The organism is Paeniglutamicibacter antarcticus (assembly GCF_039544305.1).
GTDB classification, from domain to species: domain Bacteria; phylum Actinomycetota; class Actinomycetes; order Actinomycetales; family Micrococcaceae; genus Paeniglutamicibacter; species Paeniglutamicibacter antarcticus_C.
In genome coordinates, this window is sequence record NZ_BAABLK010000020.1 from 1 (window position 1) to 47,282 (window position 47,282).

Consider the following 47,282-nt stretch of genomic DNA (forward strand, 5'->3'; position numbering starts at 1 on the left):
GTGAGGTGAGTGCTTCCGACCTTCAGGGACTGATGGCGCCGCCGGTGGTTGTAGTGCTCCCTGAAGCGGATGAGGAGCTTGGCGAGTTCCTCAAGATTTTTCGGGGCGTGGGCGTCGAGGAACCGGGTCAAGGTCTGATGACTTCGTTCGTTTTTGCCTTGGGTTTGCGGGTGCCAGGTGCGCCCGGTAATGCCCCGGCACCCACGCTCGGCCAGGAAAATCTCGGTGGCCCCGATGTTCCCGCGGCGGGCCTGGTTGAAAGAGAGCCCGTTGTCGCTTAGAAGCTCCTGCGGAACCCCGTATTCGTCGAAGGCTGCATGCAATACGGTGATCGCGTCTTCGCTGTTTTCGGGACGTTCAAAGCAAAGAGATCCAACATCAAACCGGGTTCCGTCATCCAGCAGCTGGTAAATCGTTGCCTTGGTTCCGTCTTGATCGAAGGGCCGATATTCCAGTCCATCGAGCTGCCACATCTCCATCGGATACGATCGAGAGAACCTCATCCACGCACTGCGCGGCCGCTTGCGGGGGTTGGTTTTGGTGACGCCCGATTCGGCGAGGATTCGTCCGATGGTTGCCACCGACGGGACCTGTTCCCCAAATTCTCCGGAGTCCACACCTTCGAACCAGATTGATTGCGGACCGTGGTCCCAGCCTGCCTTGGCCATGCGCTGGCGGATCCGCAACACCAATNGTAGGACGGTCGGCTGATGCCCAGTTGATCGCAAAATTGCGAGATACTGAGGGAGTCTGGCAGACCCGGATCGAACTCTATGATTTGACGGCGTACCGACGCCGATAATGTATTTGACACACACCATTATCAAATAATCACAGGTCAGCTCCGGGTCTGCCACACCTTTGATACCTGTCAGCGATGTTATGAGAGATCATGTAAACGATGTCTTGAGTGATGCTGTAAGCGATGACCTGAGAGATCACATACCATGAAGCCGTATCTGCCACATAACCGCGGAATACCAAGGATCTCTTCCGTATAAACAGTCACATTCGCGTTTCCTGGGCAGATCAATTAAATCGAGATGTCCGGAGCCCTGGACCTGCGTCTTCGAGGCGCGGCATTCAAGATCCGGAATATACGACGAAGAATACTCCCAGCTGGCCGGAATGGAAAAACTTTCAGGTGCCAGTTAGCACACACGATAAGCGCAGTAAGACTGCGAACGATACCTTGGACACCGGAGATAGGACTGTCCAATGGAGCTCGTGATGCTGAATATTCGCTCAAGCCAGACCGCCTGACATTTGCCTCAGCGACATGGGGTTCTGTCAGGTCCTATCTGGCCCCAGGAGTTCAAGTGACTCGTAGATGAACCGCTTCATACTGGATTCAGGAGTGGTATCTCCGAAATAGTATTCGACCAGATCATTGAAGTCATGGTTTGGAGTCTGGAGGATCCCGGTGAGGATCGTTGATACTCCGCCTGCATTGGCTGCTTGGAGGGAAGGGACACGTAGCAGGGCCGGCGAATCATCAACGGACGCCAGGGGGTTGGAAGGCGCAGTGATCATCATGGGCTTGCCGGTTGCCATCCAGTCGTAGGCCACTGCGGAGACGTCCGTAACGCAAATATCGGATAAAGACCATTGCCAGCCCCACGAATTGGACTCGTCGAAGATTAGTGACGGTGATGAAGGGGATGTTGATTCCTCGAACATGGCTCGAATTGCGTTTACGTCCTCTTTGTACTGAGCATCGTTAACCCCACTGCGGGGATGCGGTCGGAAGATTACGTTGTAGGTATTGCTGGCGACGATATCGCGCATCATTTCGACCCCGTGAGTTGAAACTGAGCCGTAGCTCATCGAGGGACGGTCGCCTTCCCAAGTGGGTGCGTAGAGAACGGTTTTGTATGCTGCGTTTAGCGACACGGGAACCGGGTACCGAACATCAATCTGTGGGCGTCCGATGAGTCGTGTGCGATCAACAGCGTCATATCGCAGCAAGTTCTTGGCCAGCCTGTCGCGTGCAGCCTGACCCGCGGAAAACACATAGTCGTACGCCTTGAGCTGGTTCGACCACATGTAAGCTTTCTCGCTTTCTCCGTGGCTGATGAAGACGTGGGCTGGCTTGTTGAAGCGCATCATCTGGAAATTCCTGATGTTCTGATTGACATAGAACACGGTTTCGATTTCCTGTGTTCCGAGCATTTCCTCAATGTCAGCGATAGTTCGGCCAAAGTAAAGCGGCAGAGGGCACTCTTCCCGGAGTCGCAATGCTGTCGCGGGGTCTCGAACAATTACCACTACCGGAGCGTATTTCGCTAACTCTCTCATCGGCTCATACCATTGGCGAATTTGGTACGCGTTTACTGCCGTATCGGCAAAATAAAGGGCAAAACGATAGCGTGCTTTTCCCTGAGGGAGGTAGTTAAAGGCCAAAGGGGACGACTGAATCGCTCTCATTGAGTTGCGTTTCTTGACGCGTTTTACAACGATGTTCTTTATCGTTTTCGCTGCGTTGAAGGGGTTCATTAGTTTCCTTTCGGCCCCGTGGCCCGATGGCTACACACAAGTCTATGTGTAGTGGCGCATAAAATACTGACGCCGCTGCCCGTTCGGGATGTTGCCAGGAGACTCGAAGGAAGGTGTCTAAACCTAGATGACGGACTGGATCGCCTTCTGAAAACTTTGAACCCGAGTACCGGGTACGTCGGCACCAAAATGATGCAGTACGAACATTTCTGAACCCGATGGCATTTCCTTGACAAGCGCCCGATTGATGACTTCACCGAGTCCGGATCCGGCTGACGTCGATAGAGGCTCTGCCGCGTCCCACAACGGACTGTCGCGTAAGTCCCCGGCCAATGCCGCGGGAACGGTGACGAAGAACGGTCGCTTTAGCGTGCTATAATCCATGGCCATGGCTGAGACGTCAAAAACTGCCACGTCAGCGGAAACCATTGCAGGGTAGCAGTCACTATTGGTATCGACTATGTGGCCCGCTCCTGGAGCCCCCTTCGTCGCATTTGCGATAAGACTCCGGATTCTAATGTCGGCCTGCTTCGCTGAAGAATTTCGCGTGCCGGTTTTGGGGTGAGGTCGATAGATTATGCGCAGTGTTGGGTCTTCCAGCAGTTCAGATATCCACTTTTCGCCAGCGCTTGCTACTGAGCTGTATGCCATCGCCGGTCGGTCACCCTCCCAAGTAGGTGCGTAGAGTACCGTTGCCCGATCGGTGGAGCTTGAGATGGGTGTCGCCGCGGCTAGCTGGTCGAGTTGCGGTCGACCAACTTGCTTTAAGTGGGAATCGTCAAAAAGTGACAGTGAGGATGTGATGCGTTCGGCCGAAGCCCGGCCAGCAACAAAGCAGTAATCGTAGGCTTTGAGCTGGTTCGAAACCATTGAGGATTTCTCGCTCTCCCCATGACTTAGATGGATATGCCGCACGTCAGCTAGCCGTAGCACTGAGAAATTCGCGAGGTTGTTGTTGACGTAGAATATGGCACTGAGACCCCATTCATAGGCCAATGGCTCAATGGAGTCCGCGTTACCAGCCATCTGAATCGGTAAGGCAGAATTTTTCGCGAGCTGCAGGGCCGCCACCGAATTCTTCACCAGCAGTACCGTGGGGAGCTCGTCCTGGAACTGTTCGAAAACGGGCAACCATTGTTTCAATTGGTATAAGTCTCCGGCCGGCCCGCCATAAAAAATCGCTAGAACTGGCGAACCGATACTCTGCCTCTGGCCGATCACTCTGCTTGCTCTTTTGGCATTGAGTACGTGAGCAAGCCGGGCGGAAATGGGTGCTAGCCGTTGAGACAGTGACATAGTGACAACCCTACCGACTCGCGTGAGTTGGTTCCCGTTTGGGATCTCAACTTTGATCGGGCTAAGATGTAATGTCGGTCTATGTTCTACAGGAGTCATCATTAGCGAAAAGCGTTCAGATCGTACGGGGTCACACGGTATCGATCGCAGTTCGCCCTTGGTTTTCCTAACCAAGGATCTCGGGCGCAGCCCGGGAAACATGACGACCCTTGATGAAGTGGTCGCCGCACCCGCTGAAATGGGTGTTGCACTCACCGGAGTCCGTGAAGGATCGGAAATCGATCTGGATCTGCGATTCGAAGCAGTGCACGAGGGTATTCTGGTTTCCGGAATCGCAACCGTTGAGATTAACGGTGAATGCGGCCGGTGCTTGGAAGCCATCGTGTATGATTTCGATGCCGATATCCAAGAACTCTTCTACTACGAGGGCTTACACGAGCTCACGGAAGAAGAAGAAGCCGACCAGTACCAGGTTGTAGATGATCGTATCGATCTCGAACCGGTGCTCCGGAATGCAGTGGTGACCGCGCTGCCGTTCCAACCGGTATGCCGGGAAGACTGTGCAGGACTTTGCTCCGAATGCGGGAAAAGCCTGAATGAGGATCCTGTGCATCACCACGAGGTTTTGGATCCTCGTTGGGCAGCGCTTGCCGGGCTGTCTGACATCGTCGCAGAGGATGCGACACAGAGTACACATTCAGTCGAGAGAGAAGAGAAGTAGCCGTGGCTGTCCCGAAGAGGAAGATGTCCCGCTCAAACACTCGCGCCCGTCGCGCCCAGTGGAAGGCAACCGCACCTACCCTGGTGAAGACCATGGAAAATGGTCGCGTTACCTACAGCCTGCCGCACCAGGCCAAGGTCGTAACGGATTCCGCAGGCACCGAACTGTTCCTTGAATACAAGGGTCGCAAGGTCGCAGACGCGTAAGGCTGTCTGATGCCTTCAACAGAAGAGCTTTTGAAGCGTCTCGGGGTCGTTCTTGACCCCGAGACGCTTCGTCTTGCCCTTACACACCGTTCTTACGCTTACGAGCATGGTGGGATCCCCACCAATGAACGCCTCGAATTTTTGGGGGATTCGGTTCTCGGCTTTGCCGTGACCGACCACCTCTACACGCACTACCCCGACCTGCCCGAAGGCGACCTGGCCAAGCGGCGGTCGGCGGTGGTCAGTACGCGTGCCCTGGCTGGAATCGCCCGTTCGATGGGACTTGGCGAATTCATCTTGCTGGGCCAAGGCGAGATCCTCACCAACGGCAAGGACAAGTCCTCCATCCTTGCCGACACCATGGAATCACTCATTGGTGCAACATTCCGAAACCACGGAATCGAGATCGCGCGGCAATTGGTACTGCGCTTGATCCTGCCGCTTCTGCGCGACGTTGAAGTCCTCGGAGCCGGCACCGACTGGAAGACCGCCATCCAAGAGATTGCCGCGGCCAGGAAACTCGGAAGCATCGAGTACCGGGTCACCGGTTCAGGACCCGACCACGCGCGCGCCTACGAAGCGGTGCTGCATATCGGTGGCATAGCTTACGGGCAGGGAACCGGACCGTCGAAGAAGGAAGCCGAACAGCAATCAGCGGCACTTAGCTGGAAAATGATCCGCCCCCAAAACGACTCAACCGTCACCAGCTAACCATGCCCGAACTGCCTGAGGTAGAGGTGGTGCGTCGCGGACTGGATGACTGGGTCGTAGGCCGCACCGTCGAGTCCGTGAGCGTCGTTGACGTCCGATCGGTCCGCCGCCATCTTGAAGGCCCGGCCGACTTCGCGGCTAGCCTGGGCCACACGCTGATCGGTGCCGCCGTGCGACGTGGAAAATTCCTTTGGATGCCACTGGAAGGGCTATCAACCCCTGCTGCGCTGGTGGCGCATCTGGGAATGAGCGGACAGCTTCTGGTTGAGGAACCTGCTGCGCCGGATGAGAAACACCTCAAGGTGCGCCTGGAACTTTCTGCAGAGTTGGAAAAACCCGGCGAACTGCGATTCATTGACCAACGAATCTTCGGCGGCATGTTCCTGTCTCCCTTGGTACCAACGGATGACCGCTTTCCCGGAGGCGTTGGATCAAATATTCCGGTGATTCCACAGGCCGCAGTGCACATCGCCCGCGATGTACTGGACGTTGCCTCTACGCCGGAGGTGCTCTACACGTCGCTGAGAAAACGAAACACGCAGCTGAAACGTGCGATCCTCGACCAGCAAGTCATCTCCGGCGTCGGGAACATCTACGCCGACGAGGCCTTGTGGGCCGCCAAGCTCCACGGACTGCGTTCCACTGCCACGATCCGCCGTCCCGATGTTGCTCGTCTCCACGGTGCCCTTGTCGAAGTCATGTCTCGGGCGTTGGCAGCCGGGGGCACCAGCTTCGACGCGCTCTACGTCAATGTCAACGGCGCTTCCGGATACTTCGACAGGTCCCTGAATGCTTACGGCCGCGTAGGCAAACAATGCCGACGATGTGCCGAAGAAGGACTGATTTCGGTGATCCGCCGGGATCCGTTCATGGGACGTTCTTCCTACAGTTGCCCCCGATGCCAGCGCAAACCCCATTAGCTAGTGGATGTCCGCAAGTATGGATTCGACAGAGACAACCAAACGGACGAATTTGGGAGAGAAAATGAACCAGAGGAACGTCGTGCTTCGTCACTACCCGAGTCTGGGATCACTGACGATGCTATTTCTGGCGGGAACCGTATTGCTTAGTGGTTGCAGCACGGAAAAACACGAAGTGTTGAATGTCCACGCGCTGGAAAAGCCGACAATCGTAGCTCACCGCGGAGGAGCACTTAGATTCCCGGAGTCGTCTATCGAAGCTTATCGTGCCGTATCGGCAGCTGATTTCCCTATGGAGCTCGATCTTAGGCGCTTACAAGACGGGACGCTGGTTCCGCAGCATGATCCTGATGTAGATCGTAATATGATTGGCATTTCGGGTGCGATAGGAACGGTTGCACCGGATGAATGGCGCGCCGCGAGGATTAAGGGAATAGACGGAGGAAGTCCAGGTGCCTCAACTACTTGGAATGAGGTCCTCAACGAATTCGGTGGAAAAGCCATCCTGGTTCCAGAAATCAAGGAGTCGGGGACCAACCTCAATGAATTCGCTTGGACCATAATAGGCAGAGGTTTGCAGAATACCGTCGTTATTCAGTCTTTTGATATTGATATCTGTAAAAGATTAGCTGACATGGGGCTAAATGTTCTTTATCTTTTTGGGGACAAGGAACCTGATCCTCATCTTCTGAAAACCAACGGCATTGATTTTGCGGGGGCCGCAAGTTCGGTTCGTCCCGAATACCTGCGGTCCATGCAACAGGCTGGGCTCAAGGTCTGGCCTTGGACGGTTAACTCGGTTGCTGAAGTGAGTAACCTGATCGACGGCGGCGCGGCTGGTGTTTTTACGGATGACCCGTGGGCAGTTTCGGAGAAGCTCAGGGACGGGCCGTCAGGCTAAATTGCCGCACGCCGAGTCGCTAGGAGCCTCTGAGTTCGGATACCACCGCGTCGTTGAACGGAGTCCATGCTTCAACGGCCCACGGGCCGAAGTCCTTGTCGGTCAACGTCACGCAGGCAGCCTCCAACGCAGGATCCACCCACAGGAACGTCCCGGACTGGCCGAAGTGCCCATAGGTCTCCGGTGAATTCATTAGACCGGTCCAGTGTGGAGATTTCGTGGAACGAATTTCGAAGCCCAGGCCCCATGTGTTGTTTTTCTGGCGCCCGTAGCCGGGCAATATCCCGGCAAGGTCCGGGAAAACCACGTGAGTGGCCTGGGAATGCGTTTGGACGTCCAGCAGCGTGGGGCTTTGCAGCTCAGCAGCGAACAGGACAAGGTCGTTCAGGGTTGAGGTCCCGTCGGCAGCGGAGCTGCCGTCCAAGCTCGTCGAAGCCATGCCCAAAGGCTGCAATACGGCCTCGCCCAAGTAGTCGGCGAAACCGATTCCCGTGGCTTTTTCCAAGGTCTCCGCAAGCACTTCGAAACCAACGTTCGAATATTGCCGACGCTCACCCGGGGCGAAGCGTACGGTGCGTTCGGCAAAGTCGTAGCCCGAGGTGTGCGCCAGGAGGTGCCTGACAGTGGATCTCTCGGGACCGGCAGGTGTTTCCAGCTCAAACGCCCCCTCTTCGACTGCCACAAGGAACGCATAGGAACTGAGCAACTTGGTCACCGAGGCCAGAGGAAAACGGCGATCGGCGTCGCCGTGCAAACCCAGGACTGCACCGTCTGCGGCAACAACGGCCGAAGCCGCATGCGGTGACGGCCACGAATCAATGGTCGAAAGGCTCTTCAAGGGCTCTACTCCTAGCAGTGCTGATGGAAATATGTATGGGAGGGCTTTACCTGCGCCATGGAATCGAAGTCACTCGATAGGATGGAAGGCAACCCTCCGACCACTTTAGCCACCAAATACCCAGGACGCGCCCACGTGCATTTGAAAACACTCACCGTTCGCGGATTCAAGTCGTTTGCCTCGGCAACGACCTTTGAATTCGAACCGGGTGTCACCGCGGTCGTCGGACCCAACGGGTCAGGCAAATCCAACGTCGTGGATGCCTTGGCCTGGGTCATGGGGGAGCAAGGCGCCAAGACGCTACGTGGCGGCAAGATGGAAGACGTCATCTTTGCCGGCACCTCCGCCCGCGCGCCCCTTGGGCGTGCGCACGTCTCCCTGACGATAGACAACGCCGACGGGGCACTTCCGATCGAGTACGCGGAAGTCACCATTTCCCGGACACTCTTCAGGGCAGGTGGCTCGGAATACGCCATCAACGGCAATTCCTGCCGGCTCCTGGATATCCAGGAGCTGCTCTCGGATTCCGGGCTGGGCCGGGAAATGCATGTCATCGTTGGCCAAGGACAGCTGGACAGGATCCTGCACGCAACCCCCGAAGACCGCAGGGGTTTCATTGAAGAGGCAGCCGGAGTGCTCAAGCATCGCCGGCGCAGGGAAAAAACCGTCCGCAAGCTCGATGCCATGCAGGGGAACCTGAACAGACTTGAGGACCTGACCGGCGAGATACGCCGCCAGCTCACCCCCTTGGGGAAACAAGCCAAGATCGCGCGCCGGGCCCAGAGCGTCCAATTCGACGTCCGGGATGCCAAATCACGACTCATGGCCGATGATCTCGTCATCCTGCGCACCGCACTGCACAAGGACATCGCCGACGAGGCGAACCAACGAGCCTCCCGGGAAGCTATCCAGGGCTACCTTGATATCTCCCGGGCGGAATTGACGAACCTCGAAGCGGCCGCCGCGCACGCAACACCGGCGTTGAACAAGGCGCGGGACCTCTGGTTCGGACTGACATCGACGCGGGAGCGTTTCCGCTCCCTGGGAGCCTTGTCAGCTGAGCGCTCGCGCCTACTGGGAGCCAACAGCCTTGAATTCGATCGAAGCCGCGACCCCGACAGGTTGGAGGTGCAAGCAGAACGCCTCGGCACCGAACTTGAGGAAATGGAAGAAAACTTTGAAATGCGCCGGGAGCTCCTGGAAGAAGCACTCGAAGCCAAGAACGACGCCGAGGAAGCAGCGCGCCAGGAACAACAGCGCGTTACCAACGAGTTGCGGGTGGCCGCAGATACCCGCGAAGGTCTTGCCCGACTCGGTGGCCAGGTCGGGGCATCGCGCAGCAAAGTGGACTCCGCGGAGGGGGAGCTAGGCAGACTGCGCGAGTCGCTGAACGGATGGGCGGCACGACGGAAAGCCACTGCAAACGAATTTGCGGTGCTCGAACGACAAGCAGCTTCCGTCCAGGACGGAGAAGAAGACCTGGACACCGCTTACGAGAACGCCGCCGACCGCCACGAAGCCCTGGTATCCAGGAAGGATGCCCAACGAATCAGGGAGCAAGACCTAGGTACCCGGTTGGGTTCCTTGCGTGGCCGGGTGGAGGCGTTGCGCATGGGCGGGGTCCGCAAGGACGCCTCCGAGGACGTTCTTGCCGGTGGGCATGAAGGACTGCTGGGACGCCTTTCGCAATACCTCGAGGTGGAGGCCGGGTATGAGATCGCCGTAGCAGCCGCATTGGGCCCGGCAGCCGAGGCCATTGCGGTGGAGGAGCTTGAACACGCCTTGACGATCCTTGGCGGGCTCCGGGAAGCCGACGCTGGCCGGGTTCACTTGGTCAGCGGAAACCTCGAAGTCAAGAAACACCAGGAAGTCGCACCGCTCCTTGGCAAGCACGCGTTGCAGGTCATCAGCACGCCCGACATCCTTGCCGGCACCGTTTCCCACTTGCTGGCCTCCACGGTCCTGGTTGCCGATCTTGCCGAAGCCCGACAGCTGCTGGCACACGATCCCATGCTGCGTGCGGTGACGCGTGGCGGCGACGTCCTGACAATGGCAACTGCGAGCGGAGGAACGACAGCTGCCCCATCGCTGATCGAACAGAACGCGGCAATCACCGGGACCGAAGCCGAATTGGATGAGGTGGAAAACGATCTCCAGGCCATGCGTCTGGAAGCCGCGGAACTCACCATTGAGCTCATGGCGGCCGAAGAAGCTGCGGCTTCGGCGCTGAGCCGGCTGCACGACTCGGATGCCAAGATTTCTGCGGTCGCCCAACGGATGGAACATCTGGGGTCCTTGCTGCGGCAGGGGCACGAAGAGCGTCAGCGGCTTGAGTCGCAGATAGCAGCTGCGCAGGAGAATCTCGAGGTCGAGCAAGAGAAGCTCGCTGAACTTGTGGAAAGTCTTGAGAATGCGCAGGATGCTCCCACAGATCATCAGCCGGCAACCGACACGCGAGATGAGCTGGCCGTCGCTGCCTCGGCTGCCCGGCAAAAGGAACTGGACGCCCGCTTGGCACTTCGTAGTGCGGAGGAACGCTCCAACTCGCTGCGGGCTCGCATGGAGTCCCTGAAACGAGCAGCCGATACCGAGCGCAGGGTCAGGGCGGAGGCGCACCGGCGAGCCGCGATCCGCCAGAACCAAGCCTTGGCGGCACGGGAAGTCTCGGCCAAAGTCGAGCGGGTCATTTCCCACATGGACGTATCCATCGAAATGGCCGAGCATGAACGCGAGCAGTTCCAGGCCAATCGCGAAAAGCTGGATGCGGAACTTAGCGTGGTCCGAGGGCGCGTGCACAAGTTGGGGCACGAACTTGCGGAATTGACCAACTCGGTACACCGCGATGAGATGGCACGTGCGGAGCAACGCCTACGCATCGAAGCGCTCGAGAACAGGTCGATCGAAGAGCTGGGGCTGACCAGTGACCACCTCATCGGGAACTTTGGCCCGCACCTGCCGGTGCCGCAGTCTGGCGAGGACGATGACAAATGGGCGGTACTGCGCCGGGAAGTCGAAGAGGATGGCAACATCGTCCCCACGGGCATTCCATTCGATAGGATCGCACAGGAAAAACGGTTGAAGAAGGCTGAGAAGGACCTTTCGGCTTTGGGACGGGTCAACCCCTTGGCGTTGGAGGAGTTCGCCGCACTGGAAGATCGACACAAGTTTCTCACCTCCCAGCTGGAAGACTTGAAAAAGAGCCGCAAGGACTTGCTGGAGATCATCAAGGACGTTGACGAGCGGGTGGAACGGGTCTTTACCGAGGCCTACGTCGATACCGCAGCGCAATTCGAAAGGGTTTTTGGGCGCTTGTTTCCCGGGGGAGACGGTCGACTGGTGTTGACCGATCCGGAGAACATGTTGACGACTGGCATCGAGGTCGAAGCACGTCCGGCCGGGAAAAAGATCAAGCGTCTCTCGCTGCTCTCCGGTGGAGAGCGTTCCCTGACGGCCGTCGCCTTGCTGGTGGCCATTTTCAAGGCCCGGCCGTCCCCGTTCTACGTCATGGACGAAGTCGAAGCCGCGTTGGACGACACCAACCTGGGGCGCCTGATCACGATTTTCGAGGAGTTACGCGAATCCAGCCAGCTCATTGTGATCACACACCAGAAGCGCACCATGGAAGTGGCGGATGCCCTGTACGGGGTGACCATGCGTGGAGACGGGGTCTCCACGGTGATCAGCCAGCGCATCGACCGGGCCCCAGCACAAGGCGCCTAACGGTCCGGGTAAGGTGCGTCCCTGCCCCCTGTGTTCTAGCGCACATGCCAGGGAACGGCTCGTTTTGAGGGTTCTCGCCTAGAGTTGGTCTTCCACCGCTACGACTGCTGAAGCCTGTTCTGGTTAGGCGCATGATGACTTGGGATAAGACTCCGATGGTACTTCGAAAACTGATTTCCAAGGGCTCAAAGGCCGTTACCGTAAGGCGGGACAGCCGACCGATGAATTCCTCCGGGATCATGGTCAGCGTTATCGTGCCTGTGTACAACACCGAAACCTACCTTCCACATATGCTTGACAGTCTTGTCGCCCAGGACATGTCGAGCGACGAGTTCGAGGTGGTTGCCGTTGATGATGGATCAACGGATACCAGCGGAGCGATATTGGATGAGTACGCCACACGCTTCCCCCACATCCGAGTCTTTCACCAGGCCAATAGCGGTTGGGCAGGCAAGCCACGAAACGTGGCGCTGGGGCACAGCCGGGGTACGTATGTGTTCTTTGCCGATGCCGATGACCTTCTGGCTCCGCAGGCATTGCGGAGAATGGTTGATTTTGCTGAAGCAAACAAGCTGGACGTCGTCATGCCAAAGGTGGTGGGCATCGGTGGCCGAAAACAAACCTCAAGCCTTTATTCCAAGACCGATCCGTCGGTCACTCCATTGCAGGCGTTGAAGTCGATGACGCCACAAAAATTGGTGGCGCGCTCACTCATCGAGCAAAATCAACTTCGATTTGCCGAGGAGCCAGTGAGGCTCGAAGACGGCATGTTCATGGTGGCGTGCTATTTAAAAGCAAAAGGTATTGGTGTCATCGCGGATTCCGATTTCTACAGCCTGCGTCAGCGCGCGGATGGCTCCAACATCAGCTACCGTCCGCTCGTGCCCCAGGAATACTCGGATTCCATCGGCAAGATCGCTGCCATCATCAAGTCCATGGCCAAGAACCAAGACTTGGCAGATGCCATGCTCCTTTCCCTGTGGACACGCAAGGGTTTGAAGATCTATGTACCTCCTCGTTTCAAGCGATACTCCCATAAGATCCAAGCCCAATGGCTGGAGGCGCACTCCGCACTGCTCGATTCAATCATCCCGGGAGAACTTTCTTTACGCCTCAGTGATATCCATCACGCCAAGACTGAAGCGATTCGCCGAGGAGATATAGGAGCTGTCCTTGCGACAAATGAAATAGAAGCAAAATTGACACAAACGGTATCTGTTTCAGGGGCCACAACCGTTGATGGAAACTTGTTTCTCACGGGGCGGGCGTCTGGCGAGGGCATTGAGAGGATCAAAATTTCTGCTGAGCAGCGAGGTAAGCGCGGCAACGTTCATGCCGAAGCAATTCTCCGGGTCGAGAACGGCGTATTTTCCGGGGAACTTCCGGGCGTACTCCGTGGGGACACGACCTTCGACTTCTTTGTCCACGCGTTCATAGGCGATCTGCGAGGTCCCAACCGGCGTCTGGCTTCCGAAGAAGGTTCTTTCAGTGCAGGCAAACTCCTGGAACCATACATGACCAAGAATGGGTACTTCAGCGTTCGCAGCTCCACGCTGGAAGCCGCCGAGAAGTAGCTCTTACGGTTGCGTGAGAATCTTCATGAACCGTGACTGGCCCTGCTATCTGTGCTCCGGCGCATCTATGCTTAGCTCTACCTTCTTTTCTTTGACCAGAAGCCAAGCAACCACTCCTAAGAACCCCAAGGCACCACTGACCGTGAATGCCCATCCAAAGCCGACTTGGTCGGCAACGACCCCTGCGATGATCGGTCCAATAATGGAACCGAAGTCGGTTGCCATCTGGAATGTCGCCAAGACCTTGCCTCCATTTCGTCCTTGACCCACCACATCGGCGATAGCGGCTTGCTGGGCTGGTCCCATCAGGCCGGTACCAATACCGGCGATCACAGACAGAACGATAAACGTGGGGACGTTGTCCACCCAGCCGATGGTTGCTGTGGCCAACGAAGCGATAGACAATCCCACAATGATGGGGAGGCGGCGTCCGAAGGCGTCGGTGAGCCTCCCCGAAACCGTCAAGGCAGCGCCGTTTCCCACGGCAAAGATCGCCAAGGCGAGACCGGACAACAACGTCCCGTTCGATGCGAAAGCGGCCACGGCGAACAGAGGGATCAGGGAAATTCTGACGCCGAAGGCCATCCAGCCATTGGTGAATCCGGAAACCAATGCTGCTTTGAAGGAAGCCGCTCCCCACGCTTCGGCCAGCGGAATGCGTTCAACAACCACCGCCGTCTCTGCCGGTGACTTTTGCGTCACGCGGCGTGAATGCGAAAGAGAGAAATAGACGATGGATGCGGCTATGACCAGGGCGCCGCCATAGATGAAGAAAGGAATACGGAAGCCCATGCCTGCGGCAAAGGAGCCCAGCACCGGGCCTGCGACGTTGCCCAGCAGGAACGAACCAGAATAGAGCCCGGCAATACGGCCCCGGATTTCCCGCGGCGACATCCGGGCAATCAAGGCCATCGCCGAGACCGTGAACATGGTCGAACCAAGACCACCGAGCCCACGGAAAATGAGCAGCTGCACATATGACTGTGCGAAGCCGCACAGGATGGTTGAGGCTGCGACAATCAGGACACCGGTGACGTAAACGGTGGGCTCGCCCAACTTGTCGGTCAGCTTTCCACTCACGGGGGCAAAGATCAGCCGGGCGAAAGCAAAGATGCTTACGATCACGCTGGCTGCGGCAACCCCCACGTTAAAGCTTGTGGCAAATTGGGGAAGGATCGGGGCAATGAGCCCGAATCCAAGCGCGACAACGAAGGCGGCCGCGACAAGGACGCGGATTTCTCGGGGGACCGACGGCAATTTAGGAGAATCCCGGGCAACCGGGTTTTCTGGGTCATTGGAAGTCGAGGCATTCTTAGGCATAAGTAAGACAAGTTTAGACTGTGAGAAGCTTGGACGGTGTCAGAACAATTTAACTTGATCATTGTCCTCGTTGCGGTGGTTGCCGTCATCGGTATTGGTGCTGCCTTCTTCCTTGTACGGGGCCGCAAGGCGCCCAAGGGAACGTACACCGGTCCGCGTGATGCCAACGACCCTTCGCCCACGCTCACTACAGATGCACCCTCCACCGAACCCCCCAAGGTATCGGCACCGACCGACGCCCCGGACATCGATGTCGTCGACGAAACTGCCGGCCAGGTCCTTGTACCTACCGACGTCCCCGATCCCGTCCAGGGAAGACTGGCGCGCCTGCGCTCGCGACTGACCAAATCGAACAATGTCCTGGGCAAGGGCCTGCTGGCGCTGCTGAGCCAGGACAAGATCGATGAAGACGTCTGGGACGAGATCGAAGAGACCCTGCTCCTTGCGGATTTGGGAACGGAGCCGACTCTTGAGCTCGTTGACGCCTTGCGTGAGCGTGTGAAGATTGCTGGCAGCCGCGATCCGCAGCACGTGCATGACATGCTGCGAGAGGAACTCCTCAAACTGGTCGACCCGTCCATGGACCGAAACTTCATCCCGGTCCGCCATGCCGATCGACCCAACGTGATCATGGTCGTTGGCGTCAACGGTGTCGGAAAGACCACCACCATCGGCAAGCTGGCACGCGTGTTCGTGGCCGAGGAGAAGGATGTCATCCTTGGCGCCGCCGACACGTTCCGCGCTGCCGCTGCCGAGCAGCTGGCAACCTGGGGCGACCGGGTTGGCGTCCCCACAGTAAAGTCCGACATTGACGGGGCGGACCCGGCCTCCGTGGCCTTCGAAGCGGTATCGGCAGGCATCGACCAGGAAGTCGACATTGTCATGATCGACACCGCCGGCCGCCTGCAGAACAAGGTCGGGTTGATGGATGAGCTGGGCAAGATCAAACGTGTCATTGAAAAGAAGGCAACGGTCGATGAGGTCCTCTTGGTGCTCGACGCGACCACCGGCCAGAACGGCCTGAACCAAGCCAAGGTCTTCTCCGAGGTGGTCAACGTCACCGGCATCGTCCTGACCAAGCTCGACGGAACCGCCAAGGGCGGCATCGTCGTGGCCATCCAGCGCCAGCTGGGTGTTCCGGTCAAGCTCATCGGATTGGGCGAAGGTCCCGACGACCTGGCCCCGTTCGACGCGGCTGCGTTCGTCGACGCCTTGCTTGACTAGGACGCTGTATCGGGCTTAGAGCCCACATCATGAAGCGGAAGGCGGCCACGTACGAAACGTGGCCGCCTTCCGCTTTGCCCCGGAATTTTCGGAAATGACGTCGAAACCTGCTGGCCACCCCGCGTCTACCTGATCACCGTTTTGGTTAAGCGGATGAAGCGGAGGGCCAAGGGAAACGAAACATTCACGGCCCACCATTGAATCAAGCGGGACGTACCCGCGATCGATTCAACGGAGGCGTTCGAAATGGAGCTAACAACGATCCCGGTGTGGAGGCTGGTAAGTGCCGCACTCGTGATGTTGATGACCCTTGCCTTGGCCTTCTTCTACGGAGGCATGACCGAGCCAAAAGTGTGCTGTACATGATGATGAGTTTCTCCGCCCTGGCGCTAGTTGCCGTGGTGTGGGTGCTCTGGGGCAATGCACTGGCCGGCGGGGATTAAAGCCTTGGAGGCCTTCGCGGGAACCCCGCCGGTGGCTTCGATTTGCGGCATCTGATCGGATCCGACGGCCTTCAAGCCGCGGGCTACGTTCGCGATCAACACCGTGGCTATGATTTCCGGTACCGTGGCGGACCGTGCCAAATTCAGCGCGTGGCTGGTCTTCGTTCCCGTCTGGGTAAGCGTGGTCTACGCGCCGATCGCCTTCTGGGTGTGGGGCGGCGGCATCCTGGGGGGCCGAGGGCGCCATGGAAAAGGCCGCGGGGGAGGCCGTCGACTTCGCTGGCAGTACCGTGGTGCACATCAATGCAGGCGTTGCCGTGCACGTCCTTACCCAGATTCTTGGAAAGCGTCGTGGGCACGGTAAGTACCCCAGCCAACGCCCGCACAAAATCCCCTTCGTCATGCTGGGGACAGCCTGGTGTGGTACGGATGGTTCGGCTTCAACAGGCGAGGCGCCCGCACAGCTCAGGAAGCCGGGCTGATTTGGGTCAACACCCTCGTTGACCCGGCTGTCGCGCTGCTGGGCTGCTGTGCTGGACCCTGGTCGAGCGAATTCGTGATGGCCACGGCACGTCCCTGAGTTCAGCTTCCGGAACCGTCGCCGGATTGGTGGCCATCACATCTGCCTGCGCCAACATCACTCCTTCGGCCGCCATTGGGCTGGGAATGATCGCCGGTATCGTCTCGGCATGGGCCGTTGGGCTGAAATACCGCTGGGGTTGCGGTGAATCCCTGGATGTGCTCGGCGTGCACCTGGTCTCGGGCCTGATCGGAACGATTGCCCTGGGCCTCATCGCGCTTCCCGTGGACCGGTGTGGTGCTGGGCTCTTCTACGGTGGTGGATTCACCCAGCTCTGGGCACAGCTGGTCGCGTGCGTCATGGTCATGGGATTCACCGCGGTGATGACGACCATCATTGGTGTGGCGATCCACAAGACCATCGGGTTCCGGGTGACCACGGAACACGAGATCGCGGGCATCGACTTGATGCAGCACGCGGAAACCGGCTACGAGTTCGGCGGATTGGGCACCGGAGGCCCGTTCGTGCCACACCCGGCTACCTCGGGGCACCTGAAGGGTGCCCGTACCGGTGCTGAAGCACTACCCGCCAAGAAAGGCGCCAACGCATGAAGCTCGTGACAGCCATTATCCAACCAGAGAAGACAGATCAGATCACCCAAGCCCTGGGATCCTTTGGAGTGCAGGGGATGACCATCAGTCAGGCCAGCGGATACGGTCGCCAGCGCGGACGTACCCAGGTCTACCGTGGCGCGGAATATACCGTTGACGCGCTGCCTAAGGTCCGGGTGGAAGTCCTGGTTCCCGAGGAGGACTGCGACGAGATCCTGGGAGTGTTGATTTTAAGCGCAAACACCGGCACCGCGGGGGACGGCAAGATATGGGTCACCAATGTTGAGGAAGTAATCAGGATCCGCACCGGGGAACGTGGCAAGCTCGCGGTGTAAGGCGGGAAGAAACCGTGAGGCGCCGAATCTCGGATTATTCGTCCTCGGTAGACTCCGCGGCATTGGAATGGAACTCGTAAGCACGCAACTGGTCTTCCCGGTTGCGGATCAAGGAATCGATGGACTCGAGGAACGAAATGGTGGAGGCGCCCTTGGGGCGATCGCCAAAGTAGAAGGCGCGCATCTCAATTCGCTCCTCGGCGGACGTCGTGTCCAAAAGTGTCGAGAACCCGGCGAGGATCGACTCCTGTGAGGATTCGTTGATCACCGGGCACGCCGTGCTGATCGGTGCCTCCCGGCTCAGAGCCTTCAGGTCGTTGCGGCGGTCGGTGAGAACCAAGGGACGGTCGGGATGCAGGTAGAGGTAGTCCAGGCCAACGCTGGAAATATCTGTCACCAGCGCATCGACACCCTCGAAAAGGGCCAGGATGTTCTCCTCCTCCGCCAGCACATGCTGGGCTCCGGTCGTGTTCCGCTCGTCGATCAGCTCTCGGATCCGCAGGTGCGCCGCGGAAATGGCAGGGTTCATCGAGGTCACGATGCGAGGATGCGGTTTGTAGATTACCCGGGTCTCGGGAAGGTCCAACAGGGCCTGGACGATGTTCTCACCAAAAAGATCCATGGAGGTGTAGTTGTTGGCCTCATTCTCCCCTTCCCACGTCGGGGCATACATGATGGTTTGCCCCGGGTAGGGGGCGAGCGGGGTTTCGAACTCTTGATCCAGCTGGGGCCGCCCAACGCTGAGCAGGTGGCCCAGGTCGAAGTCCACCAGCACCGATTTATGGCGTTCGACGGCCGCCGGTCCGGCGACAAAAATCTTGTCATAGGCCTTTGCCTGGTTTGAGACCATGGAGAGCTTATCGCTCTCCCCGTGGTTGATGTGGACATGGACCAGCCGTGCGGCACTGAGGGACTGGAAGTTTGCCATACCGTTGTTGACGTAGAGGCAAATCCTGAAGTCGTTGAAATCGTAAAGGCTCACGAGATCATCAAGCCTGCGCACAAAAATCTTCGGCAGTGCCGTCAACTTGCGAAAATGCCGAAGGGTCGGGACCTTGCGGAACACCAGGACCACTCCGTGGCGTTCATGGAGCTGTTCCAGCGTCGGGAGCCATTGCTGAAGTTGGTAGGCCTTGGAGACGACGTCACTGAAATAGATGACGACTTCGCCGGGAACCGGGATGTGGTCGATTTCCTGGTTGGCCACTGTTGCCGGTCCGATTCCCAGCCACCTTCGGGTGCGCACACCCTGCTTGGAACGGATGGCGGACTTGAGCTGTCTGCCCAGCCATTGCTTCATGCTCATCAACTACTTCCTTGGTGTTGTCCCAGGGCAACGCCTGGGCGGGCCGTCGGGGATCCATCGGTGGGTCCTGTGAAAACCGTTGCGACGGCATTCACTTGAAACTCAGGTTTCCATGGACCGTGAAATACGGAGTTGAGCGAAGGCGGTCCTTGGTGCCAAGGCGGATGGATCGGCTCAAGCCGCCAACATCCATGACCACGCTGATGTCCACCGCGTCCGATCCGGAAAGATCGGCGCGCAGCGATCCAGGGACTCTGAAGCTATAAACACCCTCCGTGGCTGAATACGGTTCATAGTGCTTGCCCTTGTTGGCATCGGTGCCCCGCTCACAGGCGATTAGCAGCAGCCCGGTCAGCTCTGCGGAGCCGGTGTCAACGGCCACCTCGAGGTCGACATCGCCATCGGGGTGAAGCTTCATGCCGCTCAGATAGGCCTTGCTGGAAGCCAACGCCTCTCGCGTTTTCTTGTTCGCCCGGGCACGGCTCAGCGATTCCTGCCATTGGTCGAATATCTGATCACTGCCAAAGTGTTTCGCCGTTTCATGGCCTTGCACCGACATTGCGGAGCAAAGCGTGTCATCGCCTAGCAACCTGGCCACCGCCGCGGCTGCGGAGGTTACGTCCCCGTAGGGGATGAGGAACCCGTTGCGTTCGTTTTCGATGACGTCCCGGGGGCCGAAATCAACGTCGTAGGCGACCGGCGCACAGCCGTGGGCTTGGGCTTCGAGGACGGCCAGGGACTGCCCCTCGAATTTGCTGCACAACAACAAGACACGTGCGGATTCCAGTTGGTGCGGTACATCATTGACGTGACCGTGGAAGCTCACGAGGTCCTGGATCCCGAGTTCGACGATGTGGTTCTCCAACGCCTCGCGCTGCTCCCCGTCACCGACCAGATCCAGATGGACCGGTATACCAGCCCGGGCAACCGCGTCGACGATGTCAATCACGGCGGAGATATTCTTGCCCTTGGTGAACCGCCCCACATGGAGCACCTTGCCGGGTTTGCGGGTCTCGAAGGCAGGCAAGGAGCGCGGCCGATCCACGGGGTTGCTGATGACCAAGGTGTTGGATCCGTTGCCGAATCGTTTAATGAAAGCGCTGCGCTGGGATTCGGTCAGGAAGGTGATGCCATCCCAGAGATCCCTGTTCTCGATGATCTTCGAATGGGCCGAGGACAGCATGCCGGTCAGTGGGTCTTGGCCGGCGGCAACATGCGTACTGTGGAAATTGACGAATTTCAGGGCATGTGGATGCTCCCAGGCATACAGGAACCCGGCGGCGAACTTGCTGTCAATGATCACATCCGCGTTCGTCCGCTCGACCAGTTCGCTGAGCCAATGGCGGTACAGCCGGGCCGCACTGGTGAATTCGTATTCCAACGTGCCGTCGGAAGCCAGAAGGTGGATCAACCTGAAGACCTTCGTGGGATCATGCGGAGCGGGCAACGTGCTGTCAACCAGATAGGTGGTGCCGTCGCTCCGCAGGTATTCACGTCGGAGCAGCTTGTCGTTCCCCTGAGCGGTGTAGCTGATTTGGAGGACCGTGCCGTCGAGAGACCGGTGGAGACGTGTTGATTCCGTCCACGGGATCGATGAGTCGTTCCCGATGGGCGTGGAATCGGGATTTTTGTTTTCCGGGCGTTCGGCATAGTACTCGTGCAGGTTCAGCAACGGAACCTCGCTGTGTAGCCTTTGGCTTGCTCTCAAAGCCGCCCGGGTTGAATCCAGCTGGGGATTGGCGTCGAAGGTGACGATGGCGCTTGGAACGCCGCGATCGTGGAAAAGTCCGGCTCGTTTGAGGCACATGGCGGTCATGCCTCCGAACTCTTGTTCAACGGCCCACGTCACCATCAGTGCGGGTTTTGTATCCGGACGCGGCCGGGCTGGCTTGCTGAGCAACTGAGCCGCGTGGCCTTGTTCTTGGTTGGTTGGCATCGAAAGATTCTCCTTTGAGTGACGGAGCGCCTTTGGAGGCATGTCATGTTGGTGGTCGGGGTCTGGCCGTGGCTATTACCGTAGCGCGGGATCTTAGGTATTGCCCATGTAGAGACTCAGCGGATGCCGGTCGGGACTACGGGACTCTCCGGTACGGGCCAGGATCCGGGTATCGGTAGCCCCGACTGTCGCAGGGTTTAGGCAACCGACGGATATTTTCACCTCCCGCGGCGCAGGGGGCAGCTTCCGCTGCCGCTGTTTAAAGGACACCTGAGAGTTCTCCGACTAGGTCGTGGAAGACGTCAACGAAGCCTGGAGGAGTGCCCGCAATGAAACCAACGTCTGCTTCGTGGATTCTGGGGCAGCCGTCCGACTCGGAGTCACAGATCGGCATGCCAACACCGCACTGCCGGGGTGTGCTCCTATACCCGGCATGACTGGATGCATTGTTGCGTGGTGGCGGCGCGGTTCAGCCGGCCACAAGACAGGGGCTGCTGGAGGGGAAGCCGCCGGCTAAGTAACCACACAGAAAACGTGGGGATCATTGGATCTAGAGCAAGGCACATTCATCGAAACGGAGTATTCCATGAGCACCCATAACAGCGGCAAGCGCGTCGCAGCCGGAATCACCACCGTTGCGGCGATCGGCAGCCTGGCCGTGGCAGGATTCGGTGCGGTCAGCCTGGATGCGGCGACGGCCAGCACACAGGCAGCCACCACCCCGGCACCACACCAGGGCATCGGGACCAACCCGGGAACTATATCCCCGAAACTGGTGCTGCCAAATAGGCGCCGAAGCTGAAGAAGCCGGTTCCCACCAGCACAAGTTCCCGCAGTGCCAGCCTGGTGAAGCCGGGCAACGGCGCCGCCGCGCATGCCAAATCTTCGGGGTCCTAAAGTGACCGGCTCCATTTCGTGGACCGTGTGGGGACTCGAAGCCTCCCTCACGCTCACCAACCCCGCCTGCCTGGAAGTCGCCGAGTCGATCGTGCTCTAGGTCATCGCCAAGGTGGAGCGCGCCTGCAGTCGTTTCGATCCGGAGTCGGAACTGTTGCGCGTTCAACCCTCCTTGGCCGCAGGTGCAGCGATCAGCCCCATCCTTGCCCGCTTGGTGCGCCGCAAGCTGCTGGACCGGGGGAGCCGTGGATCCCGCCCTCGGCAGGGACCTGGAAAACCTCGGATACGACCGTGACCTCACATCCGTCCAACTCCATCCCCGGGGCATCCAAAACCTCTACGAGCCGATGGTTCGCCGAACTCCCGGGTGGAAGCGCGTGCGCCTTCAGGGGAATATGCTCATGGTCCCCGCGGACCTGCGGCTTGACCTGGGGGCGACAGCCAAGGCGGATGCCGCGGATCTGGCCGTTGCGGCGGTGGCCGAACAAACGGGTAGTGGCGTGCTGGTGTGCTTGGGCGGGGATCTGGCATTGGCCGGTCACGCACCGGCAGGAGGTTGGCAGGTCTTGGTCCAGGACCTGGAAACGGATCCGGCCCAGAAGGTCGCCCTCGAGCACGCAAAAGCGGCGCTGGCAGCACCGGTGCCGCGAGGTCCACCACATCCTGGATCCGCGGTTTGGGCTGCCGGCGCCGGAAATCTGCCTGCTGGCAAACGCGTACAGCACCGCGGGAATCGTGAAAGGGCTTGCCGCTCCGGGCCGCTTCACCGCCAACAGCATCGCCGCACGTCTCATTGATGCCAACGGTGACATGTTGACCACCGGCAGCTGGACAAGGGAGCAAACAGTACTAGAGGGAGCTCCAAGCCATGGATAACGCACTGTTGGCTCTGGTCCGAATCAGGGGCATGATTGCCTTGGCCTGGCCTTGGTTGCCGAAATCGCGGTGCTGCACCGTGGCGAGGTAGTGATCGAATCCGGGCCGGCCGGCGGCGCCGTGGTCAAGATGATCCTGCCCATGGTGACAATATGAGTCCGGACTCCGAAGCCGCTCAGCGGATTGTTCCGACCTCGTTGGTTCGTGGCTTGGCGCCTTGCCAAGAAATGGCTGGCTCAGTGCCATCACCAGGGGCCAAGCCAAGTTCCCTGAGGCGCGAAGCCAAGACCGTCGCCAGGGCATCGTGGCCGGCCTGGTTCAGGTGCACCCTATCTGCCAGCTGCCCTTCAAGGCCGTACCGTGCCAACCAGTCCCCAGCACCCACAAAGGCGATGCCCCTCTCACGGGCATAGGAACCCAGCAGCGAGTCCACCGACGCCCGCCTGCTCCCATTCACCGTGGGGAGCCCTGCCAGCGTGCCGATCATGAGCAGATGCGAGCCCGGGTACTGCTGCGTGAGGGCGTTGATGGTTTCATCAACGCCCTGCAGGATTCTTTGCCTGGAGGCCCCGATTCTTGCGTCGTTCCCGCCTCCTTCGACAACGATCAGCGCAGGTTGCTCGGCGGGCATGGGCCACAGGTGCTGTTTCAAGGCCGTTGGGTAGTTTGGTGATCCGCCGCGTTTGGAGGCCACGAAGCCAAGGCCCCCACCGCCGACAAAGTGAACGTCGTACCCCACCGAGCGCAGGGCTTCCTGGGGCCAGGTGCGGTTTCCCGGAACGTTCGCGGCGCCAGCGGACTGGGAGTCTCCGATGAGCAGCGCGCTTCGGCGGCCATCGGCGATTCTTTGCACCGTCGCGGAAGCACCCCGTGGTGAACCGACGCGGAGACCGGCGGCTGCTTGCGCCGAAGCTGTTGGGCCTTGTGCCTGCATGGACCATTTGTGGCTTTGGGCGCCGGGAACCAGCAACATCACCGCCAGCAGCAGGCCAACTCCGAGTGCCGTGGTTCGGGTGCGGATTTTCTGTCCGGTGTGGCTCAACGGGTGCCTCCGCGTTATTCGTGGTGCCAAGGAGCTGCTGGCAGGACGGGATCCAGTGGACGGCGTACGGCCTTGATGCAATAATGTGCCCTTCGCTCCCCGATACCACCGCGGATCACCGTACCGTGGCCGATTCGTGATGAATCATCCGGTTGCCTTCCCTGCACGTGTGGACCGCACTGAGGCGAAGTGGGCGGGACTTCGGTCTCTTGTGGGAGCGGGGCTTTGCGTGTGAAGCTGGCAGTCCCGGAGCCTTTGGCAACGTACCGCTTGTATTCCGGGTTCAGGAGCCACAATGAACGAGTCGTCCGCAGCACATCAAGCGTCGCCAGAGCTCATCCCTGACTCGGTGCTTCGCGCCCTGAGGGGTTCGGCGTGGATGGCTTCTTGGTGGCTTGCCGTGCCCGAAAGCATGGCCTGCCTGTTGCTGGCGGTGCGTCTGGCGGTGGGCAAACGTCGCACCGGCGGGAAAATGTTCGACCTCCCAGGGGCGCGCACTCAAGGTCCCCGCATTCGGGTCCATGCCGCGTTACGGATTTTCGGGTGCTTCTTGTCCGTACTGGGTGCCGGATCCGTGCTGGCCAACGCGTACACCAGCTACATCCCCAACCTGCGCTCGGTAGGCCGCGTTTGGGCTGCCGCGACACGCATGGGCAACAGCTACCGTGAACCCGGCCAAGTCGATGGGTCCATCCACGGTAAGGTGTCGATCGTTCGCCTCGAGGCCGATCCGTCCTTGCGTGTGCCGGCGTCCAACGCCTGGATCTACACACCACCGGGGTATGAGGACTCGGGGAAGACCCGCTACCCGATCCTCTATCTCATCCACGGATACCCCGGCATGGCCGCGGACTGGTTTGTCGCCGGGGAAACCGACCGGATCATGGATGTCCTGGTGGCCCAGCACCTGGTCGAAGCGATGATCGTGGTTTCGCTGGATGTCAACGGGGGATTCCAACGCGACTCCGGCTGCCTTGATGCCATGAACGGACCACAGATGGAATCGTGGCTCTATGACCGGGTGCTGCCCTATATCGATCGGGCCTACCCCACTGATCCAACACGCACCCAGCGGATCCTGGGCGGGGTCTCGGCTGGCGGCTACTGCGCCCTGGACCAAGGCCTGCGCCACCAGGGCACATGGGGCACCATCCTTTCCTTCGAGGGCTATGGGGACCCCGGCCGCGGTGGACGCCTCGCATTCAAGGGAGACCGCGCGGCTATCAGGGCGCATACGCCAAGTTCCTACGTGCCCACGATGGTGTTCACGCATCTTCAGGCGTTCTACCTGGACAGTGGGGACCGGCTCGGACGCGCGCGCGTGGCAAAGCTGGCCAGGTTGCTCGATGATCGCGGCCAATTCCTCCACCACCGCATCAACCCGGGCGTGGGGCACAGCTGGTCCGAGGTCCGCGCCGGTCTGCCCCATGCGCTGGTCTTTGCCTCCCGGCAGCTAGACGGCCAAAGCCGCTGACCCACGGTCACGCTGGCCGCGACCGCTTAAGGGACAAACGATCCACGCTTCAGTGGCCAGCTGCAGCGACTGTGCGGATTGTTGCCTGCCATTTCCGGGACATTGAGTGCCACTTTCCCGTGCGCGTGCGCCAGGGGAAAGTGGCATCACAGCACAGAAGGCTTCAGCGGAAATTTGCTGTGGATATGAGCGGGGTTTGCTTGGTGTTCGCACCGAATGAAGACAAAACGTTGTATGTGTATGCACTTTCTGTTTGGCTTGGCGCATAGGAGCTTCTGGCAACGTACCAGTGATTTTCCTGTTCAGGAGACACGGTGTTTGAAGCATTTTCGTCCGATGAGGTTCAGCGCATCACTATTCCTGATCCGGTCTTGTCCAGCGTCCACGGATCGATGTGGTTATCGTCCTGGTGGCTGGCCACCGCGGTGACGATTTTATGTGTGCTGTTGGCCGGGTTCCTGCTGTCCTTCCGCTGCCCGCTCGCGCGGGATCGATCAACGCATGGGAGGCGAAACGGTTCCAAAGCCTGTTTTCGCTCCGGTACCACCTCCCGGATTGCCGGGGTCATGGTTCTGGCGTTGATCGCCGGGGCGTTCATCGTCAATTCCGCCGGCGATTTCGTCCCCGACCTCACCACAGCCAGACGCATCATGTCGGCGGCGGCGGGCCAAGGCAGCCAGCCGGGCCCACCGGCCGACACGGCACCTTCGGGGCAGGGCACGGTGTCGGTGGTGTCGATGCCTGCGGATGAGAACCTGCAGATACCGGCCGCTGACGCGTGGGTTTACACGCCCCCGGGATACGACGCCACGGGGAAAACCCGTTACCCCGTCGTGTACCTCATCCACGGTTACCCGGGCACGGCATCGGACTGGTTCACCTACGGCAAAACGGGTGACACCATGGACAATCTGGTGCACAAGCGCCTCGTCGTGCCCATGATCGTTGTGTCGCTGGATATCAGCCGCGCGGCCAAGTACGACACCGAGTGCTTGGATTCCAGTGACGGGCCCAAGGTCGAATCCTGGCTCTATTCCCGCGCCGTACCGCACATTGACAAGCTCTTTTTGACGCAGGCCAACCGTGAGGGCCGAATACTGGCAGGATTCTCGGCCGGCGGCTTCTGCGCCTTGGACCAAGGACTTCGCCACCAGGAAACCTGGGGCACCATCATTGCCTTCGAGGGTTTCGGTGAGCCAGGCAGCGGAGGTGAAGATGCCTTCGGGGACAACGAGGCCGAAATCAAGGCCCATTCCCCCGAAGAGTACATACCGACGATGAAGTTCGTGCACCACCAGGCCTTCTACCTGGACAGCGGTGAGGGGGACGGGCTGGAACGGGTGAAGGGCTTGGCAGAGCAATTGAAACAACGTCAACAGAAGGTGTATTACCGGGTCAACGCGGGGGAAGGGCATTCGTGGTCCGAAGTGCGGGCGGGTCTGCCCTATGCACTCCTTTTTGCCTCCGAGGAACTCCGCGGGCAGCAGCATTGAGGAGGGGCCGCATCCACGCAGAAACCCAGGTCCGGCGTGAAGCAAGGCCGCGGGATCACCATCATCGCCCTGATTTGCGAACCCTCAGTGTGGGCTCCGAGTGTCCGCGACGGACTGGCGCTAGGTCGGGCGCACTGCTTCGAGACCACCCCGCGATCTTGTGCTCATCAAAGTTTTCTGTGACGCTGGCGTTCAGGAACCAAGGGTGTGCAGCCAACTAACCACGAACGCAGGAACCACCGTGCTCCAACGATCTGCCTCACCCGATGTTCCACCCATCAACATCCCCGATTCCGTGCTTTCCAACATGGGCGATTCGACATGGTTGTCATCTTGGTGGTTCGCCTCCTTGGTGACGCTCGCGTGCCTGTTGCTGGTAGTTTTCCTGTTGGTTTTTCATTACCCCTTGAAGTGCCAACGTCCGACGCGGAGGGGACAGCGCAGATCGCATGCCCGATTCTGGTCCGGCGCCGCGGCACGCATCGCTGGATCCCTGGTCTTGCTGCTGGTTGCCACCGCCTTCCTTTCCAACGCCTACGCCGGCTACGTACCCAATCTGACCGCGGCCAACCGCGTCATCACCGCAGCGACTGGCCAGGACACCGGCTCGGCTCCGTCAGGATCTTTTCTCCGGCTGGAACAAAGTGCGGTCTTCACCGTGAGGATGCCCGGGGACGCGTCAATTCGCGTGCCAGCAAGCAACGCCTGGGTATACACCCCTGCGGGCTACGACCCCTCCGGAAGGACCCGATACCCTGTCCTTTACCTCATACACGGCCATCCGGGAACGGCTGCCGACTGGTTTGCCGCCGCGCAGACCGACACTGTGATGGACACGCTGGTGGACCAGAAACTGGTGAAGCCGATGATCGTGGTGTCCTTCGATGTCAACGGAGGCCCACAGCGCGACACCGAATGCCTGGACGCCATCGACGGACCGAAGATCGAGTCGTGGATCTACGCCCGGGCGGTGCCCTTCATCGACAAGTCGTTTCCGACACAAGCGGACCGGACGGGCAGGGTCATCGGGGGGATGTCCTCGGGCGGCTTTTGTGCGTTGGACCAGGGGCTGCGCCATCAGGACATCTGGGGGATCATCATTGCGTTCGAGGGCTACGGCAATCCCGGCCAAGGCGGGCGGGTTGCCTTCAACGGCAATGAAGCCGCCTTCCGTGCGCACTCACCCAGCGACTACCTGCCCACACTGAAGTTCACGCACCCCCAGGCCTTCTACCTTGACAACGGTGATCGAAGCGGGATTCCACGTGTCCAGAAGCTGGCCACGCAACTCAAGGACCGTGGCCAAACGGTCTATTTCCGGATTAACAAGGGCCAGGGCCACACATGGTCCGAGGTGCGGGCGGGCCTGCCCTACGCACTGGTTTTTGCCTCACGCGAACTTTCCCGGCAGTGAGACACGCTCAAGCCTCCGGCTGCGCGGGCGACATCGCCAGCACGACGCAGGCAGCCAGCCCGACCACCAGCCCCAGGAAGGCGGGGATCGCCCAACCGGGGCGCACACCGTCACCAAGGACGGCGACCCCCACTGCCCCCGGGAGAATCACTTCGATCACCCAGAGCACCGAGGTCACCGGTCCCACCGCGCCACGTTCGAGCGAGCGCGCATAGGCCATGACGCCGATGATCCCGAACCCGGCAATGGACCAGGCGGCGGGCTGGCCCAGGACCTGGACCGGGGAATCGATTCCCACCAGGGACCTCGCGCCCAGCGCGGCCCCGGAGAAGGCCAGACCGGCAACCACCGCCAACAGCATCTGCCGGCCAACCTTGTAAAAGGCCAGCAAGGCAACACCGGTGCTGGCCAAGGAGATCAGGAGCACCGGCGTTAACCAGGCAGGGGGGATGCTCGCCGATTCGGGACCGGCGGCCGCGGCGATGACCACCAGCGATAGGCCGACGGCGCCGATGGCGATCGCGTCGCGCCGGCCCAGGCGGGCGGCCAAAAAGATCCGCGCCAGCACCACGGTGACCGCCAGCGAACCGGCCAGCAGCGCCTGGACGGCAAAGAGGGGAAGGCCCTGCAGTGCCACCAGGGAAGCGAGCCAGGCGATTGAATCGCAACACAGGCCCACGACGTACAGCGGCTGGAACACCACGGAGGGCCCCGTGGCCTTCGCCGCACCGGCGGCCTGAAGCACCGAACCGGCTCCGTAGCCCAGGGTTCCCACCAATGCGGCAAGCAGTGCGAGCGTCATTGGCCTGCGCGTCCCATGAATCGGCCGATCACCGGGATCTCGGTGATGCCCTCGGCGGTGGCGATCACGAACCCCTGGGTGGCCAGTTCCTCCAGTGCGCCCAGAACGACGTAGCGCGGGACCCACTCCGGGCGGTATTTGGCATTGAACTTGTACAGCGACTCCATTTGCGTGCGTTGGGAGGCGCGCTGCAGGACCGACTGGGAGGCCTTGGCCAGGCGGCCCTCGGGCTCACTGGCCACCAGCCGGCGCAACATCGCGAAGTTCAGGCCCAGGCCGCGGCCGCCGGTCGCCGCGACGTGGTGGATGGTTTCGGTGATCAGGAAGTCCATGATGCCGTTGGGCAAATCCGGGGCGGTCGATCGACGCATCACATCCAGCGACCAGCCCTCGATGCCACTGGCCGGAACCCACTGGATGAAGGCCTGGATGGCTCCGGCGCCGTCGCGGGCGATCATGAGCAGCAGTCCGCTGTCCTCCGGATCGAACAGCCTGGACAGGGTCATGGAAAAACCCCGTTCGGCGTCCCCGCGCCGGCTTTGGGTGGACAGGGCCACCAGTTCCTCGCGCACGGAGGGATCCAACGTCGCCGGGTCCAGGAAATCGGTGGTGTAGCCGCTGCGCCCCACCCGTCGATGGGCCTGGCGCAGGGATTTCATCGCGGGGATCTCGAGGGTGAATGAGGGACAATCCACCACGGCCTCGTCACCGATGTACACGCTGCGCAGCCCCGAGGACTCGTAAACGGGCAGCCAACCGGCCGCTGCGCCGAGCACCGAGACCGACCAGCCCGAACGCTCGGCAAACATCATGAACTCCGCCCACGTGGGCTGACGCTCCCCAAGCGGCCCGATGGGATCGGGGGAGACCAGGCAGACACCGTTTTTCACGGTGTAGGCCACCATCGAGTGTCCGGTGAAAAACCACTGCTTGTCATCGCGCAAGGCGAAGTAGTCCAGTGTTCCGCCTCCGTGGGCGGTGAACAAGACCCTGGCGCGTTCGCGTTCGGCGTGGTGGGCCGAACCGGTCAGCGGGGTGGGGGCACGGGGGGAGATCAGCAGCCACAGGACGGTTCCCAGGACGCACAACCCGATGGCGATGAGCACCGGGACCGCGAAGTGGCCACCGAAGTCGATGGGCAGGTGGTTTTTTCCGCCGAGCCCATGCACCAGCGCATCCACCGTGTCATCGAAGTCGCGGCGGTGCCGCCGATCCGCCCTCATGGCCAGGCCCGTGGCGATGGCCAGCACCGTCGCCGAGCCCACGACCCCGATGACAGCCGCCCGTATGGCCACGGCGCGGCTGGGGAGCACGGGGAAGGCCTTGTACTTGGTGGCCAGCCAGATGACGGCGACCAGCGACAGCGTGGCTTCCTCGAAATCGATGCCCTTCACCATGTGCAGGATGCTTGAGACCAGCAGCAGCACCATGGCGATGGCCCACGCCAGACGCTGTCCCCGGCGCAATCCGCGGGCGGTGAACAGCAGGCTGAAGGAAACGAAGACCAGCGTGATGGCGGCCGATTGCGGCACCACGAAGGGGACGACCTGCAGCAGGTCAGCCAGCATGCCGCGCAAGGGACGCGAAGCGGCGGAGAGCAATCCCACGACGCCCAGGATGGCCACGGCATAGGAGGCCACACGCCGGGAGGTGTCGCGCTTAGAGGTCTGCCGCATTTTGTCCATGGGCAGAATTATCGCAGGAAAACCGGCGTTTGCCGGTGTGCACCGGATCGGGCGGATGCCGCGGCGATGTTCCCCGCGTTTAGGAGGTTTCCTCGGCTCCCGTGCCGCCATAGTGCGCGGCCAGCCGGGCCATGCCCTCATCGAGGCTGACCTGTGGGGTCCAATCAAGCACCTCGCGGGTTTCGCGCTGATCGAACCAGTGCGCCGTGGAGAGCTGCTCGGCCAGGAACCGGGTCATCGGTGGCTCGTCGTGCACCAGGTTCCCGGCGGCCAGCCAGATGCGCTCGATGAGCGAACCGGCGCCGCGGGCCAACCAGCCCGGGACGTTCAGCCGAGGGGCCGGAACCCCGCCGGCCGCACAGATCCCGGCCATCAGTTCGGCCACGGTGCGCGGTTCGCCGTTGGTGATGACCAGCGCGCGCCCGTGGGCCTGGTCCATGCGTTCGAGCCCGCGCACGATTCCGGCGGCCGCATTGTCCACATAGGTGGTGTCGATCAGCGCCGCACCGTGATCCAACAAGGGAAGCCGCCCGCTGCGGGCACGCTCGATCACGCGCTCGACCAGCTGGGTGTCCCCGGGGCCCCACACCACGTGGGGGCGGATGGCGGTGACCTTGAAGTCCGCGCAATCCCGGGCGAGCGCGCTGAGTTCCGCGGCGGCCTTGGACCGGGCGTAGTTTCCCCGGGCGCGGTCCGGATCGGCGACACCGGATCCAGCACCGGCCAGCGGCTCGCCGAAATGGGCGACCGAGGGGGAGGAGACGAACACGAAGTCCCTGACCCCTGCCTCGGTTGCAGCTTCGAGCAGCGTGTTGGTGCCGGTGATGTTGGTGGCGACGAAGTCGCGCCATTCACCGGTGAAGGAGACCTTGGCAGCCAGGTGGATCACCGCGTCCATGGAGTCAACGGCACGGCGCACCGCCGCCGGGTCACTCAGCGATCCGAGCACCTCATCGGTGGCCGCGTCCGAGGCCCCGCGCTGGAAGGTGCGCACATGGTGTCCCTTGGCGCGCAGCAGCGCGGCCACGGCGCCACCGAGCAACCCGCTGGCACCGGTGACCAGCACGCAGCGAGGGGTGCCGGAGGGGACGCGCGCGTTCATGGGTTGCGGATCCTTCCCCCGGCCAGCGTGCCGGTGGCCCAGAGCGCCAGGGCGCTGCGATCGATCTTGGAATTGTGCCTGATGTCGGTGGGCATCTCAGGGATTACCAGCACGGCGGAGATGGTGATGCCGGTGGCCGCGAGGGCCGCACGGACGCGGCGCGCAAGCTCTGGCTGCGCCGGCGCGGCGCGGCGGGCCGGCGGCACGGTTTCCATCACGATCACCGGCACCTGGTTGCCAGCCGGGCCCACCCCGACCAGGGCGGCGCGTCCTGCGCCTTGAACAGATTCGGCGGCGTGTTCCCCGGCGACCGGGGTCATGGGTCCTTCGGGGGTGCTCAGCACGTGGGTGAGGCGGCCCTCGACCCAGAGCCGTCCTGTGTCATCGAGGTGTCCCACGTCCCCGGTGCGGTGCCAGCCGGGGATCGAGGTGCTCAGCGCCTCGGTGATCCAGAGCCGGTCATAGCGGTCCTTCACGTGCGGGGCGCGCACCAGGATCTCGCCGGTTTTGCTCGTATCGGTGAGGGGTTCGCTTCCGGGGACCCCGCCCGAATCCAGTGGCGCAATGGCGATCTTGGCTCCGGCCACGGCGGTTCCCACGCAGACCCCGTTGCCCTTACCTGCAGCACGGATGGATTCCAGGTCGATGTCGGTGACCGGCAGCGCCTCGGTCATCCCGTAGGGGGTATGGACCTTGGCCGCCGGAACCAGGTCCTGGACCCGGCCCAGCAGCGGTTCGGGGATCGGTGCGCCGGCCGAGAGCATCAGCGAGATCCCCTGCAGCGTCGTGCGCTGGGCCTCGGAGAGCGCGTTCTCGGTCTGGAGCACATTGGCCAGGGCTGCGGGGGAGGCGAACACCGCTGTGGCGTTCACCGCGGCGGCCGCGTCGGCCAGCGCGGAGGCGGTGAGCGTGGCCGGTGCGGTGACATCCATGTCCGGTGTCACCGAGGTGGCGCCCAGGGCCGGGCCCAGCAGCGCGAACGGGGCGAACCCGGCCACCAGTGCGGAGCCTGCCTTCAGGTCGTAGGTTTCACGCAGGGTGTCGCGCATTGCGGCCAGTTGCCGGTGGGTGTAGACCACGCCCTTGGCCGGGCCGGTGGATCCGGAGGTGAAGAGCACCGCGGCGTCGGCATCCGGGTCCGCAGCGGTGAAAGCCGTCCCGTGTTGCGCCGCCTGGGTGCCGGCGGCCAGCAGCTCCGCTACGGTGTGGGAGACGCCGAGCATCTTGGCCTTCGCGGCGGGCAGCTCATTGAGCGCAATGCGTACCCCGGGCCAGCCGAAGAGCCGGGCGCCGAGCAGTGCCCGGTCGATCCCGATGAGGTAGCCGGGGCCTGCACCGCGGATCGCGCGGCCCATGCCCTTGGTTCCCAGGCCCGCATCTGCCACCACGATCACCGCGCCCAAGCGCAGGCAGGCGTAGATCAGCGAGGTCAGTTCGATGCCCGGGGGCACCAGCAGGTTCACCCGGTCACCGGAGGCAACCCCGATCGAGGCCAGTCCGCGGGCCAGGGCGTCCACGCGGGTGCCCAGCTGCGCCCAGGACAGCGAGTTGGGCGGGTTGATGTCCACCACGGCCAGCGAGGTGTCGTGCGCGCGTTCATCGAGCTCGGCCAGCATGGGACGGTATCCGGCCAGGGCCGGAGCCCGGTGGGCCGGCGCATGATCGCATGCCAGCCAGTCAAAGACCGGGGTGGCGATGTCCCGGTCCTCGGTGAGCAGGTGGCCGGCACCTTCGAAGCGGTGCACCGAGGCGTGGGGCAGCCGGGAGATCAGATCGCGCAGGTAGCGGTCGGAGAAGACCGGGTCCTTGGGGCCCCAGAGAAACAGCGCAGGAACCTTGAGCGAGCGGATGCCCTTTGAAATTGAATCAAGGGCGGCCCGGGAGGGATGGTCTTCAGTGAAGGGGATGTCGGCAACGAAGTTGGCCACCCCGGTGCGCCTGGCGGCGTTGGTGTACGGGGCCATGAACGCGCGGCGGATTACCGGTTGAAGCGACGGGTTGGCCAGGGAGTGGGTGGTGCGCAGGAAAGCGTCGGTTCTTTTGGTTCCCCAGCCGTGCACCGCCGGGTTCGAGGCCAGGCGCAGCGCTGTGGGGAGTTCGAAGCCCGCGGGGTGCACCGCGGTGTTGGTCAGCACCACCGAGGCGAGCTGCTCCTGATGTTCCAGGGCCCAGCCCATCGAAATGATGCCTCCCCAGTCGTGGCCCACCGTGGTCACAGCCCCGGTGAGCCCCAGTGCCCGGGTCAGGTCGCCCAGGTCGTTGACCCGGTCCGCGAGCCGGCGGAAGACCCCGGTGCGCACGGAGAAGCCCATGTCCAGCTGGTCGACGGCGATGACGCGGAAGGGCAAATCGTGGGTGGAAACATGCGCCAGGAGGCTGCGCCACAGGTAGGACCAGGTGGGGTTGCCGTGCACGCACAACAAGGTGCCCACCGCGGTGATCGACTTGGCCGCTAGTTCCTCCTGGTTATCGAGCAGGTGCCATTGGTGCCGGGTCCCGGGCTCATCGGCTCCCGAGGTGGAGGGAACCATGATGCGCCGTGAATACCGGGCGTCCACACCCGGGAAGATCTCACTCACCAGGCAAGCTCCATCATGGCGGTGTTCAGCCCGGATCCGACCCCCATGCACAATACCCGGTCACCGGGCTTCAGGGTCGCCGCTTCCTGCGAGAGCGTCATCGGCAGCGAGGCCGGACCGACATTGCCCCACTTGGGGAACGTGATGGGCACCCTCTCGCGGACCAGACCCACGGCCTTGATGATGGCGTTTGTGTAGGAGTTGGAGACCTGGTGGGTCACGTAGCGGTCCATGGAGCGCCAGTCCCACCCGGATTGGTGCGCCTCGTCCCAGGCGTTGACGACCAGCTCGAGGCCGTTGTCCAACAAGCCCTTGGTGTCGGTGTACATTCCGGCAGGCCCGCCGACGCAGAGCCCGTGGTGTTCGGTTCCGGCGCGGGACACCCCGCCCAGGATTCGGTGGGCGCCGGGGTGGGCATCGGCCGGGCCGATCACCGCTGCTGCGGCTCCAGAGCCCAGGGTGAGGGTGGCGAACTCGCGCAGGTAGTCCTCACGCGTGGAATCCGCGGCGTTGAGCCGGTTGAACGTGGTTTCCTGGGTGGGCTGGGCGTCCTCGGCGGCGACAACCAAGGCGTAGTTGATCTGCCCGGAGTCGATCATGTTCGCGGCCAGGGTCATGCCGTTGACAAAGCCCAGGCAGGCGTTGGCCACATCGAAGTTCATCGCGGAGGAGGGAAGGCCCAGCTTGTGGTGCACCTTCGAGGCCACCGAGGGTTCCAGGTTGCGCCGGGTGACGGAGGTGTTGATCAGCAGCCCGACCTGTCCCGGTTCGATCCCGGCCTCGGCCATGGCCTTGCCGCCGGCCTCCACGGCCGCGTCGTCGAATTCGGTGCCTTCGGCCCACCATCGGCGTTCCATCACCCCGGCGACACGTTCAAGCAGCTTTTTGGACAACCGCAGGCGTTTGAGGCTGGGCGCCAGCCGTTCATCGAACTCGGCAGAACTCAGGACCACCGGTGCCTGCACGCTGGTGACGGCCAAAAGGGCCGCGTTGTTGTGCCTAAACGTTGCGTTGCCGTTCAAAATCTAGCCTTCGTGTCGGGCCTGTCGTGCCGATGCCGGCCGCGCAGAATACGGACGTCAAAACCGTCACCGATTCCAACGAAAAGAAAATGTCCTTGTCCTACCGTATTCCCTACCGGGCGCTACGTCTCATCGTGGCGGGGCCCGGGTTCGCCGTGGCGCTTCTCCCGCGGCACGTTTGCCTCTCCCTTTGCCCCCGGAATCCGCGCCAATACACGGGATTTTGGCCCGCGCACGTTCCCCATGTCTCCCTGCGGGGGTTTCCCTAAGAGCCAAGAGATGTGCACCACGCGGCGCTGAAGATGATTCAGTGCCATCAGGGCGGTCCTTTCTGCAGTGATCGGGAGTACATTCGGTTCCACGACAGAGTTTGAGCGTCCAAGGCGCTCCGAAGATGGCAGCCATGCATGGAAGGCGGGATCAGGTGGAACCGAAGGAACCAGAGGCGGGAAAGAGCAGGGAAACCCGTGTGCGCCGCCGCTGGGTGTTGCCGGCCGGGATAGATGCGGCCGGGCTGCTGTCCTGGCGGATCCTTGGCATGGTCGGGGTCCTGGTGGTGATCGGCTATGTGATCGCCCGGCTCGAAGAGATCGTGGTCCCGTTCCTGATCGCGTTGTTGATCACCGCATTCCTCAAACCGCTCAGCAACTGGCTGATGTCCCACCGGTGGCCAAAATGGCTGGCGGTGATCGTTTCACTGGTCATTGCCGTGGGGGTCATCAGCGGAATGGTGGTGCTGGTGGAAACGCAGATAGCCTCCGGCCTGCCGGATGTCGAGGCACGCTCGGTCATTGCCTACCAAGAGTTCCGGCACTTCCTGGGCTCCTCGTCCCTGAAGATCAGCAGCGGACAGTTGGACACCTACCTGGGAAACTTGGTGAAGGAGTTGCAGCAACACGGCAACGAGATCTTCACCGGTGCATTGCTGGTGGGCAAGACCGCCGGCCGGCTGTTGGCAGGAACTTTACTGACCGTCTTCGCCACGATCGTGATGCTCATCGACGGCGCCGGTGTCTGGGCCTGGACGGTGCGTCTCTTTCCGCGGGGCATCCGTCCGGCCGTGGACGGGGCCGGGCAGGCCGGGTGGATCACGCTGACCAGCTTTGTGCGGGTGCAGATCCTTGTGGCCGCGGGAAACGGCGTGGGGATCGGGCTGGTTGCCTTCTTCATCGGCATGCCCCTGGTGGTGCCCCTGGCTATCGTGGTGTTCTTGGCCTCCTTCATCCCGGTCATCGGGGCCATTGTCACCGGGGCCCTGGCGGTGTTGGTGGCATTGGTTTACGTGGGGCCGATCCAGGGACTCATCATGCTTGGCGGGGTGTTGCTGGTGCACTTGTTCGAGGCCCATGTCATGCAGCCGCTGGCGATGGGCGCGGCGGTGAAGATCCATCCGCTGGCAGTGATCTTCGCCGTGGGTGCCGGATCGTACATCGCCGGAGTCCCCGGCGCGCTCTTTGCGGTTCCCACCGTCGCGGTGCTCAACGCCATGGTGCTCTACCTGGTCAAGCGCCCCTGGCGCTTGCCGGACCAATCCGCTGTGGAAAGTGAAGCGGGCTTGGCTGCAACGGGCGCCGACCCATCTGAACAGTCACCGCCGCAGAGCACTTGAGCCTACCGAATAGCCGTAAAAATCGAGGAAAGACATGGGCGCACGAGGCTATGGTGCGCCGTAACCACGGCAGTGGAGCTTTTTCACGGGTCAAAGAAGAGTGATAGATAACAGCCTTCGGGCAACGGACAACTGGCGTGGTTGGGAACCCAGGATGGGGTGCTCCAAGGGGGTAGATCCCTGTTCGACGGTGCCATCTGGGCCTTGGAAGTGCGAAGGAGGAAACCATTTGGCACACGCTACCCGTGTACATCACCCCATGAACTGGTTTCCCTGCCGTGAGTCCAGCAGTTCTCCAACATCTTCAACCCCGTATCAAGCCCCAGCGGCGGGCGAGCGGTGGACCGGTTCCTCCCTGGCAACCCGGAATCCAGCAAGTCGCCCACTGCCGATCCCAATCAGATCGGGATTTGGTTTAAGCAGCGCCGGACCCTGCTGGTCTCCAAGGCAACAGGGCCAAGGAATGCACGGAAGCGATCCGGGGAGCCAAAACAGCGAAACCCCAGCCGGCACACACCTGCGGATGCCGCCGGGTTCAGCGCGGAAAGCCTGGAGTTGGCGGTTCCCGATTCTGTAAGGCCACGCCCAAACAGCGTGCTGTGGCATTGCCTTGGATACTGCACGCGAATGGTTGAATGATCACTGGATCAACCAGGCAAGCTGTAGGGCATTCGAAACCGGATCCGTGACCCGACATCGAATCCCGATCCGACGCGGATGACCAGCACTGGTGCGAGGTCAGCGAAGGGCCTGTGGGGACGCCGGGGTCGATGCCGGTACCCACACCTGGATGATGGCCCACGCCACAGCGGTCAGGGGAACCGCCAGGATAGCGCCGAGGATCCCCGCCAACACCGCGCCACAAGTCAGCGCCAAGAGGATCACCAATGGGTGCACTTGCAAGGTGCGGCCCATGACCACCGGCTGCAACAGGTTTCCCTCCAGTTGGTTGACTGCCAGGATCACCGCGGCGACAATCACGCCATCGACCATCCCATTGCTCACCAAAGCCACCAAGGCAGCCAGCACACCGCTGGCCGTGGCTCCGATGACGGGGATGAACGCGCCAACGAAGACCAGCACCACCAAGGGCAAGGCCAACGGGACCTGCAGGATCAGTAGTGCCGCGCCGATCAACACTGCATCAATCACGGCAACGATCGCGGTGCCGCGCACGTATCCGCCCAGGATCGCGATGGTCTGCATCCCGGTGATCCGGGTCTTGGCCAACTTCACCCCGCGCAACCGCCGGATCCAGAACTCCCAGATTCGTCGTCCATCTTTGAGGAAGAAGAAGAGGATGACGGCCATCAACACGAATCCGGTGGCCAACTCGCCGAGCACCACGAGCCCGGTCATAGCGGTGTCGGAGGCTTCGCGGGAATCGGCGAAATCCACAACAGTGGACCGAAGCTTGTCCAAGGTTGATTCATCCATCGGCAGGGGACCGTTGACCAGCCATCCGGAGAGCTCGTCGAGTCGTTCCCCGGCCTTGGAAGCCAACGAGTTCCATTCGGCACGGGTAGTGGCAACGATCGCCAGGACAAGCGCGCCAAAAGTGGTAATGAGCAGCAGGAAAGCTGTCGCCGTGGCCAGGGAAGCGGGCCATGCATGGTTTCGCAGCCAAGTGACAAAGGGAGAAATCGTGGCAGCAAGGATCAATGCCAGCAAGAGGGGGACCACGACGATGGTGACTCGGCTCAGTCCGTAGATCACCAAGGCCGCCAAGACAATGATGAAGAGCAAATGCCGTGCCCGTTCCCCGGCCCGGGCTATTGCTCCTGTCCGGGCAGGGCCTTGAACGGGCGGGGTACGCCGGGTCTCATCGACCATGGGGGTTCGTTTCCTTTGTTCGGGCGTGATGCCGGCCGCGATTGCGGTGCATACCACCCTAAACGAAGAGCCGTGCCGTTGAGCCTTTCCGGGCCAAGACGTTGGTCCGAGTTGCTCTCCGGGGCGAGCTGCGGCGGTTCTGGCACCGGCATCGTGGAACCGACACCTCCGGGCTCCGGCGCTCACGACGCCGTTTTCCAAGCAACACGAAATCCACCTTGCATCTTCAATGCAAGGCCAACGCACTGGGCGAAGGCCTCCAGCGCCGATGACACCGAACGCGGCGGTGGCGTCGGGCAGGAATCCCGGGGTGAAGCCCTAGTCCGAGTTCGACTTCCAGCCCCTGGGCCCGTTTCCACCGGCCTTGTACTCCTGAAGCGGGACCTCGTTGGCGGCCCAGGCGGCCAGGATCGGGTCAACGATCCTCCAGCATTCCTCCGCGGTGTCCCCGCGCACCGAGAGCGTCGGATCCCCGGAGAGCACGCCCAGGAGCACTTCGCCGTAGGGCAGCAGATCCGGGGAGTTCAGTTCGGTGCCCAGGGTCACCCGGTTCAGGGTGTACATGTCCCCGGGCCCGTTCACATCCAGGTCCAGCTGAAGGGTGTCCGGGCCAAACCCGATGCGCAGCGTGGTGGGCAAGTCCGCCCCCTTGAACCCGGTGGGCAGGTGGTTGACGGGACGGAAGGTGATGACCGCTTCCTTGCGGGGGGTGCCCAGCGCCTTGCCGGCGCGCAGGATGAACTCGGTTCCGGCCCAGCGCGAGTTGTTGATGGCCAGGGTGACCTCGGCCAGGGTCTCGGTGTTTCGCGAGGCATCCACGCCGTCCTCGCTGGCATAATCCGGGACCTTTCGGCCCTTCGAGGTCCCGGCGGTGTAGCGGGCGCGGCGGGTGGAGTCCTTGATCTCCCCGGCCACGGCGGTGGCACGCAGCACCGAACCCAGGTGGTCGCGCACGTCGCGTTCGCCCAAGGTTGAGGGTGCATACATGCTCAGCAGGGCCAGGACTTGCAAGAGGTGGGACTGGATCATGTCGCGAAGCGCGCCGGCACTGTCGTAGTACCCAGCCCGGTTTTCCAGGGCGAGGTACTCGTCGTAGAAGATCTCGACCTTTTCCACGTGCTCGGAGGTGAACAACGGCTCCAGTAGCCGGTTGGCGAAGCGCAGGCCCAGGATGTTGAACACCGTGCCCTTGCCCAGGAAGTGGTCAACCCGGTGGATGTTTTCCTCAGGCACCAGCCGGATCAACGTCCTGTTCAGGTTCGCCGCGGATGCCTGGTCCGAGCCGAACGGCTTTTCCATCACCAGCACCGTGGATTCGGGAAGCTCCCCGGGCTTCAACGCCTCGCAGGCCTTCTGCGTCACCGCCGGAGGCAGGGCAAAGTAGAGCGCCACCGGGGCCTCGAGCGAGCTGACCAGCTTGGCCAGTTCCCCCTCCTTGGTGACATCGAGTTCGGTGAAGGAGGTGTGTTTGGGGATGGCCTTGAGTGCGGCCTTGCGGTGAGTGGTCGCACCTTCTGCGCTGGCCTGGCAGATGTCGGTGACGCGCTTGACCCATTGCTGTTGGGAATACCCCGGGCCGCCGGCCCCTGCGAGCTTGATTCCCGCAGCCTTGCCGGAGCCGATCAGCCGTGCCAGGCCCGGAAGCAGCAGCCTTCCGGTCAGGTCCCCGGAGGCGCCGAGGATCAACAATGTGCTTACATGGGTGTCGGCTTTGTTACCTGTTTGAGTACTCACTCTTCCAGAGTGCCACTTGTTGCCCGAAACCGGCAGGCTTTATTGGTAATCTTGGATGTTGAGTCCAGCGGGTTAGACCGCGCCTAACGCCCACAACGAAAGAAGTGCACGGCACGTGTTCAATTCACTCTCCGACCGCCTGACATCCACCTTCAAGAACCTTCGCGGGAAGGGAAGGCTCACCGAGGCCGACATCGACGGCACCGTACGTGAGATCCGCCGTGCGCTGCTCGATGCCGACGTCGCCGTCTCCGTCGTCCGTGCCTTCGTCGCCCAGGTGAAGGAACGCGCCCTGGGCGCGGAAGTCTCCGGCTCGCTGAACCCGGGCCAGCAGATCGTCAAGATCGTCAATGAGGAACTCGTGGGCATCTTGGGCGGTGAGACCCGCCGGTTGAACCTGGCCAAGGTCCCGCCCACGGTGATCATGCTCGCCGGGCTGCAGGGAGCCGGCAAGACCACCCTGGCCGGAAAGCTTGCCAAGCACCTCAAGGCCCAGGGCCACACCCCGTTGCTTGTTGCCTGTGACCTCCAGCGACCCAACGCGGTCAAGCAGCTCCAGGTCAACGGCCAGCGCGCCGGTGTCCCGGTGTACGCACCGCACCCCGGTGTCTCCTCCGAATTCGAGAGCGCGACCGGCGACCCGGTTTCCGTGGCCCGCGACGGCGTCGCCGAGGCCAAGGCCAAGCTGCACGACGTGGTCATCGTCGATACCGCTGGGCGCCTGGGCGTGGACGCCGAGCTGATGGCCCAGGCAGCGGACATCCGCGCCGCGATCAACCCCGACGAAGTGCTCTTCGTCATCGACGCAATGATCGGCCAGGACGCGGTGAACACCGCCCAGGCGTTCAACGACGGGGTCGGGGTCACCGGCGTGGTGCTGACCAAGCTCGACGGCGATGCACGCGGCGGCGCGGCCCTCTCGGTGGCTTCGGTGACCGGCAAGCCGGTCATGTACGCCTCCACCGGCGAGAACCTCGATGACTTCGAAATCTTCCACCCGGATCGCATGGCCTCGCGGATCCTTGACATGGGCGATGTCCTGACCCTGATCGAGCAGGCCGAGCAGAACTGGGACAAGGGCGAAGCGGAGCGGATGGCGAAGAAGTTCGCCGACCGCGAGGACTTCACCCTCGATGATTTCCTGGCCCAGATGGCGCAGATCCGCAAGATGGGATCGATGAAGAAGATCCTGGGCATGATGCCCGGATCACAGATCTCCCGCCAGCAGCTCGAGCAGTTCGACGAGTCGCAGATGGACCGCATCGAGGCCATCGTGCGCTCGATGACCCCGCACGAACGCGTCGCCCCGAAGATCATCAACGGTTCGCGCCGCGCTCGTATCGCTAAGGGCTCGGGCGTGCACGTCTCGGAGGTCAACTCGATGCTCGAGCGCTTCGGCGAGGCACAGAAGATGATGAAGAAGCTTGCCTCCGGCGGGGCGATGCCCGGGATGCCGGGGGGCCGCGGAGGAGCCAAGAAGGGCGCCAAGGGCGGTAACAAGAAGAAGCCGGCGAAGTTCGGCAACCCGGCCAAGGCGGCCCAGCTCGCGGCGGCGGAGGCGGAAAAAGCCAAGGCAGCGCCCTCGGGCGCGGCCTTCGGCGCCGGGAACAAGGAGTTCGATCCCGCGGACATGAACCTGCCAAAGGGGTTTGAGAAGTTCCTTGGCAAGTAGTGGGACAGGGGAGCAGCCGTGGCTGATCGCCTCCCTCGCCCTGATCTTCGATGAGCCGGCCGGAACGGCTGCGCATCAACGGATCGCCCAGACGCTGAGGGCACGGCAGAGCATCTCGCTGCTGGCTGAACCGGTTTCTTGGGGAGAACGCTGCGTGATCGAAATGGTGTTGGCTGTGAACACCGACGGCTTGATCGTCATGGCCGATGAGGCCGGAAAGATCAGCTTTGGGCAGCAGATCGAGGGATTCGCGATTGCGCTCAAGCGTGGCACCGGGGCGCGCTACGCCGAGTTCGATGACGCGGATGCCGAAACCGGGGAACCCATCGAGGATCCCACGCTCGTCCATCCCGCCGGGGGACGGTCGGTGCTGTTGGGTTCCTTCAATGAATCCGAGGTGGCTCTCTTCGCCGCGGCGTCCAAGACCACCTGGCGGTACTTCTCCACCGACCACGGCGACGTGGCGGTCCACGATGGCTACATGCCCGAGATCATGCTCCCGAAATCGGTTTTTCCCGCCGTTATGCTTTGCAAGCTGGGCCCGCGCTATTCGGCCGTCTTCTGGTTCGAGGGCCAGGACCGAAAGCTCCACGGCTACCCCGGCTTCGGGCATGGATTCTCGGTTCCCGTGCGCCCGGTGCTTGGCGCCGCCCCGGGCAGCGAGGCCGCCGGGGTCGAGGAATTCCTGATGCGCGAATGGCAAGCCCCTGATACCGAGGCGATCGCCTCGGTATCGGCCCATGGCGTGGATCTTGCGCAGATTACCGCACTTGAGGCGATGCTGGCCGGAGCCGGGTCAGCGGAGAAACTCCGCGCCCTGCTGGTCCTGCTGGGCCGAGATCCCGCCCTGGCCGGGTACCTCGAGGAGGACTCGGAACCGGAATCGGCGCGAACGATCGAACCACAGGGGAACGGCGGCAAGGCTGCTACCGGGTGGCGCAAGGTCTTCAACCCGTTGGCTTGGCGCCCGGCGACGCAGATCTGCTGGGGCATGCTCGAGGCGCTGGTTGCCCTTGCGCTGTTCACCATGACTGCCTGGCAGCAGCCCTGGGTGCCGCACTGGGCGGTGGTGCTGCTGGGAATCCTGTGGTCCATCGACGCACTGGGCAACCTGGCCGCGGGCATCTGGCGCTTGGCCAACCTCCGCCGGGGCCTTCGCGGCTAGTCAAGCTGCCGCGCGTGGTGGATCAGGAGCCGGGGATGAGCGATCCGTCCTTCGCGTTGATCGAGACCTCGATGTCGTCGCTGTTTCCCTTGGGCAGAATGTCGAATTCGTACTTGACTGATCCGTCTTCCTTGCCCTCGAGCTTCCAGGAGGTGATGGTGCCCTCCTGCTTACCGCGCGCGGTCTTCGCGGCATCCTCGAGTGCGACGATGTCATTGGTGTCAATGAGTTTCAGGCGGGCCTTGGCCACGTCGTCACCGGCCTGGTCTTCGTCGCTAGCGAGCTTTTCGAGGCTCTCGGCATCGAATTGCACCTCGAACTGGGCGGCGTCGGTCACCAACTCGATCTTGTATTCAAGCCCGCCGCGATCCCTGGGTTCGAGCTCTATCTCGATCGGATCGCCGGGAAATAACTTCCGGGCAGCCTCCAAGGCATCGTTCCAGCTTTTGGCCGGCGGGTTCTCGAAGACGTCCCGGGTCTCGGCGGCGCCTTGCGAAGCGCCGGAGGAGGGTGCTTGGCTACTCATGGGAGTCGAACCGGTGGGTTCGCTGCTCACCGGCGCCGTGCTGGGGGCGTCGTTGGACGGCGTCGTGTCCGTCGTGGATCCGGTCCCGGAGCATCCTGTGAACAGCGCCAAACAGGCAGCAGTGGAAGCAGCTAGGGTTAGTCCGGCCGAGATGCGCATGAGGTTTCCTCCAGTCGTGAAATCTAGCGGTGTGCAACGGGATCGATGTCTTGCTCCACGCTAGCCCCGCGATCGAGGCGCGGCAAGGAAGCCGGGCATGATCTTCGCCTGCACGGGGGAGCACTCCGCAAGTTTCCCGTCTACCCCACCGGGATTTGCTGCCCAGCAAACAGGTCGCGGGAAACGGCTTTTCCTCGCGCTCGTGACCAATAAGGCTCCCGAATGCCGGTAGCGCCGCACGTTGAGCGATTCAGCCCAATGGCTTTTGCGTCCCTGTGGACAACACACTATTGTTCGTCCGGGCCAGGTTCGGATCCTTCGTTGCCAGAGTCACGGCGCAGGTCCCTGCCTGCCTTGATGTCTTGATTCCATTGCTCTTGCATCTTGTCGCTGGCACCGGTGTCGCGCGGGGGGAGTTGCACGGAGGCCTCGGCCCTGATTCCGCCTTGGAGTTCGCGTGCGCGCTCAAGCTCGGCATCGAGAACCGCGCCGAAAAGAAGTGACAGGTTGGCGATGAATAGCCAAAGCAACAAGACAACGACGCCGCCGATGGCACCGTAGGTCTTGTTGTAGTTGCCGAAGTTGGAGACGTAGAAGAAGAACCCGAGTGTCGCCAGGGCCAGGATTGCCAGCGCGATCACCGCTCCCGGGCTGAGCCAGCGGAACTTGGGTTGCCTCACGTTCGGTGTTCCGTAATACAGCACTGCAACGAGCACAACGGCGAAGAGCACCAACAGCGGCCACTTAGCCATCTCCCAGGCCATCAGTGCGCTTGAGCCCAGGGAGACGGCATCCCCGATCGCCCGGGCCACGGGTCCGGAAACGACCAACAGGATAGCCATTGCAACGACCATGAGCAGCAGCACCAGGGTCAGCAGCAGCATCAGTGGCTTGAACTTGTAGTACGGGCGGCCTTCTTGCACATCGTAGATCTCGTTCATCGCACGCCCGAAGGCCCCCACATAGGCCGAAGCGGTCCACAGGGCGCCCAGAAGGCCCAGGAGAAGGGCAAGGCCGGCCGAGGGCGAATTGGCCAGTTGCTCGATGGGCTGGCGCAGGGTGTCGGCGACCTGAGCGCTGGCAACTTCCTCGATGACCCGCATCATGGACTGCGTCGTGGTCTTGGCCTGGCCGAGAACGCCCAGCAGCGAGACAAGAGCCAGCAAGGCAGGGAAGAGCGAGAACATGGCAAAGAACGTCAGGCCCGCAGCCAGGTCGATGCATTTTTTGCGAATCAGCTCCCGGAATGACCGTTTGATGACGTACTTCCACGCGGCTGCCCGCAACTGCGTCGGGGCGTCCGGTTTCCGTTTGTCATCGGGTTCCGGGGCCGTCCTTCCCTTTTCGGCGGTATCTGCTGCGGTTCCGGGCTCCGGGGTGGGTTCGTCAATGCGGGACATGCAACACCTCGTCAACTGATGGTTGTATCCGCGAAGCCTACGCGCTTCGGTGACGTTGAGCCTCCTTGTGTGGTTAGGAACGGCACCCTTGGCATTGGTGCGATGAGCACGCTTATGTTTCTGTGCTGGCTCATTACTCGTGCTGGTCCCCACTGCCATCCATCAGCAAGGAGAGCACTGACTTGTCCGGTTGTCGACTTAGGTTAGCCACCACTCCGCGTTCGAACAAATCGATTACGCGGGGATTCACGTAGGAATCTCGGGCCACTGCCGGGGTGTTGTGCAGCCACGTGGCGGCCTCCTGGAGGGCGGCCTTGGACGCCTCGGGTGATGTTGCCCCGATCTTCCGCGCGCGGGCCAAGGATCGGGCCGCCACCACGGTGCCTTGCCACGTCCGGAAGTCCTTGGCAGTGAAACCGTGCCCCACTATTTCACCCAGGTACGCATTGACTTCTGTGTCAGAGACCGCCTTCCAGGTCTTGCGTCGCTCCGAAACCACGGGATGGCAAATCGCCGGAGCCGAGCCAGGGGTGCGCGGCACGGAAGAAAAATACTCAGCCAAGAGCTCGTCCTGCAGGGTCACGTCCCACGCGCCGGCTGACTTGCCGCGAAATTTCAGATGCACTGTGCCGGCATCGAGCTGAACATGGCGCTTGCGCAACGTTGTGGCACCGAATGACCCGTTTTCCGCGGCGTAGGCAGCCCCGCCGACACGGAGACCGGCTACATCCATCAAGCGCACGGCCGCCGCCAATGCGCGGGCCCGCGGGTGGGTATCGTTTTTGAGGTCGCGCGTTATTCCCCGACGCATGGTTGGCAGCCGCTGTGCGAAGGCCAGTGAACGAATAAACTTTTCCTGGTCGCGGATCTCCCGCCATTGCGGGTGGTAAATATATTGGAGCCTGCCGGCGGCGTCGAGGCCGGTGGCCTGGATGTGGGCGGAAGGTCCAGAAGCGATCCAGACATCATTCCAAGCCGGCGGAATGGCCAGGCCATCGATTCGATCGAGAATACGTTGTGAGTGGATGCGTCGGCCATTTGCCGAAAGGTAGCTGTAGCCCCGCCCGGTGCGCTGTCGGCGTATCCCGTTGGTGCCGGGTTGTACACGTGCAAGTTGTTGTGCCATTTAGCTTACCTGCCCCGATGTGAGCGATGTCGCGGGACAGTGCCTCGCGAACGTGATTCGGTCCCCGGCATCTGCGGGAGTAAACGAGCCGGTGGTGTCCACTCTGGCCTAAGCAAGGCCAACTCGATGGGTGTCCGTGGGGAAAATGCCGACCACATCGGGAGCAGCCTGTGCACATCGGTCGGGGTCATGGAGAGAGGTGGCTTTCATTGACCAAGTCAAGCACCCCATACCTGTCGGTGACCAGAGAATTGCGGTCTCTGATCCGAACTTAGGTTTTCCGTCCGTGCGATAGCGCGGCTGGCTGGATTCCGGGAGGGTGAGGAGACGCAACCGCGATTATCCGGACCTCCAAGCCGCGACGGCGGATGGTTGCTTGCGTACTTGGGACGATGTCGTGTGTGCTCGGCGCGAAGCACCCGGCACCGGGACGCTGGATGGATCATGCGCCGGAAGTATCCGTTAAGGGCTCTACTGACTCTTCCGTGGGTCATCCCCGTCCCGGGAGTACCGGTTTCCGGCCTCCGAGGCTGAGCATCGCCAGGCCGATGAGGGCTTCGGGAGCTTTGAATCCGAAGGCCACCCGGGTGATGA

At 61.8% G+C, this 47,282-nt stretch carries 34 protein-coding genes and 2 pseudogenes; 18 read left to right on the top strand and 18 right to left on the bottom strand.

The window, feature by feature from the left end; translation table 11 throughout:
* The 3 genes and pseudogenes from ABEA12_RS04660 to ABEA12_RS04670 all read right to left on the bottom strand — a co-directional run.
* Positions 1–814, bottom strand: a pseudogene (locus ABEA12_RS04660) (integrase core domain-containing protein); the annotation flags it as partial.
* A 476-nt stretch (positions 815–1,290) separates the two neighbouring features.
* The gene (locus ABEA12_RS04665; RefSeq protein WP_210100614.1) at positions 1,291–2,496 is read right to left on the bottom strand and encodes a CDP-glycerol glycerophosphotransferase family protein; all 1,206 of its coding nucleotides are present in this window, start codon (positions 2,494–2,496) and stop codon (positions 1,291–1,293) included.
* Between the two features lie 123 nt (positions 2,497–2,619).
* Entirely contained in the window at positions 2,620–3,792 is a 1,173-nt protein-coding gene (locus ABEA12_RS04670; protein WP_210100615.1) for a CDP-glycerol glycerophosphotransferase family protein, read from the bottom strand.
* 157 nt (positions 3,793–3,949) lie between these two features.
* On the opposite strand from ABEA12_RS04670, the gene ABEA12_RS04675 reads away from it, so the two are divergent.
* Genes ABEA12_RS04675 through ABEA12_RS04695 form a run of 5 tightly spaced genes read left to right on the top strand, consistent with a single transcriptional unit; the run spans position 3,950 to position 7,251 of the window.
* Entirely contained in the window at positions 3,950–4,513 is a 564-nt protein-coding gene (locus tag ABEA12_RS04675) for a YceD family protein (RefSeq protein ID WP_210100616.1), read from the top strand.
* A gap of 2 nt (positions 4,514–4,515) precedes the next feature.
* Positions 4,516–4,719, top strand: coding sequence for a 50S ribosomal protein L32 (gene rpmF, locus ABEA12_RS04680; RefSeq protein ID WP_007273166.1), 204 nt, complete (start codon positions 4,516–4,518; stop codon positions 4,717–4,719).
* Between the two features lie 9 nt (positions 4,720–4,728).
* The gene (rnc, locus tag ABEA12_RS04685) at positions 4,729–5,430 is read left to right on the top strand and encodes a ribonuclease III (RefSeq protein ID WP_210100617.1); all 702 of its coding nucleotides are present in this window, start codon (positions 4,729–4,731) and stop codon (positions 5,428–5,430) included.
* 2 nt (positions 5,431–5,432) lie between these two features.
* On the top strand, positions 5,433–6,350 hold the full coding sequence (gene mutM, locus ABEA12_RS04690) for a bifunctional DNA-formamidopyrimidine glycosylase/DNA-(apurinic or apyrimidinic site) lyase (RefSeq protein WP_210100618.1): 918 nt from the start codon (positions 5,433–5,435) through the stop codon (positions 6,348–6,350).
* Between the two features lie 19 nt (positions 6,351–6,369).
* Positions 6,370–7,251 carry a glycerophosphodiester phosphodiesterase gene (locus tag ABEA12_RS04695; protein ID WP_210100619.1) on the top strand — a complete coding sequence of 294 codons (882 nt, stop codon included), beginning with the start codon at positions 6,370–6,372 and terminating at the stop codon, positions 7,249–7,251.
* A 19-nt stretch (positions 7,252–7,270) separates the two neighbouring features.
* Here ABEA12_RS04695 and ABEA12_RS04700 read toward each other — a convergent pair whose 3' ends face one another.
* On the bottom strand, positions 7,271–8,089 hold the full coding sequence (locus ABEA12_RS04700; RefSeq protein ID WP_210100620.1) for a serine hydrolase domain-containing protein: 819 nt from the start codon (positions 8,087–8,089) through the stop codon (positions 7,271–7,273).
* A gap of 135 nt (positions 8,090–8,224) precedes the next feature.
* Between ABEA12_RS04700 and smc the strand changes: the two genes are divergently transcribed.
* Together smc and ABEA12_RS04710 are read left to right on the top strand one after the other, a co-directional pair.
* The gene (gene smc, locus ABEA12_RS04705; protein WP_210100621.1) at positions 8,225–11,809 is read left to right on the top strand and encodes a chromosome segregation protein SMC; all 3,585 of its coding nucleotides are present in this window, start codon (positions 8,225–8,227) and stop codon (positions 11,807–11,809) included.
* Positions 11,810–12,048: 239 nt separating this feature from the next.
* Positions 12,049–13,383 carry a glycosyltransferase family 2 protein gene (locus ABEA12_RS04710; RefSeq protein WP_210100622.1) on the top strand — a complete coding sequence of 445 codons (1,335 nt, stop codon included), beginning with the start codon at positions 12,049–12,051 and terminating at the stop codon, positions 13,381–13,383.
* A gap of 45 nt (positions 13,384–13,428) precedes the next feature.
* Here ABEA12_RS04710 and ABEA12_RS04715 read toward each other — a convergent pair whose 3' ends face one another.
* Entirely contained in the window at positions 13,429–14,703 is a 1,275-nt protein-coding gene (locus tag ABEA12_RS04715; protein ID WP_210100623.1) for an MFS transporter, read from the bottom strand.
* Between the two features lie 36 nt (positions 14,704–14,739).
* On the opposite strand from ABEA12_RS04715, the gene ftsY reads away from it, so the two are divergent.
* The 3 genes and pseudogenes from ftsY to ABEA12_RS04730 all read left to right on the top strand — a co-directional run bounded on the left by ftsY (position 14,740) and on the right by ABEA12_RS04730 (position 17,836).
* Positions 14,740–15,927: a signal recognition particle-docking protein FtsY gene (ftsY, locus tag ABEA12_RS04720; RefSeq protein ID WP_210100624.1), complete on the top strand. Its 1,188-nt coding sequence runs from the start codon at positions 14,740–14,742 to the stop codon at positions 15,925–15,927.
* Positions 15,928–16,173: 246 nt separating this feature from the next.
* Positions 16,174–17,501 (top strand): annotated as a pseudogene (locus tag ABEA12_RS04725) (ammonium transporter).
* Positions 17,498–17,836: a P-II family nitrogen regulator gene (locus tag ABEA12_RS04730; RefSeq protein WP_210100625.1), complete on the top strand. Its 339-nt coding sequence runs from the start codon at positions 17,498–17,500 to the stop codon at positions 17,834–17,836. The pseudogene ABEA12_RS04725 and the gene ABEA12_RS04730 overlap by 4 nt, the downstream one beginning before the upstream one ends.
* A gap of 34 nt (positions 17,837–17,870) precedes the next feature.
* On the opposite strand, the gene ABEA12_RS04735 is transcribed toward ABEA12_RS04730, so the two are convergent.
* Positions 17,871–19,142 (bottom strand): CDP-glycerol glycerophosphotransferase family protein, encoded by a 1,272-nt coding sequence (locus ABEA12_RS04735; RefSeq protein ID WP_210100626.1) that lies wholly within the window; start codon positions 19,140–19,142, stop codon positions 17,871–17,873.
* A gap of 91 nt (positions 19,143–19,233) precedes the next feature.
* Positions 19,234–21,078 (bottom strand): glycosyltransferase, encoded by a 1,845-nt coding sequence (locus tag ABEA12_RS04740; RefSeq protein WP_210100627.1) that lies wholly within the window; start codon positions 21,076–21,078, stop codon positions 19,234–19,236.
* Between the two features lie 586 nt (positions 21,079–21,664).
* Here ABEA12_RS04740 and ABEA12_RS04745 point away from each other — a divergent pair.
* Together ABEA12_RS04745 and ABEA12_RS04750 are read left to right on the top strand one after the other, a co-directional pair.
* The gene (locus ABEA12_RS04745) at positions 21,665–21,880 is read left to right on the top strand and encodes a hypothetical protein (protein ID WP_210100628.1); all 216 of its coding nucleotides are present in this window, start codon (positions 21,665–21,667) and stop codon (positions 21,878–21,880) included.
* A 277-nt stretch (positions 21,881–22,157) separates the two neighbouring features.
* Positions 22,158–22,772, top strand: a complete 615-nt coding sequence (locus ABEA12_RS04750) for an FAD:protein FMN transferase (protein ID WP_345466697.1) — start codon at positions 22,158–22,160, stop codon at positions 22,770–22,772.
* A 254-nt stretch (positions 22,773–23,026) separates the two neighbouring features.
* Here ABEA12_RS04750 and ABEA12_RS04755 read toward each other — a convergent pair whose 3' ends face one another.
* Complete coding sequence (locus ABEA12_RS04755; protein WP_210100630.1) at positions 23,027–23,893, bottom strand: SGNH/GDSL hydrolase family protein; 867 nt, start codon at positions 23,891–23,893, stop codon at positions 23,027–23,029.
* A gap of 295 nt (positions 23,894–24,188) precedes the next feature.
* Here ABEA12_RS04755 and ABEA12_RS04760 point away from each other — a divergent pair, with 295 nt between their 5' ends.
* The 3 genes from ABEA12_RS04760 (at position 24,189) to ABEA12_RS04770 (ending at position 28,274) form a co-directional block, all read left to right on the top strand.
* Positions 24,189–25,367: an alpha/beta hydrolase gene (locus ABEA12_RS04760; RefSeq protein WP_210100631.1), complete on the top strand. Its 1,179-nt coding sequence runs from the start codon at positions 24,189–24,191 to the stop codon at positions 25,365–25,367.
* Between the two features lie 314 nt (positions 25,368–25,681).
* Complete coding sequence (locus tag ABEA12_RS04765; protein WP_210100632.1) at positions 25,682–26,860, top strand: alpha/beta hydrolase; 1,179 nt, start codon at positions 25,682–25,684, stop codon at positions 26,858–26,860.
* Positions 26,861–27,101: 241 nt separating this feature from the next.
* A complete protein-coding gene (locus tag ABEA12_RS04770) occupies positions 27,102–28,274 on the top strand; it encodes an alpha/beta hydrolase (RefSeq protein ID WP_210100633.1) in 1,173 nt (390 codons plus the stop codon).
* A gap of 7 nt (positions 28,275–28,281) precedes the next feature.
* Here the strand turns inward: ABEA12_RS04770 and ABEA12_RS04775 are convergent, their stop codons facing one another.
* From ABEA12_RS04775 to ABEA12_RS04795, 5 genes are all read right to left on the bottom strand, one after another.
* A complete protein-coding gene (locus ABEA12_RS04775) occupies positions 28,282–29,076 on the bottom strand; it encodes a hypothetical protein (RefSeq protein WP_210100634.1) in 795 nt (264 codons plus the stop codon).
* Complete coding sequence (locus ABEA12_RS04780; RefSeq protein ID WP_210100635.1) at positions 29,073–30,761, bottom strand: bifunctional lysylphosphatidylglycerol flippase/synthetase MprF; 1,689 nt, start codon at positions 30,759–30,761, stop codon at positions 29,073–29,075. Before ABEA12_RS04780 ends, ABEA12_RS04775 begins: the two co-directional genes overlap by 4 nt.
* Before the next feature lie 79 nt (positions 30,762–30,840).
* Positions 30,841–31,863, bottom strand: a complete 1,023-nt coding sequence (locus ABEA12_RS04785; RefSeq protein WP_210100636.1) for an NAD-dependent epimerase/dehydratase family protein — start codon at positions 31,861–31,863, stop codon at positions 30,841–30,843.
* Positions 31,860–34,442 (bottom strand): alpha/beta fold hydrolase, encoded by a 2,583-nt coding sequence (locus ABEA12_RS04790; RefSeq protein WP_210100637.1) that lies wholly within the window; start codon positions 34,440–34,442, stop codon positions 31,860–31,862. Before ABEA12_RS04790 ends, ABEA12_RS04785 begins: the two co-directional genes overlap by 4 nt.
* A complete protein-coding gene (locus ABEA12_RS04795; protein WP_210100638.1) occupies positions 34,439–35,464 on the bottom strand; it encodes a 3-oxoacyl-ACP synthase III in 1,026 nt (341 codons plus the stop codon). The genes ABEA12_RS04790 and ABEA12_RS04795 overlap by 4 nt, the downstream gene beginning before the upstream one ends.
* Positions 35,465–35,888: 424 nt before the next feature.
* Here ABEA12_RS04795 and ABEA12_RS04800 point away from each other — a divergent pair, with 424 nt between their 5' ends.
* Positions 35,889–37,073: an AI-2E family transporter gene (locus tag ABEA12_RS04800; protein WP_210100639.1), complete on the top strand. Its 1,185-nt coding sequence runs from the start codon at positions 35,889–35,891 to the stop codon at positions 37,071–37,073.
* A gap of 738 nt (positions 37,074–37,811) precedes the next feature.
* Here the strand turns inward: ABEA12_RS04800 and ABEA12_RS04805 are convergent.
* Together ABEA12_RS04805 and ABEA12_RS04810 are read right to left on the bottom strand one after the other, a co-directional pair.
* Positions 37,812–38,906: an AI-2E family transporter gene (locus ABEA12_RS04805; RefSeq protein ID WP_210100640.1), complete on the bottom strand. Its 1,095-nt coding sequence runs from the start codon at positions 38,904–38,906 to the stop codon at positions 37,812–37,814.
* Between the two features lie 318 nt (positions 38,907–39,224).
* Entirely contained in the window at positions 39,225–40,640 is a 1,416-nt protein-coding gene (locus ABEA12_RS04810) for a glucose-6-phosphate dehydrogenase (RefSeq protein WP_210100641.1), read from the bottom strand.
* A 115-nt stretch (positions 40,641–40,755) separates the two neighbouring features.
* On the opposite strand from ABEA12_RS04810, the gene ffh reads away from it, so the two are divergent.
* On the top strand, positions 40,756–42,312 hold the full coding sequence (gene ffh / locus ABEA12_RS04815; RefSeq protein WP_210100642.1) for a signal recognition particle protein: 1,557 nt from the start codon (positions 40,756–40,758) through the stop codon (positions 42,310–42,312).
* On the top strand, positions 42,302–43,477 hold the full coding sequence (locus ABEA12_RS04820; RefSeq protein ID WP_210100643.1) for a hypothetical protein: 1,176 nt from the start codon (positions 42,302–42,304) through the stop codon (positions 43,475–43,477). Before ffh ends, ABEA12_RS04820 begins: the two co-directional genes overlap by 11 nt.
* Before the next feature lie 22 nt (positions 43,478–43,499).
* Here ABEA12_RS04820 and ABEA12_RS04825 read toward each other — a convergent pair whose 3' ends face one another.
* From ABEA12_RS04825 to ABEA12_RS04835, 3 genes are all read right to left on the bottom strand, one after another.
* A complete protein-coding gene (locus tag ABEA12_RS04825; protein WP_210100644.1) occupies positions 43,500–44,162 on the bottom strand; it encodes a PepSY domain-containing protein in 663 nt (220 codons plus the stop codon).
* A 287-nt stretch (positions 44,163–44,449) separates the two neighbouring features.
* On the bottom strand, positions 44,450–45,562 hold the full coding sequence (locus ABEA12_RS04830; RefSeq protein WP_210100645.1) for a YihY/virulence factor BrkB family protein: 1,113 nt from the start codon (positions 45,560–45,562) through the stop codon (positions 44,450–44,452).
* A gap of 133 nt (positions 45,563–45,695) precedes the next feature.
* Complete coding sequence (locus ABEA12_RS04835; RefSeq protein ID WP_210100646.1) at positions 45,696–46,688, bottom strand: DNA topoisomerase IB; 993 nt, start codon at positions 46,686–46,688, stop codon at positions 45,696–45,698.
* Positions 46,689–47,282: the final 594 nt, after the last annotated feature.

Coding starts and splice junctions, on each gene's coding strand:
- ABEA12_RS04665 (WP_210100614.1), bottom strand. CDS start 2,496: ATGAACCCCTTCAACGCAGCGAAAACGATAAAGAACATCGTTGTAAAA.
- ABEA12_RS04670 (WP_210100615.1), bottom strand. CDS start 3,792: ATGTCACTGTCTCAACGGCTAGCACCCATTTCCGCCCGGCTTGCTCAC.
- rnc (WP_210100617.1), top strand. CDS start 4,729: ATGCCTTCAACAGAAGAGCTTTTGAAGCGTCTCGGGGTCGTTCTTGAC.
- mutM (WP_210100618.1), top strand. CDS start 5,433: ATGCCCGAACTGCCTGAGGTAGAGGTGGTGCGTCGCGGACTGGATGAC.
- ABEA12_RS04695 (WP_210100619.1), top strand. CDS start 6,370: ATGGATTCGACAGAGACAACCAAACGGACGAATTTGGGAGAGAAAATG.
- ABEA12_RS04710 (WP_210100622.1), top strand. CDS start 12,049: ATGGTCAGCGTTATCGTGCCTGTGTACAACACCGAAACCTACCTTCCA.
- ABEA12_RS04715 (WP_210100623.1), bottom strand. CDS start 14,703: ATGCCTAAGAATGCCTCGACTTCCAATGACCCAGAAAACCCGGTTGCC.
- ABEA12_RS04730 (WP_210100625.1), top strand. CDS start 17,498: ATGAAGCTCGTGACAGCCATTATCCAACCAGAGAAGACAGATCAGATC.
- ABEA12_RS04735 (WP_210100626.1), bottom strand. CDS start 19,142: ATGAGCATGAAGCAATGGCTGGGCAGACAGCTCAAGTCCGCCATCCGT.
- ABEA12_RS04740 (WP_210100627.1), bottom strand. CDS start 21,078: ATGCCAACCAACCAAGAACAAGGCCACGCGGCTCAGTTGCTCAGCAAG.
- ABEA12_RS04745 (WP_210100628.1), top strand. CDS start 21,665: ATGAGCACCCATAACAGCGGCAAGCGCGTCGCAGCCGGAATCACCACC.
- ABEA12_RS04760 (WP_210100631.1), top strand. CDS start 24,189: ATGAACGAGTCGTCCGCAGCACATCAAGCGTCGCCAGAGCTCATCCCT.
- ABEA12_RS04775 (WP_210100634.1), bottom strand. CDS start 29,076: ATGACGCTCGCACTGCTTGCCGCATTGGTGGGAACCCTGGGCTACGGA.
- ABEA12_RS04780 (WP_210100635.1), bottom strand. CDS start 30,761: ATGGACAAAATGCGGCAGACCTCTAAGCGCGACACCTCCCGGCGTGTG.
- ABEA12_RS04785 (WP_210100636.1), bottom strand. CDS start 31,863: ATGAACGCGCGCGTCCCCTCCGGCACCCCTCGCTGCGTGCTGGTCACC.
- ABEA12_RS04805 (WP_210100640.1), bottom strand. CDS start 38,906: ATGGTCGATGAGACCCGGCGTACCCCGCCCGTTCAAGGCCCTGCCCGG.
- ABEA12_RS04825 (WP_210100644.1), bottom strand. CDS start 44,162: ATGCGCATCTCGGCCGGACTAACCCTAGCTGCTTCCACTGCTGCCTGT.
- ABEA12_RS04830 (WP_210100645.1), bottom strand. CDS start 45,562: ATGTCCCGCATTGACGAACCCACCCCGGAGCCCGGAACCGCAGCAGAT.
- ABEA12_RS04835 (WP_210100646.1), bottom strand. CDS start 46,688: ATGGCACAACAACTTGCACGTGTACAACCCGGCACCAACGGGATACGC.